49 protein-coding genes and 1 tRNA gene (2 of these 50 cut by a window edge) are annotated in these 56,855 nt (G+C 68.7%); 30 read left to right on the plus strand and 20 right to left on the minus strand.

The annotated features are described in order from the left end of the window. The 3 genes in view from DFH01_RS23925 to DFH01_RS23930 are tightly spaced (at most 13 nt apart) and all read left to right on the plus strand, a layout consistent with a single transcriptional unit that may run on beyond the window. On the plus strand, positions 1 to 728 hold the 3' portion of the coding sequence (locus DFH01_RS23925) for a restriction endonuclease subunit S (RefSeq protein ID WP_109873215.1). Its footprint begins 622 nt before the window's first position; 728 of the gene's 1,350 nt are visible here — the last part of the coding sequence; the start codon falls outside the window, past its left edge; its stop codon occupies positions 726 to 728. Then, a complete protein-coding gene (locus DFH01_RS27940; protein WP_146217137.1) occupies positions 725 to 1,441 on the plus strand; it encodes a hypothetical protein in 717 nt (238 codons plus the stop codon). Before DFH01_RS23925 ends, DFH01_RS27940 begins: the two co-directional genes overlap by 4 nt. A gap of 13 nt (positions 1,442 to 1,454) precedes the next feature. Further along, positions 1,455 to 4,622, plus strand: coding sequence for a type I restriction endonuclease subunit R (locus DFH01_RS23930; protein ID WP_109873040.1), 3,168 nt, complete (start codon positions 1,455 to 1,457; stop codon positions 4,620 to 4,622). A 297-nt stretch (positions 4,623 to 4,919) separates the two neighbouring features. Here DFH01_RS23930 and DFH01_RS23935 read toward each other — a convergent pair. The 4 genes from DFH01_RS23935 to DFH01_RS28335 form a co-directional block, all read right to left on the minus strand. Continuing rightward, positions 4,920 to 4,995 (minus strand) — tRNA-Glu (locus tag DFH01_RS23935). A 123-nt stretch (positions 4,996 to 5,118) separates the two neighbouring features. Further along, positions 5,119 to 5,658, minus strand: a complete 540-nt coding sequence (locus tag DFH01_RS23940; RefSeq protein WP_109873041.1) for a carboxymuconolactone decarboxylase family protein — start codon at positions 5,656 to 5,658, stop codon at positions 5,119 to 5,121. A 37-nt stretch (positions 5,659 to 5,695) separates the two neighbouring features. Continuing rightward, positions 5,696 to 6,565 carry a sugar phosphate isomerase/epimerase family protein gene (locus tag DFH01_RS28330; RefSeq protein ID WP_158287884.1) on the minus strand — a complete coding sequence of 290 codons (870 nt, stop codon included), beginning with the start codon at positions 6,563 to 6,565 and terminating at the stop codon, positions 5,696 to 5,698. Positions 6,566 to 6,576: 11 nt separating this feature from the next. Continuing rightward, a complete protein-coding gene (locus DFH01_RS28335; RefSeq protein WP_158287885.1) occupies positions 6,577 to 7,014 on the minus strand; it encodes a hypothetical protein in 438 nt (145 codons plus the stop codon). A 191-nt stretch (positions 7,015 to 7,205) separates the two neighbouring features. Here DFH01_RS28335 and DFH01_RS28340 point away from each other — a divergent pair, with 191 nt between their 5' ends. Beyond that, entirely contained in the window at positions 7,206 to 8,483 is a 1,278-nt protein-coding gene (locus tag DFH01_RS28340) for a glycoside hydrolase family 99 protein (RefSeq protein ID WP_158287886.1), read from the plus strand. A gap of 91 nt (positions 8,484 to 8,574) precedes the next feature. Then, the gene (locus DFH01_RS23950) at positions 8,575 to 9,558 is read left to right on the plus strand and encodes a class I SAM-dependent methyltransferase (RefSeq protein ID WP_109873042.1); all 984 of its coding nucleotides are present in this window, start codon (positions 8,575 to 8,577) and stop codon (positions 9,556 to 9,558) included. Between the two features lie 47 nt (positions 9,559 to 9,605). On the opposite strand, the gene DFH01_RS23955 is transcribed toward DFH01_RS23950, so the two are convergent. Beyond that, positions 9,606 to 10,544, minus strand: coding sequence for a hypothetical protein (locus DFH01_RS23955; protein WP_158287887.1), 939 nt, complete (start codon positions 10,542 to 10,544; stop codon positions 9,606 to 9,608). Between the two features lie 11 nt (positions 10,545 to 10,555). Continuing rightward, positions 10,556 to 11,539, minus strand: coding sequence for a polysaccharide pyruvyl transferase family protein (locus tag DFH01_RS23960; protein WP_109873044.1), 984 nt, complete (start codon positions 11,537 to 11,539; stop codon positions 10,556 to 10,558). A 242-nt stretch (positions 11,540 to 11,781) separates the two neighbouring features. On the opposite strand from DFH01_RS23960, the gene DFH01_RS23965 reads away from it, so the two are divergent. Next, positions 11,782 to 16,395 (plus strand): glycosyltransferase family 4 protein, encoded by a 4,614-nt coding sequence (locus DFH01_RS23965; protein WP_158287888.1) that lies wholly within the window; start codon positions 11,782 to 11,784, stop codon positions 16,393 to 16,395. On the opposite strand, the gene DFH01_RS23970 is transcribed toward DFH01_RS23965, so the two are convergent. Then, positions 16,396 to 17,199: an alpha/beta hydrolase gene (locus DFH01_RS23970; RefSeq protein ID WP_109873046.1), complete on the minus strand. Its 804-nt coding sequence runs from the start codon at positions 17,197 to 17,199 to the stop codon at positions 16,396 to 16,398. A 113-nt stretch (positions 17,200 to 17,312) separates the two neighbouring features. Here DFH01_RS23970 and DFH01_RS23975 point away from each other — a divergent pair, with 113 nt between their 5' ends. The 4 genes from DFH01_RS23975 to DFH01_RS23990 all read left to right on the plus strand — a co-directional run bounded on the left by DFH01_RS23975 (position 17,313) and on the right by DFH01_RS23990 (position 21,280). Then, entirely contained in the window at positions 17,313 to 17,891 is a 579-nt protein-coding gene (locus tag DFH01_RS23975) for a nucleoside 2-deoxyribosyltransferase (protein WP_233256257.1), read from the plus strand. A 71-nt stretch (positions 17,892 to 17,962) separates the two neighbouring features. After that, positions 17,963 to 18,694, plus strand: coding sequence for a DUF1194 domain-containing protein (locus tag DFH01_RS23980; RefSeq protein ID WP_109873047.1), 732 nt, complete (start codon positions 17,963 to 17,965; stop codon positions 18,692 to 18,694). Between the two features lie 145 nt (positions 18,695 to 18,839). Continuing rightward, positions 18,840 to 20,333 carry a circularly permuted type 2 ATP-grasp protein gene (locus DFH01_RS23985; RefSeq protein ID WP_442899727.1) on the plus strand — a complete coding sequence of 498 codons (1,494 nt, stop codon included), beginning with the start codon at positions 18,840 to 18,842 and terminating at the stop codon, positions 20,331 to 20,333. Positions 20,334 to 20,338: 5 nt separating this feature from the next. Further along, positions 20,339 to 21,280 carry an alpha-E domain-containing protein gene (locus tag DFH01_RS23990; RefSeq protein WP_109873048.1) on the plus strand — a complete coding sequence of 314 codons (942 nt, stop codon included), beginning with the start codon at positions 20,339 to 20,341 and terminating at the stop codon, positions 21,278 to 21,280. Between the two features lie 33 nt (positions 21,281 to 21,313). Here the strand turns inward: DFH01_RS23990 and DFH01_RS23995 are convergent, their stop codons facing one another. From DFH01_RS23995 to DFH01_RS24010, 4 genes are read right to left on the minus strand one after another with little or no spacing between them, the layout of a single operon-like run. Beyond that, on the minus strand, positions 21,314 to 22,720 hold the full coding sequence (locus tag DFH01_RS23995; RefSeq protein ID WP_109873049.1) for an FAD-binding oxidoreductase: 1,407 nt from the start codon (positions 22,718 to 22,720) through the stop codon (positions 21,314 to 21,316). Then, the gene (locus DFH01_RS24000) at positions 22,717 to 24,075 is read right to left on the minus strand and encodes an FAD-binding oxidoreductase (protein WP_109873050.1); all 1,359 of its coding nucleotides are present in this window, start codon (positions 24,073 to 24,075) and stop codon (positions 22,717 to 22,719) included. Before DFH01_RS24000 ends, DFH01_RS23995 begins: the two co-directional genes overlap by 4 nt. Then, positions 24,068 to 24,880, minus strand: a complete 813-nt coding sequence (locus DFH01_RS24005) for a creatininase family protein (protein ID WP_109873051.1) — start codon at positions 24,878 to 24,880, stop codon at positions 24,068 to 24,070. Before DFH01_RS24005 ends, DFH01_RS24000 begins: the two co-directional genes overlap by 8 nt. A gap of 22 nt (positions 24,881 to 24,902) precedes the next feature. Beyond that, positions 24,903 to 25,925 carry an ABC transporter substrate-binding protein gene (locus DFH01_RS24010; RefSeq protein WP_109873052.1) on the minus strand — a complete coding sequence of 341 codons (1,023 nt, stop codon included), beginning with the start codon at positions 25,923 to 25,925 and terminating at the stop codon, positions 24,903 to 24,905. Between the two features lie 265 nt (positions 25,926 to 26,190). On the opposite strand from DFH01_RS24010, the gene DFH01_RS24015 reads away from it, so the two are divergent. Further along, positions 26,191 to 27,207, plus strand: coding sequence for an aromatic ring-hydroxylating dioxygenase subunit alpha (locus DFH01_RS24015; RefSeq protein WP_109873053.1), 1,017 nt, complete (start codon positions 26,191 to 26,193; stop codon positions 27,205 to 27,207). Between the two features lie 53 nt (positions 27,208 to 27,260). On the opposite strand, the gene DFH01_RS24020 is transcribed toward DFH01_RS24015, so the two are convergent. Further along, positions 27,261 to 28,694, minus strand: a complete 1,434-nt coding sequence (locus DFH01_RS24020) for an NAD-dependent succinate-semialdehyde dehydrogenase (RefSeq protein ID WP_109873054.1) — start codon at positions 28,692 to 28,694, stop codon at positions 27,261 to 27,263. Positions 28,695 to 28,759: 65 nt separating this feature from the next. After that, positions 28,760 to 29,803, minus strand: a complete 1,044-nt coding sequence (locus DFH01_RS24025) for a C-terminal binding protein (RefSeq protein WP_109873055.1) — start codon at positions 29,801 to 29,803, stop codon at positions 28,760 to 28,762. A 68-nt stretch (positions 29,804 to 29,871) separates the two neighbouring features. Here DFH01_RS24025 and DFH01_RS24030 point away from each other — a divergent pair, with 68 nt between their 5' ends. Then, positions 29,872 to 30,633 (plus strand): SDR family oxidoreductase, encoded by a 762-nt coding sequence (locus DFH01_RS24030; RefSeq protein ID WP_109873056.1) that lies wholly within the window; start codon positions 29,872 to 29,874, stop codon positions 30,631 to 30,633. A gap of 22 nt (positions 30,634 to 30,655) precedes the next feature. Here the strand turns inward: DFH01_RS24030 and DFH01_RS24035 are convergent, their stop codons facing one another. The 4 genes from DFH01_RS24035 to DFH01_RS24050 are packed head-to-tail and all read right to left on the minus strand — an operon-like array spanning position 30,656 to position 34,951. After that, complete coding sequence (locus DFH01_RS24035; protein WP_109873057.1) at positions 30,656 to 31,558, minus strand: carbohydrate ABC transporter permease; 903 nt, start codon at positions 31,556 to 31,558, stop codon at positions 30,656 to 30,658. Further along, the gene (locus DFH01_RS24040; protein WP_109873058.1) at positions 31,558 to 32,514 is read right to left on the minus strand and encodes a carbohydrate ABC transporter permease; all 957 of its coding nucleotides are present in this window, start codon (positions 32,512 to 32,514) and stop codon (positions 31,558 to 31,560) included. The genes DFH01_RS24035 and DFH01_RS24040 overlap by 1 nt, the downstream gene beginning before the upstream one ends. Positions 32,515 to 32,563: 49 nt before the next feature. Continuing rightward, on the minus strand, positions 32,564 to 33,880 hold the full coding sequence (locus tag DFH01_RS24045) for an ABC transporter substrate-binding protein (protein ID WP_109873059.1): 1,317 nt from the start codon (positions 33,878 to 33,880) through the stop codon (positions 32,564 to 32,566). Positions 33,881 to 33,910: 30 nt separating this feature from the next. Next, positions 33,911 to 34,951 (minus strand): ABC transporter ATP-binding protein, encoded by a 1,041-nt coding sequence (locus tag DFH01_RS24050; RefSeq protein WP_109873060.1) that lies wholly within the window; start codon positions 34,949 to 34,951, stop codon positions 33,911 to 33,913. Between the two features lie 164 nt (positions 34,952 to 35,115). On the opposite strand from DFH01_RS24050, the gene DFH01_RS24055 reads away from it, so the two are divergent. Continuing rightward, positions 35,116 to 36,282, plus strand: a complete 1,167-nt coding sequence (locus DFH01_RS24055; RefSeq protein WP_109873061.1) for a multidrug effflux MFS transporter — start codon at positions 35,116 to 35,118, stop codon at positions 36,280 to 36,282. A 9-nt stretch (positions 36,283 to 36,291) separates the two neighbouring features. Here DFH01_RS24055 and DFH01_RS24060 read toward each other — a convergent pair whose 3' ends face one another. Then, positions 36,292 to 37,266: an alpha-ketoacid dehydrogenase subunit beta gene (locus tag DFH01_RS24060; protein ID WP_233256258.1), complete on the minus strand. Its 975-nt coding sequence runs from the start codon at positions 37,264 to 37,266 to the stop codon at positions 36,292 to 36,294. A gap of 1 nt (position 37,267) precedes the next feature. Further along, complete coding sequence (locus DFH01_RS24065; protein WP_109873063.1) at positions 37,268 to 38,251, minus strand: thiamine pyrophosphate-dependent dehydrogenase E1 component subunit alpha; 984 nt, start codon at positions 38,249 to 38,251, stop codon at positions 37,268 to 37,270. 95 nt (positions 38,252 to 38,346) lie between these two features. Between DFH01_RS24065 and DFH01_RS24070 the strand changes: the two genes are divergently transcribed. From DFH01_RS24070 to phoB, 15 genes are all read left to right on the plus strand, one after another. Continuing rightward, on the plus strand, positions 38,347 to 39,159 hold the full coding sequence (locus tag DFH01_RS24070; protein ID WP_109873064.1) for a hypothetical protein: 813 nt from the start codon (positions 38,347 to 38,349) through the stop codon (positions 39,157 to 39,159). Then, positions 39,160 to 40,899 (plus strand): thiamine pyrophosphate-binding protein, encoded by a 1,740-nt coding sequence (locus DFH01_RS24075; RefSeq protein ID WP_109873065.1) that lies wholly within the window; start codon positions 39,160 to 39,162, stop codon positions 40,897 to 40,899. Then, complete coding sequence (locus tag DFH01_RS24080; RefSeq protein ID WP_109873066.1) at positions 40,899 to 42,467, plus strand: acyl-CoA synthetase; 1,569 nt, start codon at positions 40,899 to 40,901, stop codon at positions 42,465 to 42,467. The genes DFH01_RS24075 and DFH01_RS24080 overlap by 1 nt, the downstream gene beginning before the upstream one ends. Before the next feature lie 23 nt (positions 42,468 to 42,490). Continuing rightward, on the plus strand, positions 42,491 to 43,720 hold the full coding sequence (locus DFH01_RS24085) for a metal-dependent hydrolase family protein (protein WP_109873067.1): 1,230 nt from the start codon (positions 42,491 to 42,493) through the stop codon (positions 43,718 to 43,720). 45 nt (positions 43,721 to 43,765) lie between these two features. Then, positions 43,766 to 44,668 carry a polysaccharide deacetylase family protein gene (locus DFH01_RS24090; protein ID WP_109873068.1) on the plus strand — a complete coding sequence of 301 codons (903 nt, stop codon included), beginning with the start codon at positions 43,766 to 43,768 and terminating at the stop codon, positions 44,666 to 44,668. Further along, a complete protein-coding gene (locus DFH01_RS24095) occupies positions 44,665 to 45,558 on the plus strand; it encodes a polysaccharide deacetylase family protein (RefSeq protein WP_109873069.1) in 894 nt (297 codons plus the stop codon). The genes DFH01_RS24090 and DFH01_RS24095 overlap by 4 nt, the downstream gene beginning before the upstream one ends. 159 nt (positions 45,559 to 45,717) lie before the next feature. Then, a complete protein-coding gene (locus DFH01_RS24100; RefSeq protein ID WP_109873070.1) occupies positions 45,718 to 47,655 on the plus strand; it encodes an elongation factor G in 1,938 nt (645 codons plus the stop codon). An 85-nt stretch (positions 47,656 to 47,740) separates the two neighbouring features. Further along, on the plus strand, positions 47,741 to 48,082 hold the full coding sequence (locus tag DFH01_RS24105; protein ID WP_158287889.1) for an STAS domain-containing protein: 342 nt from the start codon (positions 47,741 to 47,743) through the stop codon (positions 48,080 to 48,082). A gap of 6 nt (positions 48,083 to 48,088) precedes the next feature. Further along, positions 48,089 to 48,496, plus strand: a complete 408-nt coding sequence (locus DFH01_RS24110; RefSeq protein WP_109873072.1) for an ATP-binding protein — start codon at positions 48,089 to 48,091, stop codon at positions 48,494 to 48,496. Between the two features lie 170 nt (positions 48,497 to 48,666). Then, positions 48,667 to 49,737: a phosphate ABC transporter substrate-binding protein PstS gene (gene pstS / locus DFH01_RS24115; protein ID WP_233256259.1), complete on the plus strand. Its 1,071-nt coding sequence runs from the start codon at positions 48,667 to 48,669 to the stop codon at positions 49,735 to 49,737. A 65-nt stretch (positions 49,738 to 49,802) separates the two neighbouring features. Continuing rightward, complete coding sequence (pstC, locus tag DFH01_RS24120) at positions 49,803 to 50,789, plus strand: phosphate ABC transporter permease subunit PstC (RefSeq protein ID WP_109873074.1); 987 nt, start codon at positions 49,803 to 49,805, stop codon at positions 50,787 to 50,789. A gap of 13 nt (positions 50,790 to 50,802) precedes the next feature. Next, positions 50,803 to 51,720: a phosphate ABC transporter permease PstA gene (gene pstA / locus DFH01_RS24125; protein ID WP_199231382.1), complete on the plus strand. Its 918-nt coding sequence runs from the start codon at positions 50,803 to 50,805 to the stop codon at positions 51,718 to 51,720. Between the two features lie 16 nt (positions 51,721 to 51,736). Further along, positions 51,737 to 52,585 carry a phosphate ABC transporter ATP-binding protein PstB gene (gene pstB, locus DFH01_RS24130; protein ID WP_408609215.1) on the plus strand — a complete coding sequence of 283 codons (849 nt, stop codon included), beginning with the start codon at positions 51,737 to 51,739 and terminating at the stop codon, positions 52,583 to 52,585. 14 nt (positions 52,586 to 52,599) lie between these two features. Then, positions 52,600 to 53,328, plus strand: coding sequence for a phosphate signaling complex protein PhoU (gene phoU / locus DFH01_RS24135; RefSeq protein ID WP_109873075.1), 729 nt, complete (start codon positions 52,600 to 52,602; stop codon positions 53,326 to 53,328). Positions 53,329 to 53,350: 22 nt separating this feature from the next. Beyond that, on the plus strand, positions 53,351 to 54,064 hold the full coding sequence (gene phoB / locus DFH01_RS24140; protein ID WP_109873076.1) for a phosphate regulon transcriptional regulator PhoB: 714 nt from the start codon (positions 53,351 to 53,353) through the stop codon (positions 54,062 to 54,064). 119 nt (positions 54,065 to 54,183) lie between these two features. On the opposite strand, the gene DFH01_RS24145 is transcribed toward phoB, so the two are convergent. Further along, entirely contained in the window at positions 54,184 to 55,071 is an 888-nt protein-coding gene (locus tag DFH01_RS24145; RefSeq protein WP_109873077.1) for a hypothetical protein, read from the minus strand. A 268-nt stretch (positions 55,072 to 55,339) separates the two neighbouring features. Between DFH01_RS24145 and DFH01_RS24150 the strand changes: the two genes are divergently transcribed. Together DFH01_RS24150 and recQ are read left to right on the plus strand one after the other, a co-directional pair. Then, positions 55,340 to 55,768, plus strand: a complete 429-nt coding sequence (locus DFH01_RS24150; RefSeq protein WP_109873078.1) for an OmpA family protein — start codon at positions 55,340 to 55,342, stop codon at positions 55,766 to 55,768. 80 nt (positions 55,769 to 55,848) lie between these two features. After that, positions 55,849 to 56,855: the 5' portion of a DNA helicase RecQ gene (gene recQ, locus DFH01_RS24155; RefSeq protein WP_233256272.1), read on the plus strand. 826 nt of this gene lie beyond the right edge of the window; only the first 1,007 of its 1,833 coding nucleotides appear in the window; the start codon lies at positions 55,849 to 55,851; the stop codon falls past the right edge of the window.

Genomic DNA, 56,855 nt, shown 5'->3' on the forward strand with positions numbered 1-56,855 from the left:
CGATGGCGCGGGCGATCTTCCAGGACTGGTTCGTCGCCTTCGGCCCCACCCGGGCCAAGATGGAAGGCCGCCCGCCCTACCTCGCCCCCGACCTCTGGTCCCTGTTCCCTGATCGCCTCGACGCGGAGGGGAAGCCGGAGGGGTGGGATACAGCCAGCGTCTACGACTTCGCCGACGTGATCTATGGCGCTCCGTTCGCGTCCTCCCGCTTCAATGGCGAGGGGCGAGGTTTGCCGCTGATCCGCATACGCGACCTGGCCGAACATGCACCTTCGATCTTCACGGATGAGGAGCATCCGAAGGCGCAGATCATCGAGCCCGGCGACATCGTCATCGGCATGGACGGCGAATTCCGCCTTCACCAGTGGAAGGGGCCGCGCGCCTTGCTGAACCAGCGCGTCTGCCATCTTCGGCCCAAGCCTCGTGTGCCGCGCGCCTTCGTAGCATACGCGCTGATAGAACCTTTGGCGTTCTTCGAGCGTGGCAAGGTGGGGACCACGGTCATTCATTTGGGCAAGGCAGACATCGACACGATCCGCCTCATCAGTCCCGGACGGGCTGTACTCGATGGCTTCGGAGCGGCAGTCGAGCCGCTCCTCGCTCGCGTGGTCGCAAACGCCGCGGAATACCGCACCCTCGCCGCCACGCGCGACCTCCTCCTCCCCCGCCTCATGTCCGGCGAACTCCGTGTGAAGGATGATGAGCGTACCGTGGAGGCCGCAGCATGACCCTTCGATCGCAGATCGACCGTGCCCGCTTCGCGGATATCTTTCTCGATGTCTATCTCAGTGGTGGCCTCGGCAGCCTGTCAAAGCGAGAGATAGACCTCCTTGTGCTGCGCGCGCTGATCGAGGCTTCAACGACCGACGCAGCGCAAGCGGCGCTTGCTAATGCAGACCCATTTTATCTGGGCAGAGAATGCCGCGTACGTGCAACCCGAATGCGCTCGATGCTCGATGAGCTTCGGTATCGCAATCCTCCAACGGACGAGGACCTGCGCACACAACTGCGTGACCAACTTACCAGAGGCGAGCGCATCGCGGACGGGACCACCGTCAGGATACAGATCGAGGACGGACTTCTTCGCGACTACGCGAGAAAGGTGGTTCGGGATGACTTCGGTGTCGTTGACAGTTCGTTTGACCGAGCAATCATAGCGTTGTCGCCGGCCAAATTCCTGGCGCTTGTACTCGCGGTGCTTGGTCCTGACGCTCGCACGGAGTTCGAGACACAGCTCACCGCCACCAAGCCCGGAACGGTGCCTGCTCCTATCGAAGGTCGCCTCACTTGGATCTTCAAGAAGATGGGCGAAGCTGCAGCCGGCGAGGTGGGCAAGCGAGTGGTCCAACTCTCTGATGAGTGGCTACGCGCAAACGGAGCTTCCGTTGCCGGCACTGTCCAAGAACTTGCGGCTCAGATTTGGAAGCTCGTCTCTGGATGAAGACCGGGTAGGGATGCCATCCATTGCCGAAAGCCATGTCGAGGAGGCGGCGCTGGCCTGGCTGGCCGAGCTTGGCTTCGCCGTCTGCTCCGGCCTGGAGATAGGCCCGGACGGCGCCCGGCCAGAACGCGCGGCCTACGGCGACGTGACGCTGGTCGGGCGCCTCCAGGCCGCCATTGCCCGCCTGAACCCCGCCCTGCCCGAGGAAACGCAGGCGGCCGTTCTAGCGAAGCTGGTGCAGGCCGAGACGCCCTCCCTGATCGATGAGAACCGCCGCCTGCACCGCTACCTGGTCGAGGGCGTGCCGGTGGAGGTGCGCCGGCCGGACGGCACGATCGGCGGCGAGCAGGCGCGGCTGCTCGACTTCGAGGACCCGGCGGCGAATGACTGGCTGGCGGTGAACCAGGTCACCGTCATCGAGAACAAGGCGAACCGGCGTGCCGACGTCGTGGTGTATGTGAACGGCCTGCCGCTCGGCGTGATGGAGCTGAAGAAGCCCGGCGATGAGAACGCCACGCTGGATGGCGCCTTCAACCAGCTGCAGACCTACAAGGCGCAGATCCCCTCGCTGTTCCGCACCAACGCCGTGCTGGTGGTGTCGGACGGGCTGGAAGCGCGGGTCGGTTCCCTGACCGCGGACCGGGAACGCTTCATGCCCTGGCGCACCGTGACCGGGGAGGACCTGGCGCCGAAGGGTAACCCGGAACTCGAGACGGTGCTGAAGGGCGTGTTCGAGAAGCGCCGCTTCCTGTCGCTACTGAAGTATTACGTCGTCTTCGGCGATGCCGACGGAAAGGTGGCGAAGATCCTCGCCGGCTACCACCAGTTCCACGCCGTGCGCCATGCGGTGGCGCGCACGCTGGCGGCAACCAGCCCCAAGGGGGACCGCAAGGTCGGCGTGATCTGGCATACCCAGGGTTCGGGCAAGAGCCTGCTGATGGCCTTCTACGCCGGGCAGATCGTCAAGCACCCGGCGATGGAGAACCCGACGCTGGTGGTGCTGACGGACCGCAACGACCTCGACGACCAGCTCTTCGGCACCTTCAGCATGTGCCGCGACCTGCTGCGCCAGACGCCGCAGCAGGCGACGGATCGGCAGGAGTTGCGGCGGCTCTTGGACCGGCCCTCGGGCGGGGTGATCTTCACCACGCTCCAGAAATTCGCCCCCGAGCCCGGCAGCACTGACTACCCGCTGCTGACCGACCGCCGCAACGTGGTGGTCATCGCCGATGAGGCGCATCGCAGCCAGTACGGCTTCCGCGCCAAGGTCGCGCGCGCCACCGGCGATCTCTCCTACGGCTTCGCGAAGTACCTGCGGGACGCGCTGCCGAACGCCTCCTTCATCGGCTTCACGGGGACGCCGATCGAGAAGGAGGACGTGAACACGCCTGCCGTGTTCGGCAGCTACATCGACGTCTACGACATCAGCCGCGCTGTGGAGGACGGCGCCACGGTGCCAATCTACTACGAGAGCAGGCTGGCGCGGATCGAGCTCGACCCTGACGAGAAGCCGAAGATCGACGCCGAGATCGCGGAACTCACCGAGGACGAAGCCGAGAGCGAACAGGAGCGGCTGAAGCGTCGCTGGGCCAGCGTCGAGGCCCTAGTCGGCTCGGAGAAGAGGTTGGCCCTGGTCGCCGAGGATCTGGTCCGGCACTTCGAGGATCGGGTCGCGGCGCTGGACGGCAAGGGCATGATCGTCTGCATGAGCCGCCGCATCTGCGTCGCCCTGTATGACGCGATCATCAAGCTCCGGCCGGCATGGCACAGCGAGGATGACGAGGCCGGCACCATCAAGGTTGTCATGACCGGCGCCGCCTCCGATCCCGCCGCGTGGCAGCCGCATATCGGGAAGCGGCCGAGGGCGCGGCGCGAAATGCTGGCCAAGCGCGCGAAGGACCCGAAAGACCCGCTGAAGCTGGTGATCGTGCGGGACATGTGGCTCACCGGCTTCGACGCCCCCTGCATGCACACGATGTATGTGGACAAGCCGATGCAGGGCCATGGGCTGATGCAGGCCATCGCCCGGGTCAACCGCGTATTCCGCGACAAGCCGGCGGGCCTGGTCGTGGACTACATCGGCGTCGCCCAGAACCTGAAAAGCGCGCTCGGCCAGTATTCCGGGCGGGATCAGGAGCAGACGGGCATCGATGAAGCCGAGGCGGTTCGCGTTCTGCAGGAGCGCTACGAGATCGTCCGCGCCATGTTCCGGCCCGACATGGCCGGCGGCTTCGACTACCGGCCGGCGCTGACCGCGGAGACGCCACCAGGGCAGCGCCTGGCCATCATGGCCGGGGCGATCGAATGGATCCTGACCCTCCAGCAGGAGGAGGCCGCCCGGGAGACTTCGGAGGATGGGAAGAAGCGGGCGCACCGACGCTATGCCGATGGCGTGCTCGCGCTGTCGAAGGCGTTCGCGCTCGCGGCCGCCAGCGACCTGGCTCGGGAGATCCGGGAGGAAGTCGGGTTCTTCCAGGCCATCCGCGCGGCACTGGTGAAGAGCACCGCTGGAGGTGGCCGCAGCGCCGCGGAGCGGGAGTTGGCCATCCAGCAGATCGTCAGTCGGGCGATCGTCTCGACCGAGATCCTCGACATCATGCGGGCGGCCGGGCTGGAAAGCCCGGACATCTCCATCCTCTCGGACGAGTTCCTGGCTGAGGTACGGCAGATGGAGAAGCGCAACCTGGCCATCGAGGCGCTGAAGAAGCTGATCAACGGCGAGGTCCGATCCCAGGCGCAGCGCAACGTGACCCAGTCGAAAGCCTTCACGGAGCGGCTGGAGGCGGCCATCGCTCGCTACCACTCGAATGCACTGACCACGGCGCAGGTGCTGGAGGAGCTGATCCAGATCGCGAAGGACATCCGTGCGGCGCGAGCGCGGGGCGAGGAGACGGGCCTCACCGAGGAAGAGATCGCCTTCTATGACGCGCTGGCCGAAAACGAGAGCGCGCGTCAGGCCATGGGCGAGCCGGCGCTGCGGGTGATTGCTCACGAGCTGGTGGCCAGCATCCGCGGCAGCGTCTCGGTCGACTGGGTGCACCGCGAGGCTGCGCGGGCGCGGATCCGCGTGCTGGTGAAGCGGATCCTGCGGAAGTACGGCTATCCCCCGGATTTGCAGGACGCAGCCGTCCAGACCGTGTTGCAGCAGGCGGAGGCCCTGTCAGCGGCCTGGGCGGCCTGAGGCTGGTGGCCGTGGCTTGGCGCGCGATTCGACGATGCGGCGGCGGTTCCCTTCGGTGCCCCACGGATTCTGCCAACTCCGCCGCATTTCTGCCCCAAAAATCCGAGGTTTTCCGAGGCTTTCAGCCTGGAGGGTAAATCGCCCAAGTCGCCAGGTTCGGAGAAGAGGGCGCAGGAGAGACCCCTTTTCGGCCTCCGTTCCGCCCGCGGATCAGCCAGTCCGCAAGCGGAACCCGCGGAAAACCTGCGCCTCACGGCGCCAGCCCGCCTGCGGGAGAGAGTTTGTTTCGGTGAGAGGTGGCGTCCCGTACGGGATTCGAACCCGTGCTGCCAACGTGAAAGGCTGGTGTCCTAGGCCTCTAGACGAACGGGACAGCAGATTGACGGCAGGGGATCGGACGCCCCCGCAGCCGCGGCGCTCAATAGCTGGGAGAGGGGCGAGCGGCTAGCCCCCGTGGCGATTTCCGTCGCACCGACGATCAACACCGTCCCGACCATCAACCCGCAGGCAAGGGAAAGGCGTGCAGCTCGGGCTCGTAGTCCGGCTCCACCTCGATCGCCGCGGCCCGGATGAAGCGCGCCAGGCCCACATACAGCGCCGCGATCAGCAGGAGCTCGGTCAGCGCATCCTCGGCGAGATGCCCCCGCAACCCCGCCAGCGTCGCCTCCGGCAGCGTGCCGTCGCCCTCCGCGATGCCGGTCGCCGCGCGCAGCACCGCGCCCTCCGCGCCCGTCGCCGTCGCCGGGTCCATCGCCAGGGCGACGTCCGAGTCGGTCACGCCGAAATCGCGGCCGATCTTCACGTGGTGCGACCACTCATAGGCCGAGCGCGTCAGCCAGGCGATGCGCAGGATCGCGATCTCCCGCAGGCGCGGATCGAGCCGGCTGCGGTGGCGGATCTCGTTGGCGAGGCCCAGGAAGGCCCGCGCGATGCCGGGCGCATTGGCCATCGCGCGATAGAGGTTCACCGGGCGGACCAGCACGTCCCGGTCGGCCGGGTCCAGATCCTCCGGGTTCAGGTAGCGCAGCTGCGCCAAGCCGATCCTCCCTCTCTCGCGCCGCGGCCGGCGCGGGTCAGGCGGTGAGCGCCAGGTAGTCGCGCACCGCGCGGTCCAGCAGGCCCGCCAGCTCCGGCCGGCCCATCTGGTCCCAGAATACCTCGTACTCCACCGCCCCCGCATAGCCCGCGGCATCGAGGTCCTGGAGGAACAGCACGAGGTCCGCCGGCCCTGCCGCAAGCTCCGCCCGGCGGGCCGCGGTGCCGTCGGCCGGCACATCCTGCCCGCAGACCTGCACCACCAGCACATCCTGCGGCGCCTCGGCGATGGCGGCCGAAAGATCCTCGTCCCACCACGAATGGTGGAAGTCGAGCGTCAGCCCGACCTCCGCATGCCGGGCGGCGAGCGCGCGGGCGTGCGAGACCTGGTTGATGCAGCCCTTGGTGCCGAGTGCCACCGGATGCATCGGCTCCAGCGCCAGGCGCACGCCGGCGGCGCGGGCGCGCGCGGCGAGTCGCTCCAGCCCCTCCGCCGCGCGGGCGCGGGCTTCGCGCAGCGACGGGGCGGGCTGGCCGGGGGTCGCGCCGTGCAGCGTGCCGCCGAGGATGACGTTGATGGGCGCGCCGAGCGCCTGCGCCGCGGCGAAGAGCAGGTCGTCCAGCCGCGCCTGCGCCGCCGCCGCGGCCGGATCGGCGTGCAGCACATAGCCCGTGCTGTTCAACGAGGTGCAGGCCAGGTCGTGCCGCCGCAGCAGGCGGTCGAGTTCGTCCGGCCCCATCGCCTCCACCGCGCGGGCCGTCAGGCCGACGCCGCCGACGCCACGCGCCGCGGCCATCGCGCAGAAGGTCTCGATGCCGCAATCGGGCGGCGCCATGTAGAAGTTGAAGGAGAGGCGGCGCAGCCGGTCCGCCGCCGCGCCGCCGAGCAGGGCAGGGGAGGCGGTCATGCGCGGGCCGATCAGGCCTCGCGCCGGAAATAGACGGCGAAGATGGCGGCGCCGAGCACGCGCCCGTCCTCGCTGCCGAACTGCTTCGGCGAGGCGGAATCGGGCGTGTCCAGCGTGATCACGTTCATCTTCGCGCGCAGGATATTGCTGGGGAAGTTCATGATGAGGATGCGGCGATGCGTGACGAGGAAGGAGCCGACGCGCAGCCCGTTGAGGTAGACGAAGACGTTCTGGCCCGGCAGTTCCGGCGGGCGCTTGAACACGTCCAGTTCGATCATCAGGTCGGCCATGCCGGTGCGGCTGCGGCCGTTCTCGTCGAAGTCGAAGGTGATCTCGCCCCAGCGGCCCATCTGCCAGACGAAACCGTCCTCGGGCGCGGCGAAGCCTTCGAGCATCACGCCTGCATCCGCCCAGCTTCGTACGTCGAGGACGTCCTGGAAGTTTTTCACGATGCGACTCTCCGCTGGAATGGAAGGATGGCTGGGGCGTTGCGACAGGTTGTTTCCTTGCAACCTGCCCGTTCGTCAACCCGCTTCGCGCGTGAAGAACGGCTGTTGTGCAACTGTCATTCGCGCGGTTGCATGCCGGCGCGTGGTATGATGGTTGATCATGGCAAGGCGTGGCGAGGGGAAAGCCAGCGATGATCGGTGCGACGCGTCGCCGCCTGCTGCTTTCGGCGGCATGTGCCGCCCTCGCGCTGCCCGCGCTGCGCCGTTCCGATGCAGCACCGCTGCACACCACGCTGCATCGGCGGCACGTGGTCGGATACCAGGGCTGGTTCATCTGCCCGGATGAGCAGAACCGCGACGACTGGTTCCATTGGTTCCATCGCATGCAGGATGGGCGGCTGCAGCCGACCTTCGACATGCTGCCCGACACGTCGGAGTTCGAGGAAGGCGAGGGCTGCCCGACGCCCTGGACCGACCGCGGCGGGCGGCCGGTGCGGCTGTTCACGGCGCAGGATGCGCGCTCGGTGCGGCGGCATTTCCGGTGGATGCGGGAGTACGAGATAGACGGCGCGGCCATGCAGCGCTTCGTCTCGGTGCTCGCCAACGCGCGGCGACGGGCGCAGCTGGACCGCACCCTCGCGAATGTGCGCGCCGCCGCCGAGGCGGAGGGACGCTCCATGTTCCTGATGTATGACCTCAGCGGCACGGACGATTCGGGGCTGCGCGTGCTGATCGAGGATTGGCGCCAGCAGGTGGAGGCCGGGCAGCTGCGCAGCCCGGCGCAGCAGTTCCATGGCGGGCGGCCGGTGCTCGGCCTCTGGGGCCTGGGCTTCCGTGATCGCCCGCTGACGCCCGATGCCGTGCTGGATACGATCGCGGCGTTGCGGCGCATCGCCGGCAGCGGCGGCCTGACGATCGTGGCCGGGGTGCCGGCGTTCTGGCGCACCGGCACGCGCGACGCCGATCCCTCGCCGCGCTGGCAGGAGGTGTATGCGGCCGTGCAGGTGCTGAGCCCCTGGACGGTGGGCCGATACGCGGATGCGGCGGGCGCCGACACCTACCTCCGGCAGGTTCTGCGGCCCGACATGGCGCAGGCGGCGGCGAGCGGGAAGGAGATGCTGCCGGTGATCTTCCCCGGCTTCTCCTGGGCGAATGTGATGCGTGCCCGGCAGCGGGAGGCGCGGCTGAACCAGATCGCGCGGCGCTGCGGTGCCTTCTACTGGCACCAGGCGGCAAATGCCGTGAATGCAGGGGCAGGGATGCTCTACACGGCGATGTTCGACGAGGTGGACGAGGGGACGGCGATCTTCAAGCTGGTGCCGGACCTGTCAGGCCAGCCGGCCGACTCGGCGTTTCTGCCGTTGGACGTGGATGGGTGCGCGTTGCCGGCCGACTGGTACCTGCAGCTCGCGCGTGGTGTGACGCGGGGCTTGAGGGAAGGGCGCCTCGCGGTACGGCCGGAGTTATAGCTTCGCGGACAGGAACGTTCCGTATTCCTCTCGGAGTTGACGAGTTGCCTGCCTGCAGGCAGGCAAGCGGTGGGTCCTCCGGAGTCTTACTGTGCTGAACGACGAAGAAATCCGCGCGGCGTGGCGCATGATCCTCGGACGTGATCCGGAGAGCGAGCGCATCTATGAAACGCACCGTGGTCACGAGACAGTTGATGCTCTCCGCGCTATACTTTTCGGGTCAGCGGAGTTCCGGCAAAAATACGCCAAGAACATTACCGCGGTCGACAGGCTGAAACTTGCTACAAATCCAACAAGTCCCACCGCCTCGACGCCAGAGCAGATGCGGGGCATGTTCTCGCGTATCCAAGAACAGTGGACTGCCCTCGGTGATACGGAGCCATATTGGTCCGTGCTAACGAATCCACGTTTCAAGATGGATCGATTTGAGGAAAACAGGACGGATTTCTTTCAAAGTGGAAAGCGCAACCTCGACGCCGTCCGTGCTGCGCTTGCGCGGTGTCGGGCGGAGTTGCCGCAGCGTGGGGTTTGCGTCGAACTCGGATGCGGTGTCGGTCGCGTCTCTGTTCAGCTAGCGGGTGTTGTCGAGCGCGTGCATGCCTACGACATCTCCCCTGGTAACCTAGCGCTTGCGCAAAAGAATTCAGACGATTTTGGTGTGAAAAATGTGCAGTTTCATCTGATGCGTAGTATGGATGAGTATAAAAAACTCATTCCGTTCGATCTGTTTTTTTCAGTCATCGTTTTGCAACATAATCCCCCGCCCGTTCAGAGATATATTCTTCAGCAAGTAGTCGAGAGGGCGAAGCCAGGGGCGATCTTGTATTTCCAAGTTCCTACGTATGCCTTGAGATACACATTCGATCCAGAAAAATATCTTGCCGGCCCGCCGGCGCGGCTGGAAATGCACGTGCTGCCGCAGGACGAAATTTTCGAAGTTCTACGCGCAGGAGGCGCCAGAGTGTTGGAGGTAATGGAAGATAACTCGACGGGTAATCCCGAATGGATCTCCAACACTTTCGTCGCCAGGAAAATTGCTTTTCAAAACTCGAAAGCTGGTCGCTCGCGGCGTTGAGTTTCTGCTCCAGAATAGGGAGCGCATTGCGCGCCGACCGACTCCTCTCAGTCGGTCGGTTGCACGTATCTGGGACCGACAATTAACTCCGATCCGGGAGGGAGTTCGTTCGCCAGCGTGGACATGCACGTCGCGATTCGCCGGTCCGAACCGAGCTTGATCCCAAGCACCGGCACGCCTGACGCGATGGCAAAAGCCGCGATCGTGTCCTGGTTCGTCACGACCATGGCGCATGTGGCGACAAGAGCCTTGAGCCGGGCCGGGGTGATGTCGTCCAGAACTGCCCGCCCGTCGGCTCGTGCCAGCCACCGGGCATCCGGCAGGACAGCCCGGGCGAAATGCTGCGTCCCCCGCATCTCGTATGTCGGCGCGCCCGGCCCCTCGGCCGCCAGCGCGACGACCGGCCAATCCCGCGCTTCAGCGAACAGGGTCTTGAGCGCTTCGCCATGGGCGGCGATGTCGCGCTGCACATCCGCGCCTCCGAGTATTCCCAGACCGAGCAGGGGGCCGGCGGGCAGCTCGGCGCCGAAGGCGGCGTCCGGCTCGATGTCCTTCTCGGGATACGGGGTGATGCGAACGGGCGCCGCGACACGCCACATCAACAGCACGTCCGCCGTCCGGTACTCGCGCACCTCCACCGCTGGCAGCGTATCCAGAACCGCAATGCCGGTCGGCGGCTCAGGCCTTGCCGCATCGTCCATGATCGAGAGGCAGTGGGTTTCGAGTGCGGCGCCTGCCGCCTGAGCCTGGCCGGCGACGTAGAGCGCCCGCTCCAGCTGGATGCGGCTGCTGAAGACACCGGCGATCACGACACGCCTTGCCTGCAGCGCGGAAGCGCTGGGCACCGCCGGCACCGGTTCGAAGCCGACCGGGCAGGCGTCTCCTCCCGAGGTGATGAGCACGGGTCCCGTCGCCGCGAAACGCTTGGGAATGCCTTCCAGCATGGCTCGGGATCGCAGGTCCCGGAACGGCGCCTCGGCGAGCACGAGAGTTCGCATCACGGAGCCCGGGACACCAGGCCGAGGCAGCGCGAGCGCGGCGGAAGCCTGTGAGACATGGCGACAAAGGTCCGGCGCAGGCTGTTGTCCTCAAGCGGATACAGGCCGATCACGCGGGTGCCCGCGCCGATGGCGTGGATGGCATTGTGCTTGCGCTGCGTGACGAGGGTGTCGCAGCGCGCGATCAGGCCCTTCAGGTTCTGGGGCGTCATCTGCTTGTGCCAGAAGTCCCGATCCAGCAGTTGCGGCGCGGCGATTTCCGCATCGGGCAGGAACCGCTTCAGGAAGTCCATGCAGCCTTGCAGATCGTCCTCGGCCTGGCTCTTCACATGCACGGTGCTCACCACCGGCACCACGGCATGATCGGCGAACTCCTTCAGCAGCGCGATGACCCTCGGGGCCTCTCGCCGCAGCGCCGTCTTCATGATCGAGTAGGGAATGATGGACACGCCCAGAAGTTTCCGGCCGCGCGGAAGCAGCGCGTCGGCAAGCGACGGATCGGCGGGTATGTCGGCCTCGGGGAAGAAGCTGATGGTCGGGGTTCGACCCAGACCCGCCTCGGCAACCGCTTCCACGCCCTCATAGTCGCGAACGGTGAATGAGGCTGCCCGGCGAATCAGGCGGCGCGCCGGTTGATCAAGCCAACTCAGATCCGCGCTGAGACCGCTGACGCCAAGATTGTGGAAATGGATCTCGGCGCCTTCCGCCTCGGCGCGGATCATCTGCGGCATCCATGCCCGGAAAGCCGGGGGTACCGCAAACATCCCCCCGCCAAATACGATCCGGTCCGGCTTGAGCGCCCGCAGGCCGCCGGCATCCCGAAAACAGTCTGTCAGGCCGGGCACGCAGCGCATGGTCCATTCCGGCGCGACGCTGAACGCGAAGGCGCGCTCCGACGGGAAGGCGCGCATGGCCTCGATGAGGCACAGTTCGTCGCCGAGGTTGCCGTAGCCGTAGGCGCCGAGGAATGCCGTAGTGACCATGCCCCTGCCAGCAACAGCATCGGCTAGGGGTAGTCAAGTGCGGCGTCGTTCGATCCGCGGCTCCACCGGCCCGCCTGTTCCGTGCGGAGTCCGGCCCGGCGTCGCTTGACAGTCTGCCTCGGGCAGGTCCGTATCGGGCGCATGCAGGGGTTGAGACTCCGCGCCATCACTCGCTTCCGCGCAGCGCCAACCCTGTCGGCGGCTGTCGGATGTCAGTCCCCGCCTTCCGACGCCGCGGCGGGATGAGCTTCGTCAACATCGTCACCTCGGACCGCGGCTGGATCCTCGAAACCCTGGCCCGCGAGATCGCCGCGCGCCTGCCCTACGTCGCCTTCGGCGACGGGCCGCGCCGCGACGCCGCCATCCAGTACTACATCACCTATTCCTGCCGGCGCCGCCGCCTCTCGCCCATCGAGCTCGCCTTCTTCACCCATCTGGAACCCGAAGGCGCCGCCCATGACGCCTTCTTCGACACGGCCCGCCAGGTGGACCACTGCGTCTGCCAGTCCTCCCCCTACGCCGCCCTGTTGCAACAGGCGGGGGTCGAAGCGGTCTCCATCATCCCGCCCGGCGTGGACCCCGAAACCTTCCGCCCGAAGCTGCGCGTCGGGGTGATCGGGCGCACCTATCACACCGGCCGCAAGGGCGAGCACCTGGTCGAGCAGCTGCGCGACCTCGAGGAGATCGAGTGGGTCTTCACCGGCGGCGGCTGGCCGGAGCCCGGCCGCCCGGTGCCGGCGGCGGCGCTGCCCGATCTCTACCGCAGCCTCGACTACGTGCTGGTGCCGGCGCTCTACGAAGGCGGGCCGATGTGCGTGATCGAGGCGCTGGCCTGCGGCACGCCGGTGATCGCCCCGCCCGTCGGCTGGGTGCCGGACTTCCCGCATGTGGAATACCGCCTGGGCGACGCGGAAGACCTGCGCCGTGTGCTGCTGGACTGCCTGGAGCAGAAGCGGGCGCGGCGCGCATCGGTGCTCGGCCACAGCTGGGACGCCTGGGCGGAGGGGCATCACCGGCTGTTCCAGAGCCTCGCGGCGGCGCGGGGGATCGCGCTCGGCCCGCCCGCCGCCCGCCCGGCGCTGCCCCGCCGCGTCGGCCTGCTGCTGCACGGCAACGAACGCGAGGCCCAGGGCGGCCCCAGCGTGCGCGCCCCGCGCCTCGTGCAGGAGCTGGAGGAGACCGGCATCCCGGCGGAGCTCCGTCACCACCCGGCCCCCGAGGGATTCGGGGGGCTCGACCTGGTGCATGTGTTCAACTCCTGGCCCAACTGGTCGGCGCCGGATGCGGTGCGGCGGGCGCATCGCTCGGGGAACGCGGTGGTGTTCTCGCCGATCCTGCTCGACCACGGGCTGGGCGACCTGTGGGGCGGGGAACTCCCGCGGCTGCTGGCCGAGAGTGAGCCGGGGGAGGGGACGGATGCGGCGCTCGCGGCCTTCCGGGCGCGGCTGGCGGCGCGGCGCGCGGCGGGGCGACCGCCCGCGGAGCCGGCCGCGGGCTTCCATTCATCGCTGCGGGAGATGGCGGCGCTCAGCGACCGGCTGATCTTCCTGAGCGAGCGGGAAAAGGCTCGCCTGGCCGCGATCGGCGCGCGCACGGCGCATGGGCGGGTGGTGCGCAACCCGGTGGACGCGGCGCGCTTCGCCGAAGCCGATCCCGCGCTGTTCCGCGCGGCGACGGGGCTGCAGGACTTCGTGCTCTGCGCGGCGCGGCTGGAGCCGAGGAAGAACCAGGCGGTGCTGGCCCATGCGCTGCGCGGCACGGGGCTGCCGCTGGTGCTGCTGGGGCACGCGACGGATGCCGGCTATCGCGCCGTGCTGGAGCGGCACCTGCATGCGGATGTGCATGTGCTGCCGCGGCTCGCGCCCGATTCGCCGCTGCTCGCCTCGGCCTTCGCCGCCGCGCGGGTCTTTGCGTTGCCGAGCTGGGCGGAGGGCGCGCCGCTGGCCGCGCTGGAGGCCGCGGCGGCCGGCGCGGCGCTGGTGCTCTCCGACGAATCCGGGGAGCGCGAGTATTTCGCGGACCACGCGCGCTACGTGGACCCGGCCGACCCCGATGCGCTGCGCGCCGCCGTGCTCGCCGCCTGGGCGGAAGGCCGCGCCGGCGCGGCGGAACGCCAGGACTTCGTCGCCCGGCATTACGGGTGGGAGGCGCATCGCGCTGCGACCGAGGCGGTCTACGCCGAGGCGCTGGAAGCCGCCCGCCTGCGTGGCGCTTCCGCGCCTGCACCTCTGCCGGCGCCGACCCGGCAGAGGCGTCGCGCGCCGATGCCGGTCGTCTTCGACGTCACGACCGGCGCCAACCACAAGGGCCGCTGGACCGGCATCGCGCGAGTGGAGGCGGCGCTGGCGCTCGCGCTGCACGCCGGCGGGCAGGCGGCGCTGCGCTTCGTCGCCTGGAACAACACCGCGCGCAGCTTCGTGGAACTGCCCTTCGCAGCGGTGCGCGACGGCACGCTGGCCGAGGCGCTGGCCGCGCAGGACGAGGCGCCGGAGCCCATCGCGCCCCTGCCGGAGGGCGCGCCGTTGTTCGTTGCGGGCAGCGGCTGGATGCAGAACTCGCTCTATGTCGAGCGGCTGGTCTCCTTCGCGCGCACGTACAGCCTGCGCCTGACGCCGCTGATCCACGACGTGATCCCGACGCGCTTCCCCTTCTGGTTCGATGAAGGCTACGCGCCGGTCTTCGAGCACAACCTCACCCTGTTGCTGGACGGCGCCGAGGCGCTGCTCGCGGTTTCGGAGGCGACGCGCGCCGAGGTCGAGGCCTTTGCCGCCCGCGTGCCCGGCCTGCTGCTGCCGCCGATCGGCGTGCTGCGCGAAGGCGACGAGATCGGACAGATCGGCCCTGATGCGCGGCCCGAGGCCGCCGCCGGCGTGCCGGAGCGGCTGGAAGGGCGCGGCTTCGTCCTCTGCGTCGGCGCCATCCATGCCCGCAAGAACCACCGGCTGCTCTACGACGTGTGGCTGAAGCTGGTGGCGCAGATGGGCCCGCGCTGCCCGCTGCTGGTGCTGGTCGGCGGCGCGGCCTGGGGCGGGCGGGACCTGGCGCGCGCGCTGCGGCAGGATGAGCGGCTGGAAGGCCGCGTGCTGATTCTGGAGGACGTGGACGACGCGGCGCTGGCCTGGCTCTACGGCAACTGCCTGTTCAGCGTGTACCCCTCGCTGCAGGAAGGCTGGGGCCTGCCCGTCGCCGAAAGCCTGCGCCACGGCAAGCTGTGCCTGGCTGCGGACATCCCCTCGATCCGCGAGATCGCGCCGGGGCTGGTCGAATTGCTCGATCCTCTGGACGTGACGGGCTGGACCGCGCGCATCCGCTTCCTCGCCGGCAGCCGCGCCGCGCGCGAGGCGGCCGAGGCGCGCATCGCGCAGGGCTACGCGCCGCATGGGTGGGATCGCGCGGCGGCGCAGTTGCTCGGGCATCTCGCGGCGGGGGCTGAGGCGCGACGCCCGGCGCGGCCCTACACGCTCGGCACCGTCGTGCCCTTCGGCGACCGCATCACCGCCTCGCGCCTGCGCTGGACCGGCTGGTTTCCCTTCGAGAAGTGGGGGTGCTGGGCCGGCGAGACGACCGCCGCGCTGCGCTTCGAACCGACCGAGCCGGTGCGCGCTCCGCTTCTGCTGCTCGCCGAAATCCGTGCCCTGCCGCCCGCCGGCGCGGCGACCTACGACCTGAAGGTGGTGGTGAACGGCCAGGCGGTCGCGTCGTGGCACGTGCCCGCCGGCGGCTTCCAGCTGTTCCATGCGCTGATCCCCGCCGCTCTCGCCGCATCGCAGAGCCCGATCGGCGTCGAGTTCGTCGCCGCTGCGCTGACAAGCGTCGCGGAGGTTTCGGCCGCGGATGATCCGCGGCGGCTCGGCATCGGGCTGGCTCAGGTCGCGCTCGCGCCGCTTTCCGCCGTCACGGATGCCGTCCGCTATTTCGAGATGGAACGCCCCGGCCAGAAGCGCCAGCGTCCCGGCCAGCGCCACGTGCTGCTGCGCAGCGCGGAAGGCCGCGCGACGCTGGAGGGGACCTGGCGGTCCTCCGCCCCGTGGGGGCTCTGGACGGCGGAGCCGGTGAAGCGGCTGGCGATGACCATCCTCGACCAGCCCGGATCGGATCTCGCGCTGAACCTCCGCATCCGGCCGGTCGCCACGGCGGAGGCGCCGCTCGTGCTGCGGGCGCGCGTGAATGTCGAAGAGGTCGTGCGCTTCGAGATTGCAGCGCCCGATCCGGTGACGCTGGCCGTGCCCCTTCCGGCCCCGCTGCGCGCGCGGCGGCAGCCCGTGGCGCTGGAACTCGAGGCGGAAGTGCAGCGCGCGCCGCGCGACCTCGGCCTAGGCCAGTCCGAGATCGCCTTCGGGTTCGGGCTGCTCTCGATCGAACTCTGCGCGGCTGGTGTCGCGCCGGACCGGCCGCGGCTCGACCTGCCGCCGGGCGGCGCGATCCGGCTCGGCACGGCGGAGAAGGAGGAGGCGGAGGTCGCCGCGCTCTCCGCCGCGCTCGGCGCTGACTGGCATGGCCCGGAGCCGATGGCGACCTGGTCCTGCGGGGCGACCGCGGTGCTGCCCTTGCTGCTGCCCGAAGCCGGCGCCGAGGGTGCCAGGCTTGAATTGGACCTCTCCGGCTATCGCGCTCCGCCGGGATCCGACGCACTGCCCGTGCGGATCAGCGCCGGCGGGCGCTTGCTCGCTGAGCAGGCGATCACGCCGCGGCGGCCCGCGACGCTCGTTTTGCACGTCCCGGCTGACTGCATCGGGGCCGATGGCGCCCTCGACCTCACCTGCGAAGCGGCGGCCGCAGCATCGCCCTTCATGGGCGGCGAGGGAGCGGATGAGCGCCTGCTCGGGCTGCGCCTCGCCGTGATCCGCCGCGCCTGATCAGCCCCGCGCAAGCCGTGCGGCGATCTCCACGAGACTGCTCGCCGGATCGGCCAGAGGCGCGATGACGGTGAAATGGTCGGCGCCTGGCAGGGCGTTGAAGCCGCCACCCCAGGCCTCTGCCATGTCGCGGCTCTGGCGAATGAATTCCGAGCTTTCCGCGCCACCGACCACGCAGTGCAGCGGCCTGCAGGGTGAAGGCATCCAGCGCGGCGACAGAGCCCTCGCCTCGTGCTGCGTCAGCCGCAACCCAGCGCCGATGGAGGTGGCAAGCAGTGGTTCGAGCTCGAACACACCCGAGATCGGCAGGGCCGCATGCACAAGCCCGTCCGGCAGTGCGGCATCGTAGGTGGGCCAGTCCGTCGCGAGCAGCATCGCTGCCAGGTGCCCGCCTGCCGAATGGCCGGTGGCCAGGATGCGCCGGCCGGTCCGCCGCCAGAGGAAGGCGCAGGCCGCGCGCATCTGCGCGACGATGGCCGTGAGCGTCACGCCGGGGCAGAGTTCGTAGGACGGCACCGCGACCGCGATGCCACGGCCGTTCATGCCGCGCGCGCAGTGGCTGGCGAAGCTGCGATCCAGCGCCTGCCAGTAGCCGCCATGGATGAAGAGCGCGAGCGGCGCCCCGTCTTCAGGACCGGCATGGAACAGGTCGAGCCGCTCCCGCGCGGCGGGCCCGTAGGCGAGGTCGAACTCGCTCCGCGGACAGGCCTGCCGCCACGCGGCGGCATCGCGCTGCCAACCGGCGATATGCGCCGGATGCTCGGGCACGCGTGCGCGGTTGTTGTATTCGGCCTCCAGGTCCATGGCGGAACTAGGCACCCGGGCGGCGGCCGGTCGCAAGCCCTGCCTCGTGCCGCAGGACCAGGCGCCCGCAATCCCGGCGCGAAGATCCCGCCGGAGTTCCACACGCGGGCCGCATGGTGCAGAAGCGTGCGATGAAGGTGTATCTCGCCGGACCTGACGTGTTCCTGCCCGATCCGCTCGGCATTGCGGAGCGGAAGCGCGCGATCTGCGCGGCGCACGGGCTGACCGGCATCTTCCCCGTGGACGCGCATCCGCAGCATCCGGAAGAGGCCGAGTTGCCGCGCTGGCTGTGGATCTACCGCCGCAACGAGGCGCATATGCGCGATGCCGACGCCGTCATCGCGAACCTCACGCCGTTCCGTGGCCCCTCGGCCGATGCCGGCACCATCTACGAAGTCGGGTTCATGCGGGCGCTCGGCAAGAAGGTGCTCGGCTACAGCAACGTGGCGGCGGATTTCGTGCCGCGCACGCTCGGCTTCCTCGGCGACGCCGCGCGGCGCGACGCAGCCGGACGGTGGCGCGACGCGGCTGAGATGGCGGTCGAGGATTTCGGGCTTGCCGACAACCTGATGATCGATGGCGGCATCGGCGAGGCCGGAGGCGTGCTGGTCCGCCGCGAGGTGCCCCAAGCCGAGCGGTGGACCGACCTGGTCGGCTTCGAGACCTGCGTGCGGATGCTTGCGGCTCGGTAGCCCGCCCGGTTTTCCTGTTGACGCCGACACGCCGGACCGCCGAGACAGGCAGCCTTCGACCGGGGCTAGGCATGGCAGAAAGTCAGGGGTTCCCACGGCTTCGTCGGCGCGACGTGCTGGCGACTGCCGCGCTCCTCGCGCCGGCCGGTCACGCCGGGGCGCAGGCGGATGCGGTGGACCTGCTGCTGGTTCTGGCGGTCGATGCTTCGGGCTCAATCGACCCGGACGAATTCACGCTGCAGCGCGAGGGTCTGGCGGAGGCGATCGCGCATCCTGCCGTGCTCGCTGCCATACGCTCCCGCCCACGGGGGGCGATCGGGATCGCGATGGTCGAATGGGGCTCGCCCGGTGGGGCGGCTACGGTCGTGAACTGGATGCGGGTCGGAGACCGTATGTCCGCCGACGCAGCGGCGGAGGCGATGCTCCAGGCGCCGCGCTCCCGGCAGTCCTTCAACGCCATCGGCGATGCGCTGCTGCATGCGCGGGACCTGCTGGCGGCCGCGCCCTGGCAGGCCACGGAGCGGACCATCGACGTCTCCGGCGATGGCCCCGACATCCGCAGCCTGGTCGCGGCGCCGATCGCCCGCGACGAACTCGTCGCGGGCGGCGTGGTGGTGAACGGGCTGGCGATCGAGGCGTCGTCCAGTTGGCGGGACGGGCGGCTGGCCGCGCTCTACGAACGCGACGTGATCGGCGGGCCGGGCGCCTTCGTCGTGCGGGCCGAAGATCGCCGGGACTTCGCGCGCGCGATGCGCGCCAAGCTGATCCGAGAAGTGGCGGGCGCGGTCAGCGCGGCCGGATAGCGGCCTTGCCCAGAAAATAGGCGGATCGGTCATCGGGACGGCGGAGAGACCGCGTCTGGTGGCAATTCCGACGAGCCGTACCTCTTCCCACCGTGCGGTATTTTTGCGACACCCGAACCAAAGACGGGGAAGGTGCATACCCGCGGTGAATCAGATAGGCTCCAACCAACCCACCCGCGCCTTCGACGAGATGCAGGACGCGGCCGGCGTGCGCGCCGCCTACGCCGGGATCGCGGGGTGGATCGCCCGCCATGGTGTTGGTGCCCTCGCCGCGAAGCGGACCGAGGCCGAGGCGCTGTTTCGCCGTGTCGGCATCACCTTCGCCGTTTATGGCGAAGGTGGCGACCCCGAGCGACTGATCCCCTTCGACGTCATCCCGCGCATCCTCGCGCGTGCCGAATGGGACCGGCTTGCGCGCGGCCTCACGCAGCGGGTCAAGGCGCTGAACGCCTTCATCGCCGACGTCTATGCCGGGCAGGAGATCGTGAAGGCGGGCCGTGTGCCGGCGGCACTGATCGCGGAGAACGAGGCCTTCTGCCGTCCGATGATCGGCTTCGCGCCGCCCGCCGGGGTGTATTGCCATATCTCGGGCATCGACCTGGTGCGCACCGGGCCTGACGACTTCTACGTGCTCGAGGACAATTGCCGCACGCCTTCCGGCGTCTCCTACATGCTGGAGAACCGCGAGGCGATGCTGCGGCTGTTTCCCACGCTCTGCTCAGACCATCGCCTTGCGCCGGTCAGCCACTACCCCGAGGAATTGCTGGAGACGCTGAAGGAGGCGGCGCCGCCGAACTGCACGGGCACACCCTGCGTCGCCGTGCTCACGCCAGGCCATTTCAACAGCGCCTACTACGAGCACTGCTTCCTGGCCGACGAGATGGGCGTGGAGGTGGTGGAGGGGGCCGATCTCTTCGTGGAGCAGGACGTCGTCTACATGCGCACGACCGCAGGGCCGAAGCGCGTCGACGTGCTGTACAGGCGCGTGGACGACGACTTCCTCGACCCGAAGGTGTTCCGCCCGGAAAGCATGCTCGGCGTGCCCGGCATCTTCGGCGCTTATCGCGCCGGCAACGTGACGCTGGCGAATGCGCCCGGTGCCGGCATCGCGGACGACAAGGCGATCTATCCCTTCGTGCCGGAGATGATCCGCTTCTACCTGGGCGAGGAGCCGCTGCTGCAGAACGTGCCGACCTACCTGTGCGAGCGCGACGAGGACCGCGCCTATGTGCTGGCGAATCTCGACAAGCTGGTTGTTAAGCTGGCTCGCGGCTCCGGCGGCTACGGCATGCTGGTCGGCCCGCACAGCACCACCGAGCAGCAGGCCGAGTTCGCCGCGCGCATCCGCGCGAAGCCGCAGGACTACATCGCGCAGCCGACGCTCGCTCTGTCCACCGTGCCGACGCTCGCCGAGCATGGCATCGCGTCGCGACATGTGGATCTGCGGCCCTATGTCCTGATGGGCAAGGAGGTGCGCATCGTTCCCGGTGGCCTCACGCGCGTGGCGCTGCGGGAGGGCTCGCTGGTGGTGAATTCCTCCCAAGGTGGCGGCACCAAGGACACGTGGGTGGTGGAGGACGGCACGGGCTTCGACGGCGGCTCGCCATCCCAGAGCCAGTCGCAGCGGCAGGGCGGCTGACCGCGATGCTCTCCCGCACCGCCGACAGCCTCTACTGGATGGGCCGCTACACCGAGCGAGCGGGCAACATCGCGCGCGGGATGCAGGTGGCGCTGCGCATGTCCGGCCTCGCGGGCAGCCTCGGCGGTGCGCATGACGAATGGCGCAACCTGCTGGTCGCCGCCGGGGCCGAGCCGGGTTTCAAGGCCACCGGCCGCGCGGTCGCGGCCGAGGCGGTGATCGGCTGGCTGGCGCTCGATCCCGACAACCCGTCCTCCATCGCCAACTGCATCGAAGCCGCGCGGGGCAACGGGCGGGCCGTACGCACGGCGCTGACCGTGGATATGTGGGAGGCCCTCAACGACACGTGGCGGGAGATGCGGGCGCGTTCAGCCTCCGCGGCGGGCGCGGATGCGCTGCCCGCCTTCCTCGACTGGGTGCGCGCGCGGACGCTGCTGTTCAACGGCGCGGCGGCGGACACGATGCTGCGCGACGAGGGCTGGCTCTTCGTGCATCTCGGCGTCATGCTGGAGCGTGCGGACAACACGGCGCGCCTGCTGGACGCCAAGCACCGCGCGTTGAGTGGCCCGAATGCCGAAGGTGGGCTTGCCTATGCCGAATGGCAGGCGCTGTTGCGGTCTGTCTCCGCGCTGCGTGCCTTCCAGTGGCTGTATCACACGCGGCTTGAGCCGCGGTTGATCGTCGAGCTCATGCTGTTCCGGTCGGAATTGCCGCGCTCCCTGATCTCCTGCCATCGCCGCGTGCTGCACGCGTTGGAGAGCGTCGCAGACCGTACCGGAGGTCGCCGCGGCGACCCGCAGCGCATCGCGGCCGAGATCAACGACGCACTGCTGAAGGGCAGGGTGGAGGATGTTCTCTCCCGCGGCCTGCACGACTGGCTGACCGGCCAGATCGACCGCAACATCGAGCTCGGCAACTCGATACAGTCGCTGTATCTGAACGGCTGACGCTCTCGCAGCGCGGCATCCCGTCCGCGCAGATTACTCCAGCACCTCGGCGGGTGCCTCGTAGTCCGTCTCGTAGAGATGCACCGCCTGTTGCTTCCCGGGCTTCCAGTCCGGGTCGTCCCAGGCGGCCATCTTGCCGGGATTGAGCAGGCCCTTCGGATCCGCCTGGCGCTTGAAGTCGAGCTGATCCTGGTCCACCCGCTTCATGCCGCCATCCTCCAGCGTGTAGGTGTGCGGGTTGAAGATCGGCGCACCGTTCTCCTCGTGCAGGCGGATGATCTCCGCAAGGCGCTCCTCCGTCGTGAAGCGCACGATCTGCAGGCCGAAGGCGCAGACCGTTCCGCCGAAGCGGACGAATTCCAGGTGCAGCAGCACCTCGTCGCCGAACATCTTCTCGAGCTTCGCGATCAGCTCGAGATGGTTGGGGGCCGGGAACAGCGTCTGCAGGTAGGTGATGGACTTGTCGGTCTTCAGCACCTGCAGCGTGGTGTGGTTCCAGCTGTGCTCGTAGAGGGGCACCTCCGCCGCATCCGATGGTTCGCGGAGGATCTCCGTGCCGCCGTGGCTCGTGATCAGCGACGGCAGGATGTCGAGGAAGGGCGGGGCGACCATGATGCAGGCCACCGAATGCCCCGCGGGGACCTTCGCGCCCCATGCGCGGAAATGCTGCTGCGGCAGCGGTGCCGGGACGACGCAGGCAAGCTTCTTGGCGACGCCATCCATGCGGCAGAAGCTGTCGGCGAAGCGCGCCGCGCCCATCAGCGTCGGGAAGGCGACGACCACGTCCACCCAGTCCCAGGCGGGGGCGACCGGCATCTCGAGTTCCGTGATGATGCCGTTCGTGCCGTAGGCGTGGTTGACCTTCTGCAGGTCCGGCCCGCGCAACTCCAGCACGCGCGGCTCGGCCTCCATCGTCATCACCTTCAGGCCGAGGATGTTGCCCGGTTCGCGCAGGATCCCGTAGGTGGTGCTGCCGATGCCGGAGGACCCGCCGGCGATGAAGCCGCCAAGCGTCGCGGTGCGCTTGGTGGAGGGGTGGAAGCGCAGCTCTCCGCCGACCGCGCGCTTCAGATGCGCGTCAAGATCGATCAGCTTGATCCCGGCCTCGGCCCGCACGACGCCCGGCTTGGTCCACAGCACGCGATCGAACGCGGTCATCTCCAGCACGATGCCGCCCCTGAGCGGCATGGCCTGGCCATAATTGCCCGTTCCGGCGCCGCGCACCGTCACCGGGATATCCTGCGCATAGGCCGCGGCGAGGATGGCGCGCAACTCCGCCTCGTTGCGCGGCGTCACCAGCGCCTCGCCCGTGACCTTGTTGAGTTGCCGCTTCAGCACCGGCGAATACCAGAAGAAATCCCGCGACTTCTGGCGCACCAGGGCCGGGTCTGTGGTCCAGGGGAGGCCGGGAAGCGCCTCCATCACGGCGGCCACGGTCATGCGGTGGTCTCCAGCGGGGAAAAGTCGCGCATCTTGCCCGGATTCAGCAGGCCGAGGGGATCGGTCATGCGCTTGAAGCCAAGCTGGTTGCCCGGCACGCGGCGGTAGTTGCTGCCTTCCTCGATGGTCAGGACATGCGGGTTGGCGATGCCGATGCCTGCGGCCTCGAAGGCGGAGATGATCTCGTAGAGCCGCTCCTGCGTCGTCCAGCGCACCACCGGCAGGGCGGACATGGTGGTGCGGCCGCCGAAGCGGACGCACTCCGTGTGCATCCACACCTCGTCGCGGAAGGGGATGCGCACGGCTTCCACGGCCTTGAGCGTGTCCTCGAAGGGGAAGCGGCACTGCAGATAGGTGACGCCGCGATCCTTCTTCAGCACCTGCAGCGTCGTGTGGTTCCAGCAGTATTCGTAGAAGGGCGTCGTCTCCGGGTCGCGCTCCGCGGCGACCGCATCCTGTTCGGCGACGATCCGTCCGCCATGCTCCGCCGCCAGTTCGCGCAACGCGCCGAGCGCGGCCGGTGCCACCATCACCAGCGCCAGCGACGCTCCCTGCGGCACGGCATCCGCGAGCCCCTTGAAGAAGGGCGGCAGCTGGCTGTCGAACACGCCGCACATCTTCTTCGGGATGCCGTCGCAGAACGCGAGTTCCAGTGCGAAGCGGCTCGCCGGCACGAAGTCGTCGAAGGCGATCGCCACATCGCGCCAGTCTTGCGCGGGCGTCAGCGGCACCTTGATGCGCGTGAGCACGCCGGTGGTCCCGTAGGTCCGGTTCACCGGGTTCGCCGCCTGGCCCTCCAGGTCCAGGACCCGGGGCGGATCCTGCATCGTGGCGACTCGCGCGCCCCAGAAGTTGCCGCGCTCGCGCATTGTCCCGTGGGTGATGCCGCCGACGCCAGCACCGCCGCCCGCGACGAAACCACCGATCGTCGCGGTGCGCTTGGTGGAGGGCCAGAGCTTCAATTCCCAGCCACGCTCGCGGCACCACAGGTCGAGGTCAATCATCTTCGCCCCGGCCTCGACTTCCACAATGCCGTCCATGAGCGCGACTGGCGCGGCCATCGCCGTCATGTCCAGCAGCACGCCGCCGGCAAGCGGCACGCATTGGCCGTAATTGCCGGTGCCGCCGCCACGCACCGTCACGGGCACGCGGCGCGCGTGGCAGGCGGTGAGCACGCGGAGCACTTCCGCCTCGTCCTTCGGGCGCGCGATCAGCTCGGCGGCCTTGCCGTCGAGCTGGCGCTTGAGGATCGGACTGTACCAGTAGAAGTCGCGGCTCTTCTGGCGCAGCAGGGCGCGATCGGTCGCCAGTTCGATGCCGGCGAGCTCCGCGGCGAGCGCGGCGATGTCATGCATCCGGGTTGGGCTCGTTCGCCAGCCAGCTCTCCACGTCGAAGGCCGCCACCTCCGACCACAGCGCAGCCATCTTCTCCGCAGCGAAGTCCAGGATCTCCTCCCCCTGCGCGGCCGTCGCGGCGGAGGCGTCGCCGACCGCGCCGGCTGGGTTGAGGTCCTGCGCCTGCCAGGCCAGCGGCGCGCCGGCTGTCGGCGCGATGCGCGGCGCCCGGTTGCTCGCGCCCTGCCACCGGCTGACGAAGTTGCGCGCCTTGTCCATCTGCACGAGGTCCGGCCGCAGCGCCAGAAGCACCGCGGTCTCGTCGCGCCCGGCATGGATGCCATAGGTGCTTTCCACGGGATCGCGCTGCGATTCGGGCTTGCCCATCCGCGCCCACATCGCATTCACCACGAAGAGGTCGTGCAGGATGCGCAGCCGGCGTGCCGCGATGTCGAGCACGGAGACGTTCCCGCCATGGCTATTGACCAGCACCAGACGCTTCACGCCCGCACGCGCCACGCTGGCGCCGATGTCGGTCACCAGCGTCAGCAGCGTCTCCGGCGTCGTCGTCAGGGTTCCGGGAAAGCGCAGATGCTCGACGGAGTTGCCCACGCATTGCGTCGGCAGGACAAGCACGGGCACCTCGGCAGGCAGCACCTTCAGCGTGCGCGCCACCACGCCCTGGTTGATCGTGGTGTCCACGGACACGGGCAGGTGCGGCCCATGTTGCTCGATGCTCGCCACCGGCAGCACGGCAACGGTATTGGCCGGCAGGTCGCGGAAGGCCGGCCAGGGCAGGTCCTGCCAGTAGCGGGTGGGGAGCATCGGCAGCCTCGTCGGGTAGCCCTCAGGCCAGCTTCAGTTGCGCGGCCGGGGGCAGGAAGGAAGGGTCGTAGATATCCGAGGCGGACATCGGACGCGAGATGCCGAAAGCCGCCCTGACCGCATCCACGCTCGCCTGCAGGCGGGCCATGTCGACCTTCCCGAAGCCGTTCTGCCGCACATGGGGGGTGAAGGTCAGTTCCTCGAGCGACATGCGCAGTCGCGCCGTCTCCAGTTCCACATTGGTCAGCGGCTCGCGGCGGCGGAGGTTGGCGATGGCTGCAGCCGGATCGGCCAGGCTGTCGTACTGCGCGCGGATGAGCCCGGAGATCAGCGCCGTGACCGCGCGCGGATTCGCCTGCGCGAAGCGGCGGCTGGTGATCATGGACGTGGCGTAGAAGTTCGCCCCGACATCGCTGTAGCGCATCGTCACGATGTCCTGGTCCGCGATGCCAAGGCCCCGCAGCGAGAAGATGCCGGAGGTGATGAAGCCCGTGATCGCGTTCGCGCGGCCCTGCGCCACCATCGGTTCGCGCAGTTGCGGCGTGACGGACTGCCAGCGAATGGTGGAGGCGTCGATGCCGGCTGCCCGGGCGAAGGCGGGGAAGAGCTGGCGGCCCGCATCGCTCTCCGGCGAGGCGATCAGCTTGCCCTCGAGGTCCTTCGGCGTGCGGATGTTTTCGCGCCGCAGCGTCATTACCGCCAGTGCGGTGGCGTCATAGACCAGGAAGGGCGAGAAGAGATCCACCTCCGGCCTTTCCAGGCGCATGCGGATGGTGGGGTTGATGTCCGCCACGCCGACATCGTAGGCGCCGGAGGAGATCTTCACCGGGACGTCGCCGGAGCCGAAGCCGCGGTCCATCGTGACGTTCAGACCGGCCTCCCGGAAGTATCCGCGGTCCAAGGCGAGCAGGAAGGCGGCCTGCGGACCCTGGAATGCCCAGTCCAGAGTGAAGCGGATGTCGAGCAATTGCTGGGCGTGCACCGCGGGCGCGGCGAGGCCGGCAGCGGCTGCCCCGAACAGGGCGAGGGTCTGGCGACGGCGCATGATCTGGGCTCCCGGGCGGCTTCTTCGGATAAAATTCCAGGCCTGCCTAAGCAAAGCCCGGACCACTCCGCACGCATGCTTCTGGCCGCGCTGTCGTGCCGCAGGCGCACGGAAGATGTGCAGAATGCCCGAAGACTGGGCGCGCCGACGCCGCCATCTCGGCCTGTGCCGCCTTGCGGTGCTGGTCCGCCGCTTGCAGGGTATTGGCCGCGCATGCCGTGCGCCGCGCACCGTGTGGTCCGCGCAAGGAAGGAGTTCCGCCGCGATGCTGCAGACCGCGACCCCGCTGCTGCGCCGCTTCTGGTATCCCGTGATCCCGTTGGTGGACCTGGCCGACGGCCCCAAGCCGTTCACGCTGCTCGGACAGAACCTCGTCCTGTGGGTGGACGGGGAGGGGCGACCCGCGGCGATGGACGACCGGTGCTGCCACCGCACGGCAAAGCTTTCCAAAGGCTTCTACAGCAATGGCTGGCTGGCCTGCGGCTACCATGGCTGGGAGTTCGCCGCCGATGGCCGCGTGATGCGCGTGCCGCAGCGCCCCGTTGACCGGCAGGGCGCCACAAACATGCGCGTGCCGTCCTACCGGGCGGAAGCGCGCTACGGCTATGTCTGGGTCGCGCTCGAGGATCCGCTCTTCGACATCCCCGACTTCGAGGAGGAGGCCGAGGGGTTCCGGCGCATCGACGAGTTCTACGAGGTCTGGAACTGCGCCGGGCTGCGCGTGATGGAGAACAGCTTCGACAACGCGCATTTCGCCTTCGTCCACCGCGCCAGCTTCGGCGACCAGGGCCATCCCGAGCCGGCGCGGAGCGAGGTGGAGGAGTATCCGGACGGTTTCCTCTTCGTCACGGAGGTCCCGGTGCGCAACCCCGAGATCCAGAAGAAGGTGCTGCGGATGGAGAGCGACACCACGGTCCGCCACATGCGCGGCCGATGGTACATGCCATTCCTGCGCAAGCTGCGCATCCGCTACCCCAATGGGCTCAGCCACTCGATCGTCACCGCCGCGACGCCGATCGACGACCAGCGCTGCCAGATCGTGCAGTTCGTGTATCGCAACGATACCGAGGCGGACGCGAAGGCGGCCGACATCATCGCCTTCGACCGACAGGTGACGGAGGAGGACCGCGAGATCCTCGAGAGCACCGACTGGGACGTGCCGCTCGACCAGGCCGGCATCGAGATGAACATGCCGAGCGACCGCCCTGGCGTGCTGATGCGGCGCATGCTGCTGCAGGTGCTGCGCGAGCGGGAGGCCGGCGTGAAGGCCGCCGCCGAGTAGTGGCGGTTGCCCTCCCCCGCCGGGGGGCGGGGGAGGGCTTTCCGGACCTTCGCCTACAGGCCGGCCTGGCTCACGAACTTCGTGTTCAGATAGGCCTCGATCGCCTCCGACCCGCCCTCGGAACCGTAGCCGGAGTCCTTCACGCCACCGAAGGGCACTTCCGGCAGCGCCAGGCCGAGATGGTTGATCGTCATCATGCCCGTCTCGACCTTCGCCGCCACGGCATTCGCGGTCTTGGCGCTGCGCGTGAAGGCATAGGCGGCCAGGCCGAAGGGCAGCCGGTTCGCCTCCTCGACCACCTCGTCGAACTCCTTGAAGGGCGCGATCATGGCGAGGGGGCCGAAGGGCTCCTCGTTCATCATCCGCGCGTCCTTGCCGACGCCGGTCAGCACCGTGGGCTGATAGAAATAGCCCTTGTTGCCGATGCGCTCGCCGCCCGCATGCACCTCGGCGCCACGCTGCCGCGCATCGGCGACCAGCCCTTCGACCCAGGGGACGCGGCGGTCATGCGCCAGCGGGCCCATCTGCGTGCCCTCCGCCATGCCGTCGCCGACCTTCAGGCCCTTGGCCACGGCCACGAACTTCTCCACGAATGGCTCGTAGAGCTTCTCCTGCACCAGGAAGCGGGTCGGCGAGACGCAGACCTGTCCGGCGTTCCGGAACTTGGCGCCCGCGAGTGTCTTCACGGCCAGGTCGAGATCCGCGTCGTCGAACACGATGGCGGGCGCATGGCCGCCGAGCTCCATCGTGACGCGCTTCATATGCGCACCGGCCAGCGCCGCCAGGTGCTTGCCCACCGGGGTGGAGCCGGTGAAGGTCACCTTCCGGATCACCGGATGCGGAATGAGATACTCGCTGATCTCGGCGGGCACGCCATAGACCAGGTTCACGACGCCCGCGGGCAGGCCTGCATCCACGAAGGCCTTGACCAGCATCGCCGGCGAGGCCGGCGTCTCTTCCGGCGCCTTCACGATGATCGAGCAGCCGGTCGCAACGGCAGCCGAGAGCTTGCGGACCACCTGGTTGATCGGGAAGTTCCAGGGCGTGAAGGCGGCGACCGGCCCGACGGGCTCCTTCACCACCAGCTGGTAGACACCCTCGGCCCGCGCCGGCACGACGCGGCCATAGGCGCGCCGCGCTTCCTCGGCGAACCAGTCGATGATGTCGGCGGCCGCCATCACTTCGATCTTCGCCTCAGGCAGCGGCTTGCCCTGCTCGAGCGTCATCAGCCGCGCGACCTCGTCGGCGCGGGAGCGCAGGATGTCTGCGGCCTTGCGCATCAGCTTGGCGCGGTCGAAGGCCGAGACCTTCTTCCAGGTGGCGAAGCCCTTCTCGGCCGCGGCAAGCGCCTCGTCCAGGTCGTCCTTGCCGGCATGCGCGACCTGGCCGATCACCTCTTCCGTGGCAGGGTTGAGCACGGGGATCGTGCGGCCGGAGCGCGCGGCCCGCCACGTCCCGTCGATGTAGAGCTGCGTGTCTTGATACATCCGCGTTTCTCCTGGCGTTCGGCGCGCAAACTATTCCGATGCGTCGGCGGCGTGAACCGTCGGGCTCAGCTGTTCGGCCCCCGCTCCATCGCATAGGGCTGCCAGCGTCGCAGGCCGGAGCCTGGAAGCACGGTCGGGTTGACGCAGCTCATGGGCCAGCGGCCGGAGAGCACCAGCGCCATCTCCTGCCCCGCGCGGCGCTTTCGCGCCTCGTCGAAGCGCGCCGAGGCGGAGGCGTTGTGCGGCGAGAGGATGACATGCGGCATGCCGATCAGCGGGCTGTCCTTCGGCAGCGGCTCCACCTCGAACACGTCGAGACCGGCGCCGGCGATCTGCCCCGATTGCAGCGCGGCGACCAGCGCTGCCTCGTCCACCGTCGGGCCTCGGCCCGTATTGATGAAGATCGCGGTCTTCTTCATGCGCGCGAAGTGCTTCGTGGTGAGCATCCTGCGCGTATCCGCCGTGTCTGGCGCGTGCATGGAGACGAAATCCGACTCGGACAGCACCTGGTCGAGGCTCGCCGGCACGACGCCGAGCGCGGACATGGTCAACTCGTCCACGAAGGGGTCATAGGCAACCATGCGCAGGCCGAATGCCTTGGCGCGCATGGCTGTAAGGCGGGCGACGCGGCCGAAGGCGACGAAGCCGAGCGTGCTGCCCATCAGCCGGGGGATCTTGAGAAGCTGCGGTCGGCCCTCGCCCCAGCGCCCCTCGCGCACCATCCTGTCCTGCTCGATGCAGCGGCGATGCGTGGCCAGCAGCAGCATCATCGCGTGGTCGGCGACTTCCTCGATGAAGGTGTCGGGGCAGTTGGTGACGGCGATGCCGCGCGCGGTCGCCGCGGGCACGTCCACATAGTCCACGCCGACGGTCGCGCAGGTGATGACCTTGGCCTTGCTCAGCGCCTCGATCATGCGCGCGGTGAATTTCATTCCCTTTGCGTAGACGGCATCGGCCAGCGGCGCCGCCGCGATGAAGGCCTCCTCGTTCGGGGCGCATTCGACGATCTCGGCGCCGAGCCGCTCCAGCGCTTCCATCTCCAGGTCGTAGCCGCCACCCGCCACGGTGAAGGACGCCCCCGCGGGCGTCAGGATCCTGGGCCGTTCCATCGCTTCCCCCATTCTTGCCGTGGCGCGACGTTGCTCTAGGCTTCGCGCGCCGACAAGGGGAGGGCGCGATGGCGCGGTTGCATGGCAAGGTCGCGTGGGTCACGGGCGCGGGCAGCGGCATAGGCGAGGCCGCCGCCCTCAAGCTGGCCGAGGAGGGTGCCGCCCTCGTGCTGACCGGCCGCCGGAAGGCGCCACTGGAGGCGCTGGCGGCGCGCATTGCGAAGGCCGGCGGCACAGCCGAGGTCCAGCCGGCGGACCTGATGGACCCCGAGGCGGTGAAGGCCGTCGGCCACTTCATCGGGCAGCGCTTCGGCCGGCTGGACATCCTCGTCAACAATGCCGGGCTCAACATCACGCCGCGGCGCTGGTCCGTGCTCAGCACGGAGGGCGTGGACGAGCTGGTCCGAGGCAACCTTTCCAGCGCGATGTACTGCGTGACCGTTGCGCTTCCCTTCATGCGGGCGCAGCGGGACGGCGTGCTGATCCACACGGCCAGCATGGCGGGCCGCAACGTCTCGCCGCTCAGCGGGGCCGGCTACACCGCGGCGAAGCACGGCGTGGTCGCCATGAGCCACAGCATCAACATGGAGGAATGCGTCAACGGCATCCGCAGCTGCGTCGTCTGCCCCGGCGAGGTCGCGACGCCGATCCTCGACAAGCGGCCCAACCCAGTCAGTGCGGAGGAGCGGGCGAAGATGGTGCAGAGCGAGGATGTCGGTGACCTGATCCGCTACGTCGCCTGCCTGCCGCCCCATGTGACAATCAACGAGGTGTGGATCACGCCGACCCACAACCGCAGCTACGTGGCCGCCCTGGAACGTAAGCTCTAGCGGCGGCCTGCGACCGGCGCGGCTATTCCTTCACCGCGCCGGTCAGCGAGGACACGTAGTAGTCCACGAAGAAACTGTAGAAGATCGCCACGGGCAGCGAGCCCAGCAGGCTGCCCGCCATCAGCGCACCCCACTGATAGACGTCGCCGGTGACCAGTTCCGTCAGGATCGCCACGGGCACCGTCTTGCTCTCGCTGCTCTGGATGAAGGCGAGCGCGTAGATGAACTCGTTCCAGGACAGGGTGAAGGCGAAGATGCCCGCGCTGATCAGGCCCGGCACGGCCAGCGGCAGCGTGATCTGGCGGAGGATCTGCAGGCGCGTCGCGCCGTCGATCAGCGCGCATTCCTCCAGCTCGTACGGGATCGACTTAAAATACCCGATCAGCAGCCAGGTGCAGAAGGGGATCAGGAAGGTCGGATAGGTCAGGATCAGCGCGAAGGGCGTGTCGAACAGGCCGAGCTGAACCACCATCGTCGCGAGCGGGATAAACAGGATCGAGGGCGGCACGAGATAGGCGAGGTAGATCGCGAGGCCCACATACTGGCTGCCCCTGAAGCGCAGCCGCTGGATCGCATAGGCTGCGAGCGTCGAGGCCAGCAGCGACAGGAAAGTGGAGGCGACCGCGACGAGCATCGTGGTCCACAACCACTTCGGATAGGCTGTGTTGAACAGCAGGTGATAGACGTGCTCGAGCGTCGGCGAGCTGATCCAGAGCGGGTTGTGCTCGGCGAAGTTGTAGAGCTCCGCGTTCGGTTTGAAGGCCGTCACCGTCATCCAGTAGAAGGGAAAGAGCAGGATGAACAGGAAGCAGGCGAGCGGCACGTAGAGCAGCACGACGCGGCGCGTCTTGCTGTCCCAGGCCATCTGCTCCGGCGCGGCGGAGGCGGTGTTGGTGTTCCCGGGGCTGGCGGCGACGTCCGACATCAGTCGTTGCTCTCCCCTTGCTGCCACTTGCGCCGGGCGAGCGCGAAGTAGCTGAACAGCGTCGCGAAGACGAGGAAGGGGATCATCGCCACCGCGATCGCGGCACCCTCGCCCAACTGGCCGCCCGGGATGCCGCGCTGGAACGCCAGCGTCGCCATCAGATGCGTCGAGTTCACCGGCCCGCCTCGCGTGATCGAATAGACCAGCTGGAAGTCGGTGAAGGTGAAGATGATGGAGAAGGTCATCACGATCGCGAGGATCGGCATGAGCATCGGAAAGGTGATGTGGCGGAAGCGCTGCCACGGGCTCGCCCCGTCCAGCAGGGCAGCCTCGTAGAGCGAGGGCGAAATGGTCTGCAGCCCCGCCAGCAGCGAGATCGCCACGAAGGGAATGCCGCGCCAGATGTTTGCGGCGATCAGCGACCAGCGGGCGGACCAGGGGCTGTTGATGAAGTCCACGGGCGTCTCGCGCAGCCCCATCTCCATAAGCGCCCAGGAGATGATGGAGAATTGCGGGTCGTAGATCCACCAGAAGGCGATCGCCGAGAGCACCGTCGGCACGATCCACGGCAGCAGGATGATGGCGCGCAGCAGCGACTTCATCGGCAGGTGCTGGTTCAGCAACAACGCCAGCCAGAGCCCGAGAGCGAATTTCCCGACCGTCGCGACGGCGGTGTAGAACACACTGTAGAACACCGCGCTCCAGAAGATCGGGTCCTCGAACAGGAACTCGAAATTCTCGATCCCGATCCACACCCCGGGCCGGCCGATCGTCTGGTCCGTGAAGGCGAGCCAAACGCCGAGACCGAGCGGGTAGGTCAGGAAGGTCATCAGCAGCCCGACCGCGGGCAGCAGGCAGACGACGATCAGAAAGGCCTTGTTGTCGAACAGCCGCGCAAGTGCGCTTGGCTGCTGGCGAACCTTGGTCCAGGCGGTCGAGGCCGCGGCTGTCGACATCTTTCGATCCCGGCTGATGGCGGCGCCCACTCGGGCGCCGCCGGTTGGATCAGCGGCGGCGGAAGTAGCGCTGCGCGCGCCGCTCCGCCTCGGCCGCAGCGGCCTGCGGCGTGGCCTGGCCGGAGGCGACGGATGCGCACATCTGCACCATCACGTAATCCGCCGTCGCGGCCACCGAACCCTCCGTGATCGGCCCCTTGTAGCCGTTCCAGAACGGGTTGTTCATCGTGTCGCGGAACACGCTGATCTTGGGGTCGCTGGACCAGACGGCACTCGCCGCATAGGCGTTCAGCGGCTGCGACCAGTAGCCGATGTTGGCGCGCAGCCACGGATCGTACTGCTCCACTTCCATCAGATACATCAGCAGCGCCTTGGCGGCATTCGGGAAGCGGCTGTGCCTGAACACCATGGCGTTCAGGGTCAGGCCGGCATTCGGCACCGCGTTCAGCGTGCCCTTCGGCATGGGAGTCATCTGCGTATCCTCGGCGATGGCGGCGGTCGCCGGGTCGTTCTTCAGCGAGAAATACAGCGAGACGCCATTCTGCGTCAGGAAGCATTCCTGAGCGGAATAGGCACGGTTGTTGCTGATGTCGCCCCAGGCAAGCGTGCCTTGCACGAAGGTGGGGTAGAGCTCGCGCAGGTAGTTCAGCGCGTTGATCGTCTGTGGGCTGTTGATGGATACATTGCCCTGCTCGTCCGTCAGCGATCCGCCGAAGGACCACACCAGCCAGTTGGCAAAGGCGTTCCCGTCGCCGACGGCGTTGCCGAGGGCGAAGCCGGCCGGCTTGTTGATGCGCTTCAGTGCCTGGCAGAGGCGCAGAAAGCCCGCATGGTCGTCCGGCACGCTGTCGAACCCGGCCTCCCGCAGCGCAGAGGTGCGCCAAATGGCTGGGCCGCCGGAGGCGCCGAAGGGCAGGGCGATCCAGCGATTCTGGCGCCGGCCATAGGCCTGCGCCAGCGGCCGCCAGCCGCCATACTTGGTGCCGAGATAGTCTGCGACATCCGTCATGTCGTGGATCTTGTCGGCGAAGAGGTGCGGGCCAGCGTCGAAGCCGATGATGATGTCGGGGCCGGCTCCGGTGTTGGCGGTGACGGCCGTCTGCTGCGTGATGTCTTCCCAGCCCACGAAGTCGACGCGGACCTGGATGCCGTGCTGCTGCGCAAAGCGCTCGCAGTTGGCCCGCCACACATCCTCGTCCGGCTGCACGAAGCGCACGGGCCGCAGCATCCGCAAGGTTGCTCCGCGCTCGATCGGCAGGTTCGGGGGCGTCGCCGGCTGGGTCTGGATCTGTGCCGAAGCGCTGCCGGCCGCCAGGGCGGCACCGCCGGCCGCCAACGCAGCGCGACGCGTGATCAGATGTGCCATGTGTCCGTTTCCTCCTTATCGGATTTCAGTTCAAAGCCTTCGGCCATCGGCGCCGAACAGATGCACGAGCGACAGGTCCGGCTTCACCCGGATGGTCTCGCCTGGGCGGCCCGTGATGCGTTCGCGGAAGGCGCCGACCAGCGGTGTCTCGGCGATGCGCATCGCAACCTGCGTCTCCGAGCCCGTGGGCTCTACCACCACGAGTCGGGCTTCGATGCCGTCTTCCGCCAGCACAAGGTGCTCGGGCCGGATGCCGTAGGTGGCGACATTGGCCGGCGTCGCCGGTGGAAGCGGCAGCAGCGCGCCACCCTGGGCGCGGAAGCCGCCATCGCTGATCTCTCCAGGGACCAGGTTCATCGCGGGGCTGCCGATGAAGCCAGCGACGAACGTGTTGGCAGGCCTGTCGTAGAGCGCCAGCGGCGCGCCGGCCTGTTCGATGCGGCCAGCGTTCATGACCACGATCTGATCCGCCATGGTCATCGCCTCGATCTGGTCGTGGGTGACGTAGATCGTGGTGGTGGCCAGCCGCTGCTGCAACTCGCGGATCTCCGAACGCATCTGCACGCGCAGCTTGGCGTCCAGGTTGGAAAGCGGCTCGTCGAACAGGAAGACCTGAGGGTGGCGCACGATGGCGCGGCCCATAGCCACCCGCTGGCGCTGGCCGCCGGAAAGCTGGCGCGGATACCGGTCAAGCAGCGCGTCCAGGCCGAGAATCTTCGCTGCGCGCTGGACCTCCTCTTCCATGACCTCGCGCGGGGCCTTCGCCAGCTTCATCGAGAACGCCATGTTCTCCCGGACGGTCATGTGCGGGTAGAGCGCGTAGTTCTGGAACACCATGGCGATGTCGCGATCCTTGGGCGGCACGGTGTTCACCACCCGGCCACCGATCGCTATCTCGCCACCGCTGATGTTCTCGAGGCCCGCGATCATGCGCAGCAGCGTGGACTTGCCGCAGCCCGAGGGGCCAACCAGCACCACGAACTCGCCATCCCCTATCTCGACATTCACGCCGTGCAGGATGGGCGTGCTGCCAAAATTCTTTCGCGCGTCCCTTACCGAGACCGTGGCCATCCATTGCCTCCCCGGCGGCCCCGGCCGGGCTGCCTCTTCTGGGAGGCTAACAACCGATTGCATGGCTGCGCAACCGGACCTCTCATGCCGCCCTGTCCGACACCGCTGGACCACCCAGGCATCGAGGGCTAGTCGGAAGGTCTGGCGACTGTCGGAAGGATTGGATGGCGCACGCCTCTCGTCGGCTCGCAGCCCTGCTTGCCTCGCTGACGGCGCTGGGACCGCTTGGGGTGGACATGTATCTGCCCGCTTTCCCCGCCATGGCTCTCGACCTGTCTGCGGACCCGTCCGCCGTTCAACGGACGCTTGCCGCCTTCCTCTTCGGCATGGCTGCCGGCCAGCTTGTTGTCGGGCCGCTGTCCGACCGGTTCGGCCGCCGCTCGCCGTTGCTCGCAGGCCTTGCGCTGTTCGCGTTGGCCTCTGCCGGCTGCGCGTTGGCCGCTTCGGCCGAAGCGCTCGCATGGCTGCGGCTGGCGCAGGCTCTCGGCGGCTGCGCGGGAATGGTCGTCGCGCGCGCGGTCGTGCGCGATGTGGCGGATGAGCGCGAGGCGGTCCGCATGATGGCGACGCTCATGCTGGTCATGGGCGCGGCGCCGATCCTCGCCCCGATGGCGGGCGGCCTGCTTCTGGCGGCCTTCGGCTGGCGGTCAATCTTCTGGGCGCTTGCCGCCTATGCCCTGGCAGCGATCGTGCTGATCGCCGTCGCGTTGCCCGAAAGCCTGCCGCCCGAGCGGCGCCGCCGGCAGGGTCCTGGCGCCATCGTGATCGTTTACGGACAGATCCTCCGCGACCGGCGCTTCCTCGCTCACGCACTGGCGGGCGCGTTTCCCATGCTTGGCCTCTTCGCCTACCTCACCGCATCGCCGCAGGTCCTGATGGGGCTGCATGGCCTCTCGCCTGGCGAATATGCGGTCGCCTTCGGCAGCAACGCCTTCGGGCTGATCCTGGCGAGCCAGATCATTGCGCGTCTGGTCCGGCGCGTTCCGCCCCCGCGTCTCATCGTTGCCGCCTTAACTGCCTGCGCCGTCGCAGGCGTTTCCGTTCCGCTGGCCGTTGCCAGCGGTGGCCTGTGGCCGCTGCTTCTCGCGCTGTTCGTATTCCTCTCGGTCATGGGGGCCGTGCTGCCTCTCGCTTCCGCGCTCGCGATGGCGCCTCTCGGGCACGTGGCCGGCAGCGCATCGGCGCTGATCGGCACCCTCCAGTTCGGCGGCGGCGCGGCGGTCGGTCTGCTGATCGGCGCCGTCGGTGCAGGCTCCGCCTGGCCGATGGCGCTTCTGCTCGCCTGCGCAGGCATGGGCGGGCTTGGCCTGCACCTCGCCTTGCGCCGGTAGCGCCGCGGATCAGTCGCGCAGGAGCGATTCCGCGGCGGCCACGACCTTTGCGGCATCCGGCTTCAGCGCGTCCTCCAGGGGTGGGGCGAAGGGTACGGGAACCCGCGGCTGTCCAAGCCTGGCAACGCGCCGCAGCGCGCCGGGCCCCAGGCGTTCCACCACGCGTGCCACGACCTCGCCGCCGAACCCGCCCGTCGTCACCGCCTCATGCACCACCAGCAGTCGTCCCGTGCGTGCGGCGGAGGCGCAGACGGCATCTTCGTCCCACGGCCAGAGCGTCCGGAGATCCATCGCATCGGCGGAAATGCCCCGCGCCGCCAGTGTCTCGACCGCTTCCTCGACGATCGGCACGGCCGCCGACCAACTGACGATCGTCAGATCCTTGCCATCCCTGATCTTGCGGGCCTGACCGAAGGGAAGGGGCGCGATGATGTCCGCCAGCGCGCCGCGCCGCGGGAACAGGTTCTTCGGATCGAAGAACAGCACCGGGTCGTCGCTGCGGATGGCGGAAACCAGCAGGCCCGCCGCGTCGGCCGGTGTCGCAGGCACCGCGACGACAACGCCCGGGATATGCGTGAACCAGCTCTCCAGCGTCTGCGAGTGCTGTGCGGCGGAGTTGCGCCAGATCCCGTGCGGCATGCGCACCACGACGGCCGGCTTCGCCTGGCCGCCGAACATGTAGCGGATCTTTGCGATCTGGTTCACCAACTCGTCCATCGCGCACATCACGAAGTCGAAGATGCGCATCTCGATGATCGGCCGCGTGCCGACGAGCGCCGCGCCAAGCCCCGCACCCATGATGGTGCTTTCCGAGATCGGCGTGGAGACGACGCGCTGCGGTCCGAATTCCTCCACGAACCCGCCATACTGGCCGAACAGTCCGCCGCGTGCGACGTCCTCGCCCAGCACCCAGACCCTGGGATCACGCCGCATCTCCTGCAGGGCGGCGAGGCGCACCGCCTCGATCAGCGTTACGTCTGCCACGTCAGACCGCCTCCTGCGCGGCGCCGATGTCCTGCACGTCCTCCCAGGCCGTAGCGAGATCCGGCCATGGGGCGGCGAGCGCGGCGCTGCGCGCGGCAGACATCTCGGCCCAGGCATCGCCTTCGATGGCGTCCAGCGCCTTCATCGCGGCGCCCTCCGCCAGCAGCCTCGCGCGAAGACGGAGGATCGGCTCATGCGCCCGCGCTGCCTCCACTTCCCCCGCTTCGCGCCAGCGGGCGGGATCGGTGCTGGTGTGCCCCATCAGACGGTAGGTCGTGGCGTGCAGCAGCCGCGGCCCGCCGCCGGCCCGAATCTCCGCGATCAGCCGTGAAGCCGCGTCGTCCACCGCGGCCGCATCGTTCCCGTCCACCGAGACGCCCGCGACGCCAAGCGCCTCCGCGCGCGCGAGCACGCCGGCGCCGGCGGTCACGCTCTCCGCCCGCGTGAAGGCGGCGACGCCATTGTCCTCGCAGACGAAAAGCACCGGGAGGTCGTAGAGCGACGCCCAGTTCAACCCTTCGAGAAACGGGCCCCGATTGATCGCACCGTCGCCGAAGAAGCAGCAGACGATCGCCGAGGAGCCGAGCATCCGCAGACCCTGCGCCGCGCCGACGGCGATCGGGATGCCGCCCGCAACGACGCCGTTGGCCCCGAGCATGCCAACGGAAAAATCGGCGATATGCATCGAGCCGCCCTTGCCGCGGCAATGCCCCCCGGCCCGGCCGAACAACTCCTCCATCATGCCGGCCACCCCGGCACCCTTGGCCAGTGCATGCCCGTGGCCGCGGTGGTTGGAGGTGATGCGGTCGTCGGCCTGGAGGTTGAGACAGACACCCGTGGCCACGGCTTCCTGGCCGATCGAGACGTGCAACGGGCCTGGGATCTCGCCGGCCCGGTGCGCGGCCAGCGCGGTCTCCTCAAAGGCGCGGATGCGGCACATGGTGGCGTAGAGCGCCAGCAGCCTCGCGCGATTGTCGCCGCTCATCCTGTCGGGCGCTCCCCCTCAACCAGCCCCTCTTGCCGGGGGCTTGCGGAGCATGCGTCAGCGGGCGAAGGAATCAAGACGGGGAGGGCATTCCGATGGGCGCGGACGCGCTGGTCCTGGACAGCGTGACGCATCTGCCGGCGGATGCCGCCGGCCGGGCGGCGCTCTGCGCCAGCCATGGCGGGGTCTATGCGGCGTGGTATGCGGCGCGCCGCGGCGTCTCGGCCGTGATCCTGCATGATGCCGGCGTGGGTCGGGAGCAGGCGGGGATCGGCGGGCTGGCTTGGCTGGCGGAGCGCGGCGTGCCGGGGGCCGCGGTGGGCCACATGACGGCGCGGATCGGTGAGGGCGCGGACATGCTCGTCCGCGGACGGCTTTCCTTCGTGAATCTCCCGGCAGCCGAGCTGGGCCTGGCGCAGGGCATGGCGGCCACCGACGCTTTACGGATCCTGGCGCAGGCTGCTCTCCCGCCCGCCGATGCGAGTGGCGACATGGATGAGGCGCGGCGCGAGATCGAAGGCGCGGGCCGCGGCGGCGTCCGGGTGATCGCGCTGGATTCCAACGGGCTGGTGGCGTCTTCCGACGCCGGGCACATCGTCGTCACCGGCTCCCATGGCGGGCTGCTGGGCGGCAGGCCGGAGACGGCGGTGAAGGCCTCCGTCCTCGCCGCGCTATACAACGACGCAGGGATCGGGGTGGACCAGGCCGGCATTTCGCGGCTGCCTGCGCTGCAGGAACGCGGTATCGCAGGCGCCTGCGTGTCCTGCTTCTCGGCACGCATCGGCGATGCGATGAGCACGTGGCAGGACGGCACCATCTCGGCACTCAACCCGCTCGCCGCGGCGCGCGGCGGGCGCATCGGTCAATCGGCGCGTGAGCTCGTCGCCGCCTTGCTGGAGCATGTGTAGATGTCCTCGAACGCCACGCGGCGGATGACCGGCGGCCAGGCGCTGGCCGAGATGTTGAAGCTGCACGAGGCCGGCCCGATGTTCGGCATGGGCGGCTTCCAGCTGCTGCCCTTCTATGAAGCTTGCCGGGCGCTCGGCGTGCAGCACATGCTGATCAACGACGAACGCTGCGGCGCCTTCGCCGCGGATGCCTACGCCCGCGTGACCAACAAGCCCGGCCTGGTGGACGGCACCCTTGGGCCGGGGGCGACGAACCTGGCGACCGGGCTGGCCGAGGCGTTCAATGCCGGCATGCCGATGGTCGCCATCATCGGCGACGCCAACCGGACGCATGCCTGGAAGAACATGACGCAGGAAGCGCGGCAGTTCGACGTGTTGCGCCCGCTAGTGAAGGAGGCGATCCGCGTCGAGGTCATCTCGCGCATACCCGAGCATCTTCGCCGTGCCTTCGCGGTGGCGACAAGCGGCCGGCCGGGCCCCGTGCTGATCGCCGTCCCTGAGGACATCGCGCATGGCGAGCATGACTTCGACGCCGCCGATTTCTGGGTGGACCCCGGCACGCTGCGTGCGCAGGCACGTCGCATGCGACCGGATCCGCAGGACTTGGCGCGCGCCGTCGCGATCCTGGCCAAGGCGGAGCGGCCGATGGTGCTGGCCGGCGGTGGCGTCCATATCTCCGAGGCGCAGGACGCGCTGACCCGCTTCGCAGAGGCGCAGGGCATCCCCGTTGCGCACACCATGTCAGGCAAGGGCGCCATCGCCTGCACGCATGCTCTGTCCGCCGGCGTCTTCGGACGGTATTCGCGGATCGCCAACGACCTTGTCGCACAATCCGATTGCCTTCTGGTGGTCGGCTGCAAACTTGGTGAAATCGCCACCAAGCGCTTCACCCTGATGCCTGCTGGCGTGCCGCTGATCCATGTGGACGTGCTGCCGGAGGAGATCGGGCGGACGACGCGCACCGATGTCGCTCTCGTCGGCGATGCCCGCGCGACGATCGAGGATCTGGCCGAGGCCCTGCGTGACGGCGGCAAGCGTGTGGCCGCGCGTGCCGGCTGGTGCGCGGAGGTGCCGAAGCGCATGGCCGAATGGCGAGCGGGCGCGCGCGAAAGGCTGGAATCCGTCGAATCGCCGATCAATGTCGGGCGCCTCCTGGGCGAGCTGAACAAGGTGATGCCCGAGGATGCCGTGCTTGTCGCCGATGGCGGCTTCGCGGCGCATTGGGGGGCGCTGTTCTTCGACACCAAGCGGGCCGGCCGCGGCTTCGTCGCGGATCGCGGCTTCGCCTCGATCGGCTACGGCGTGCCGGGCGGCATCGGCGCGCAGCTCGGCGTGGGCAAGGGGCGCCGTGTCGTGTCGCTGACCGGGGATGGCGGCTTCAACATGTCCATGGGCGAGCTGGAGACGGCGCGCCGCGCGGGCGCAGCCTTCGTCTGCTGCATCTTCAACAACGCCGCATCCGGCTATGTGAAGGCGCTGCAGCACGCCGTCTATGGTGCGGGGAACTATCAGTCTTCCGATCTTGTCGAGATCGACTATGCCGCCGTGACGCGCGCCATGGGCTGCCACGGCATCCGCGTGACCGATCCCGAGAAGCTCGCCGGCGCGCTGCGCGAGGGACTGGAGAACACCGATACGCCGACCGTCCTCGACATCGTCGTCACGCGGGACCCGGCGAGGATGCTCCCGGCGGCGGACAACCGCACGCTCAAGGTGCAGAAGGGCGACAGGCCCGTCTGATGCCGGGACTCGCGACAGCCGCCAATCTCGGCCGCCTGCTCACGCAGACGGCGCGTCGCCTGCCGGATGCGCCGGCCTTGATCTGGCGCGACCGCAGCTGGAGCTTCGCCGAGCTCGACGCGCGGGTGGACCGGCTCGCGGCTGCGCTGCGTGGCCTCGGCGTCGGCATGGGCGATCGCGTGCTGGTCCATTCACGCAACTCGAACCGCATGTTCGAGAGCATGTGGGCCTGCTTCAAGGCGGGCGCCGTCTGGGTGCCGACGAACTTCCGGCTGACGCCGAACGAGGTCGCCTATCTCGGCGCATCCTCGCGCGCGGTCGTGATGCTGCGCGACGAGGGCTTTCGGGGCCACGCCGAAGCGGTGCGCGCCGCCTCGCCCCATCTGCGCCATGTCATTGCGATGGCCGAGGACCGTACCGAGGACGAGCTCGCCTACGAAACCCTTCTCGTCGCGAATGCGCCGACGATGCCGGATGCCGAGACGCCCGTCGCCTATGATGATCCCTGCTGGTTCTTCTATACCTCCGGTACCACCGGCCGGCCGAAGGCGGCGGTGCTGACGCATGGGCAGATGTCCTTCGTCGTCACCAACCATTTGGCCGATCTGATGCCGGGCACGACCGAGCGCGACGCTTCGCTTGTCGTCGCGCCGCTTTCCCACGGCGCGGGCATCCACCAGCTGGCGCAGGTGGCTCGCGGGGCCGTCACCGTACTGACCGCGTCCGAGAAACTCGATCCAGCCGAAGCCTGGTCCCTGGTCGAGGCGCATCGCGTGACAAACATGTTCACCGTGCCGACGATCCTGACCGCGCTCGTGCGCCATCCGGCGGCGGACGTGCACGACCATTCCTCGCTGCGCCACGTCATCTATGCCGGCGCTCCGATGTACGACGCGGACCAGGCGGAGGCGCTGGCGAAGCTGGGGCCATGCCTGGTGCAATACTTCGGGCTGGGCGAGGTGACCGGGAACATCACCGTCCTGCGCCCGGACATGCACACGCCGGAGAATGCCGGGTCATGCGGCATCCCGCGCACAGGGATGGAGGTCGCCATCCTGGCCGAGGACGGCACGCGCCTTCCGCCCGATGCGGTCGGCGAGATCTGTGTCCGTGGTCCCGCCGTTTTCGCCGGCTACTTCGAGAACGAGGAAGCCAATCGCAAGGCCTTCGCCGGCGGCTGGTTCCACACCGGCGACCTCGGGAGAATGGATGCGCGGGGCTTCCTCTGGATCACCGGCCGGGCCTCCGACATGTACATCTCCGGCGGATCGAACGTGTATCCGCGCGAGGCGGAGGAGGCGATCCTGACGCATCCGGCCGTCGCGGAGGTCGCCGTCGTCGGCATGCCGCATCCGAAATGGGGGGAGGCCGGCGTCGCCTGCGTCGTCGCCCGCGCCGGCATGGCCGTCACCGAGCCCGAGCTGCTTGCGCATCTCAGCGATCGCATTGCGAGATACAAGCAGCCGCTGCGCGTCGTGGTCTGGGATGCGCTGCCGAAATCCGGCTATGGAAAAGTGCCGAAGAACCTGGTCAGGGCGCGGCTGGCGGAGCAGGGCGTGGCGTTCTAGCCTTCCAGCGAAGGAGCAAGCCGATGTCCGCCACGCTGTTCGAGAACGCCCGGGTCCTGGACGGCACCGCCGAGGACGCGGTGGAGGGCCATGTCCTGGTCGAGGACGGGCGCATCAAGGAGGTGTCCGACAAGCGGATCTCCACGGCCTCCGCTCGCCGGCTGGACCTGCGCGGGCGCACGCTGATGCCCGGGCTCATTGACGCGCATGTGCATGTCATCGCGTCGGAGGTGAACCTGGCGCGGCACGCATTGCTGCCCGATGCGCTCGTCGCCTTCCGCGCGGCGAAGATCATGCGCGGCATGCTGATGCGCGGCTTCACAACCGTGCGCGACCTCGGCGGCGCGACACAGGGCTTGCGTGCCGCGCGGGACGAAGGCCATTTCGACGCGCCCCGCATGGTGCTGTGCGGCAAGGCGATCTCGGCGACAGGCGGTCACAGCGACGGCCGCGGGCGCTGGGACAATCGCGACAGCTACTGGCTCGAGCAGCGTCTCGGCGCGCTGGGTCGGCTCGCCGACGGTGTGGATGCTGTCCGCCGAGCCTGCCGCGAGGAAATCAAGGCCGGCGCGGACTACATCAAGATCATGGCCAATGGCGGCGTCGCCTCGCCGACCGACCCGATCGCCTTCCTCGGCTACTCCAAGGATGAGATCCGCGCCGCCGTCGAGGAGGCGCAGATGGCGCAGACCTATGTCGCTGCGCATCTCTATACCGACGAAGCGATTTCACGCGCTGTCGAGTGCGGCGTGCGCAGCCTGGAGCATTGCAACCTCATCGAGGAATCCACGGCCCGCAAGGCGGCCGAGGCCGGTGCCATCGCCTGTCCGACGCTCGTCACCTACCAGGCGCTGAAGGATGAAGGGGCTTCCCTCGGTCTGCCGCCGGAGAGCGTCGCGAAGATCGACACCGTGCGCCTCGCCGGACTCGAGAGCCTTGAGAAGATGCGTCGCGCAGGCCTCACCATGGCGTTCGGGACGGACCTGCTCGGCGAGATGCATCGCCATCAATCTGAGGAATTCGTCATCCGCGGGCGGGTCCTGCCGGCGATCGAGGTGATCCGCAGCACGACCATGCACGCGGCGAAGCTTCTGCGGATGGAGGGGCAGATCGGTGTCGTCGCACCCGGCGCCTTTGCCGATCTGATCGTCGTGGAGGGCGACCCGCTGAAGGATCTGTCGCTGCTGACAGGACAGGGCAGGCACCTGAGCGCCATCATGCTCGATGGGCGCTTCGTGAAGGAATCGCAGTAGCAGCGACACGGTGTTGGCCTGCGGCAGGGGAGGGCCCCAGCACCCGTGATCAAGCCCGAGGACCGGCTGCTGCACGCGCCCCTGCCGCTGCGCCCGCGCCTGGACTGGCCGGGCGGCGCGCGGCTCGCCGTGTGGGTGTGCCCGAACATCGAGCATTACGAGTTTGAGCCGGCGCTGATCCGCGAGCGCGATCCCTGGCCGCGCACGCCGCATCCGGACATCCTCTCCTACGGGCTGAAGGATTACGGCAACCGCGCAGGCGTCTGGCGCGTGATGGAGGTTCTGGATGCGCACGGCATCCGCGGCACCGTTTCGCTCAGCATGGCGGTCGGGGACATGTTCCCTGAGGTCCTGGACGCCATCCTGGCCCGCGACTGGGACGTCTTCAGCCACGGCCTCTACAACACGCGCTACCACTGGGGCCTGGACGAGGCGACGGAGCGCGCCGAGATCGGCGCCAGTGTCGAAGCGTGGCGTCGGCTGACGGGGCGGCAGTTGCGGGGCTGGTTCTCGCCCGCCGGCTCGAACACGCTGCATACCCCCGACCTCGTGGCCGAGGCTGGCATCTCCTACATCTGCGACTTCTATCACGACGACCAGCCGACGCCGCTCCGCGTGCGCCAGGGGCGCCTGATCTCGCTGCCGTACCAGATGGATCTGAACGACGCGGTGATGATCGCCGCGGGCGCGGCCGAGGGTGAGGAGTTCGCCACGGCCGCGCGCGACATGTTCGACACGCTCTATTCCGAAGGCGAATCGCAGCCGCGCGTGATGTGCATCGCGCTGCACCCCTACATCATCGGGCGGCCACACCGGATCCGCTTCCTCGACCAACTCCTGGCCCATATCCGCCGGCATGACGATGTCTGGTTCGCCACGGGCGCGGAAATAGCGGATTGGTATCTCACAAGGCATTACGATGCGGCGGTCGCCGCGGCTGCCCGATGATCCCGCCGCGCGGCTCCGACCACGCGATTCATTCCTTCCTGCCGCAACATGCGAGGCGTGACTTCCGCTGGCCCGGCGGCAGGCGCGTTGCAGTCTATGTCCTCCTTCATCTCGAGCATACCGAGATCGTGCCGCCGGACGGTGCCCATCGGGATCCGCGCTTCCGGGGCGCATTCTTCACGGGCACGCCTGACTGGCACACCTATTCCTATCGCGAGTACGGCAATCGCATCGGTGCCTGGCGCATCCTGGATCTGCTGGACTCGCTTGGCATGCCCGCCAGCGTTGCCGTCAATCTTCTCGCCGCCGAGCGTCACCCGGAGCTGATCGCCGCCTGCGCGGCGCGGGGCCATGAGCCGGTCGTGCACGGAATCTCCGCCAGCCGCATGATGACCTCGCGAGCGAGCGAGCCAGAGGAGCGGGCCTGCATCACGGCGGCACGTGACGGTCTTGCGCGCCTCTGGCCGGGTGCGACGGGCTGGCTCGGCCAGGATCATGGCGCGACGCCTCACACCACGCGGCTGCTGGCGGAGGAGGGCTTCGCCTTTTCACTGGACTGGCCGAATGACGACGAGCCCTATCTGCACGCATCGGGTCTGCTTGCGCTGCCGCCGCCTGGCGAATGGGACGATGTGCAGACGCTCTGGCTGCGTCGCGTGCCGGTTTGGCGATGGCCTGACCTGGTCCGCGACCCCCTGGATCGGCTGCTGAGCGAACCGCGCGGAGGGCGGGTGCTCGGGATCGGCGTGCATCCCTGGATGCTCGGCGCGCCGCACCGCATCCGATACCTGCGAGAGTGCCTGCAAGATCTGGCGGCGCGCGAGGCGGTCCACGTTTCCACCGCCGGAGAGCTGGCGCAGCACGCGCGCGAGGCGCTGCAGCCACCGTAGAGCCCTGCGGCACATCCTCCGGCGCTGCCGGCGCGCGTCGCTTTTTTCTGGCGGGCGCACGCGTCTGCGGTATCGTTCCTGCACGGGTCCCTGGCCCGACCGGGGATGCCGCCCAAGAACGAAGGCCGATCTCGGATCGGCCACGGAGGAAGGCGCAACATGTCCGACATCTCGAAGCATGGCCCGCGCTGTGCCGCGCTGATCGGCCCCTACGGCAGTGGCAAGTCCGCCTTGTTCGATGCCATGCTCGCGGCAGCCGGGCAGGCGACACGCCGTGCGACGAACGGGCGCGCCCACGTCCCTGGCACGGAGATGCGCGTCGCGCAGACCAGCTTCCTCGGCGATGTCTGGACATTGCTGGATTGCCCCGGCTCGATCGAACTCGGGCATATCTCGGCCTGCGCCCTGGCAGTCGCGGACATCGCCGTCATCGTTGTCGAGGCCGATCCGGCCCGCGCCGCCATGGCCGCGCCTTCGTTGCGCATGGTCGAGGAGGCCGGCATTCCCGCGCTTGTCTTCGTGAACAAGCTCGACGCCCTGGGCGGCCCCATACGTGACAGCGTGGCCGCGCTGCAGGAGCATGCGCGCCGGCGCCTGCTGTTGCGCCAGGTCCCGTGGCGCGAAGGCGAGCGCATCGTCGGCTATGTCGACCTCATCACGGAGCGTGCCTGGCGCTGGCGCGACGGCGCGGCTTCGGAACCAGCTCCGTTTCCGGAGGCGATGCGCGGGCGCGAAGCGGAAGCGCGCGCCGCTCTTGCTGAGGCGCTCGCCGATGCCGACGATTCCCTGCTGGAGGCCATCGTCGAGGACCGCACGCCGGACGCCGTGGCCCTGTATCGCCCTCTGCACGCCGAGGAAGCCGCCGGCCGGGCGGACGCCGTGCTTCTGGGCGCGGCGGAGCACGCAGCCGGCGTGCGTCGCCTCTGGAAGGCCATGCGGCACGACGCGCCGGATGTCGTCGAAACCGCGGCGCGTCACGGCGTCGAAGCTGCGGGCGACGCATTGGCGCAGGTGTTCCGCACCGTGCAGGCCGGTCATGCCGGTCGGCTGTCCTATGTGCGGCTCTGGCGAGGCTCGCTCCGAGACGGCGGCAGCCTCGGCGGGCAGCGGGTCGGCGGTATCTGGCGCTTCCCGGGTGGTGAAGCGACCAAGACGGCGGAAGCCGTCGCCGGCGAAGTCGTCGCGCTCGGCCGCCTCGAGGCTGTGGCGACGGGGGACACGCTCGGTGGCGAGGCCATTGCCTTCCCGTCGCCGCCCGCACCCACCTACGCGCTGGCAATCGAGCCCATTGACCGGAAGGACGAGGTGAAGCTCGCGGCCGCCCTTGCGAAGCTGGTCGAGGAAGACCCCTCGCTGACCGTCGACCAGGTCGCGGAAACCGGCGAGACGGTGCTGCGCGGACAGGGAGAGCAGCATCTCCGCGCGGCCATCGAGAGACTCTCCACGGCCATCCGCCTGGAGACCCACCGTCCGCAGGTTCCGTTCCGGGAGACCATCCGGCGCGAGGTCCGCCAGCACGCGCGGCTGAAGCGCCAGACGGGGGGACATGGACAGTTCGCCGACGTGACGATCGAGGTCGCGCCCCGGCCACGCGGCGCCGGCTTCAGCTTCGTGGACCGGATCGTCGGCGGGGCGATCCCGCGCAAGTTCATCCCCGCCTGCGGCGAGGCCGCCGAGGAAGCGGCGAGGAAGGGACCGCTTGGCAACCCGGTCGTCGATATCGAGGTCACGCTCGTGGATGGCGGCTTCCACAGCGTGGACAGTTCGGACATGGCCTTCGCAACGGCCACCCGCATGGCGGTGCAGGAAGCCCTGGCGAAGGCCGATCCGGTCGTTCTTGAACCGGTGGAGCATGTGACGGCGCTCGTGCCCGCCGCCTTTACCCCCGCCGCGCAGCGCCTGTTGAGCGGACGCCGCGGGCAGATCCTGGGCTATGCGGAGGTGCCCGACCGCCCGGGCTGGGACCAGGTGGAGGCGATGGTACCGGCGGCCGAACTGCACGACCTGATCCTGGAGCTGCGCGGGCAGACCCTTGGCCTTGGCACCTTCCGACATCGGTTCGACCATCTGGCAGAGGGCCGGTTACGGCAGGGTTGATGTGCCACCGTTCGTCAATGTAAACGTCATTCTAGGATTGCAGACCTGTGTTTAAGGTCTGCAGAGGCATAGCGGAGGATGGCCGGTGCGGTTCGAACTCGTGGAACTGGGCCCGACGGCGAACAAGGTCGTGCTCGTCGGTCGGCTGGACTCCGTGACGGTCGGCAATGTGGAGACCCCGCTGACGGCCGCCGTCGCCGCCACCGGCCGGAATGCCGTGCTCGACCTGACCGGTCTCGAGTTCCTCTCGTCCCTCGGCATCCGCCTGTTGTTGTCCGCTGCGCGCGTGGTGACGCGGCGCGGCGGCAAGGTCGTGCTGTTCGGGGCGCAGCCGATGGTGCGGGAGGTGCTGTCCGCCATGGCGCTCGACGAAGTGCTGCCCCTGGTGGACACGGAAGAGCAGGCCGTCGCGCGTCTCGGTGCCTGAGCTTCCGTGCTGACGCTGGACATACCGCTCGAGCCCGAAGGGCTCGAGGCAGCGCAGGCACGCATCGAAGCTTTCCTCGAGCAGGGCGGGGCGTCCGAGCGGGTGCGCTACAAGGTGCGCCTCATCCTGGACGAGATGATCGCCAATCTGCAGTTGCATGGCCGATTCGACGCGGATCGGCTGGCGCGGGCACGGCTGCGGTGGGACGGAGCGGGGGTTCAGCTTCGGCTCGAAGATACCGCGGCGCCGTTCGATCCGCGTGCGACAGCTGACCCCCGTTCCCCTCCGTCTCTGGACGATGACCGGGTCGGCGGGCTCGGCCTCTCGCTCGTCAGGAAGATGGCCGAGATCCGCGGCTACAGCAGGCTGGCCGAAGGCTGGAACCAAACGGAATTCTTCGTATCGGACAGCTAGGCGGCATTTCATTGCCGCCGGTGCGGACAACATACGCAGGTTGTCGAGCTAGACGTCATCGAAGCTTCACAAAAGTGCAATCGGTGGGTCTTCCTGCCCGCCTAGAACCCGGGCGTCCGAAGGGCCGCCCGCGACACCGGGGGTCCATGCACAGACCGGAGATTCATGCAGTGAACAGGCGGACCCTTCTGCTCGGTACTGGCGCGGCGCTGGCCGCTCCGATGGCACTCGGCATGCGCGAGGCCGTGGCCCAGCAGGTGACGATCACGGGCGCGGGCGCTTCCTTCCCGCGTCCGGTCTATGAACGCTGGGGCACCCAGGCGCGCGAGGCGGCCGGGATCCAGCTGAACTACCAGTCCATCGGCTCCGGCGGCGGCATCAACCAGATCACCAACCGGACAGTGGATTTCGGCGCCTCGGACGCGCCGCTCCCGGCCGAGCAGCTGCGCGAGCGCAACCTGCTGCAGTTCCCGACCGTGATGGGCTCGGTCGTGCTGATCGTGAACCTGCCGGGTGTTCAGGACAACGCGCTGCGGCTGACGCCGGAACTCGTCACGGACATCTTCCTCGGCAAGATCACGCGCTGGAACGACACCCGGATCGCCGAGACCAACCGCGACATCCGCATCCCGAACCTGCCGATCAGCATCGCCTACCGGGCGGACGCCTCTGGCACGACCTTCACCTTCACCACCTATCTCTCGCGCGTCTCGACCGAGTGGCAGCAGGGCCCGGGCGCAGGCACATCGGTGCGCTGGCCCGTCGGCAATGGCGCTCGTGGCAATGAGGGCGTCGCGAACGCGGTCCGCAACACGCCGGGCGCGATCGGCTACACCGAGAACGCCTATGCGACGGTGAACCGCCTGATCACCACGCAGCTGCGCAACAAGTCGGGCCGCTTCGTCCGCCCGGTGATGGAGACCTTCCAGGCTGCGGCCGCCCAGGCCGACTGGTCGCGCCCCGGCTTCGCGGCCGACCTGATCGACCTGAACGGCGAGAATGTCTGGCCGATCGTCACGCCGACCTTCATCCTGCTGCCGACCAACCCCGTGGCTGACCGGGTCGCGGGAAGCCGCAACTCGATGCGCTTCTTCGACTGGGCCTTCCGTAGCGGCGCCCAGGCGGCTACCAGCCTGGAGTACATCCCGCTTCCGTCGTCGGTGCACGACGCCATCCGCGCTGCCTGGGCGGAGCAGGTGCGTGGCCCGAACGGCGAGCGCCTCTGGCCGATTTCCGGCTGACCGACACGGAGGCGCGCCGCCAGGCGCGCCTCCGCCCCGCCTCCCCAAGGTCCAGGATCCCGGCCTTGCAGCAGACCCTCGCGGCCAGCGCCGCCCCCTCCCTTCCGACCGGCGAACGGCGCAAGGCGAGCAGCTTCGGCGACAAGCTGTTCGAATGGCTCTGCAGGGGCGCGGGCATCCTGGTGCTCCTCACCCTCGGCGCAATCATCGTCACGCTCTTCATCGGCGCGCTGCCCGCCTTCGAGCGCTACGGCCTCCCCTTCATCTGGTCCACCGAGTGGAACCCCGTCGAGGACCATCGTGAGGCCTATGGCGGCGCGGTCGCCATCTTCGGCACGATCGTCAGCGCGATACTCGCGATCGTCTTCGCTGTGCCCATCGCCTTCGGAATCGCCTTCTATCTGACCGAGCTCGCTCCCTCCTGGCTCAAGCGGCCGGTCGGCACCGCGATCGAGCTGCTGGCCGCGGTGCCCTCCATCATCTACGGCATGTGGGGCCTCTTCGTCGTCGTGCCCTTCGTCCAGATGAACATCCAGCTGACCTTCGGCGAGGCGCTGGCCGCGCTGCCGCTGATCGGTTTCATCTTCGAGACGACCAACTTTGCCGGCACCAGCCTGTTCACCGCGTCGCTCGTGCTGGCGATCATGATCCTGCCCTTCATCGCGGCGACCATGCGCGACGTCTTCGAGCAGGTGCCCCCCGTCTACAAGGAGAGTGCTTACGGCGTGGGTGCGACGCGCTGGGAAGTGGTCTCCGGCGTCGTGATCCCCTACACGAGGATCTCAGTCGTTGGCGGCATCATGCTTGGCCTGGGGCGCGCCCTCGGCGAGACGATGGCCGTCACCTTCGTGATCGGCAACGCCAATCGCATGCCGGCCTCGATCTTCGATGCCTCGACCACCATCGCGTCGGTCGTCGCGATGGAGTTCCCGGAAAGCCTGGCGGGCAGCCTCAAGCAATCGGCGCTCTTCGCCCTCGGCTTCCTGCTCTTCGTGATCTCCTTCGTGGTGCTGGCGGCGTCCCGCTGGCTGCTGCGGTCCCGGCTGAAGTAGGAGCGGCGGCGCGATGAGCAGCACCACCCTGGGCACCGGCCGGATCCAGAGCGCCCCGGCCAAGGACATGGTCACGGCGCGGGCGCTCGGCCGCCGCCGGAAGTTCAAGGACAACCTGGTCCGCTGGCTGTGCATCGGCGCCACGGCCGTCGGTCTGTTCTTCCTCGCCTCCATCATGGTCACGCTGCTTTGGCGCGGCCTGGCGGCGATGGACCTCACGATCTTCACGACCGAATTCCGGCCGACCCGCTACGGCGACGACAGCCTTCCGAAAGGCGGCCTGATCCATGCAATCCTGGGCAGCATCTTGCAGGTTGCGATCGGAACCGCGATCGGTACGCCGATCGGGTTGCTCGTCGGGACCTACCTGGCCGAATACGCGCGGAACTCGATGATGGGCAACGCGGTGCGCTTCGTCTCGGACATCCTGCTCTCGGCGCCCTCGATCCTGATCGGCCTGTTCATCTACCAGCTCGTCGTCCTTCCCATGGGCGGATTCTCCGGGATCGCCGGCGCTCTTGCGCTGGCCATCATCGTCATCCCGGTCGTTGTCCGCACGACGGAGGACATGCTGCAGCTGATCCCGAACACCCTGCGTGAGGCTGTGATCGGCCTCGGCGCGCCGAAGTGGAAGATGATCACCCTGGTCTGCTACAAGGCGGCGTTGTCGGGCATCGTCACCGGAATTCTGCTGGCGGTGGCGCGCATCGCGGGCGAGACGGCGCCGCTCCTGCTGACCTCCTTCGGCAACAACATCACCAGCTTCGACCTGTCGAAGGCGATGGCGAGCCTGCCGATCGCGATCTACCAGCAGGCGAATTCCGGCTTCCCCGATCTGATCGCAATCGCCTGGTCCGGCGCACTGCTGATCACGGTCGGGGTGCTGGCCATCAACATCATGGCGCGCGTCCTGCTGCGCTCGAAGATCTGACCGGGGGCACCGAACCATGTCGATGACCGAGCAGCAGGCCGGGACAACGAGCGAGGGCGCATCCTTCGGCGGCGTTCAGGCGCGGTCCACGGTGGCGATCAACGCAACCTCGCGAATCTCGGTGCGCAACCTCGACTTCTTCTACGGCTCGGGCGACACCAAGGCGCTGAAGGGCATCAACCTCGAGCTGCCGGACCGACAGGTGACGGGCATGATCGGCCCGTCGGGCTGCGGCAAGTCCACGCTGCTCCGGGTGCTGAACCGCATGTACAGCCTCTACCCCGGCCAGCGCGCCGTCGGCGAGGTGATCATGGACGGGCGCAACATGCTCGATGCCGACGTCGACTTGAACGAACTCCGCGCGAAGGTCGGGATGGTCTTCCAGAAGCCCACCCCGTTCCCAATGACGATCCACGACAACATCGCTTTCGGCGTGCGCCTGCACGAGAAGCTCTCGAAGTCGGAGATGGACGAGCGTGTCGAGTGGGCGCTGTCGCGTGCGGCTATCTGGGGTGAGGTGAAGGACCGGCTCCACACCTCGGCGCTCGGCCTTTCGGGCGGGCAGCAACAGCGTCTCTGCATCGCGCGCACCATCGCCGTCCGGCCGGAAGTCATCCTGTTCGACGAGCCCACCTCGGCCCTCGATCCGATCAGCACCCTCAAGATCGAGGAGCTGATTGACGAGCTGAAGCGCGACTTCACGATCTGCATCGTGACCCACAACATGCAGCAGGCCGCGCGCTGCGCCGACCAGGTCGCCTTCTTCTACCTCGGCGAGCTCGTCGAGGTGGCGCCGGCGGCACAGATGTTCACCGCACCGCGCGAGAAGCGCACCCAGGAATACATCACCGGCCGGTTCGGCTGAGGGACAGGTCAGCGATGGCGAGCGATCAACCCGAGCATATCGTCCGCTCCTACGAGGAGGAGCTCCGCAAGCTGCGCGACATGGTTGCTCGGATGGGCGGCTTCGCGGAACGCCAGGTTCACGACGCGACACAAGCGCTGCTGCGACGCGATGCGGTTCTGGCGGACCAGGTGGCCTCGCGCGACAACGTGCTGGACCAGCTGGAGCGCGAGATCGACACCTTCGTGGTGCGCCTGCTTGCGCTGCGGCAGCCGATGGCGGCGGACCTGCGCTTCATCGTCGCGGCGATGAAGGTCAGCCACGATCTGGAGCGCGTGGGAGACTACGCACGGAACGCTGCGCGTCGCGCCATCGTGCTGGCGCAGCAGCCGAGCCTGGGCAGCCTCAACGGCTTTCAGCGCATGTCGGTGCTCGTGCAGGAAAACCTGAAGCTCGCGATCGACGCGCTCGTCAACGAGGACGCCGACGCGGCCAGCCGCGTGTGGGCCGCCGATGAGCCGATCGACAATGTCTACAACGGCATCTTCCGTGAACTGCTGACGCACATGATGGAGGACCCGCGGAACATCACCGCGGCAATCCACATGCTGTTCATCGCGAAGAACCTTGAGCGCATCGGCGATCACGCGACGAACATCGCCGAGACGGTGCACTTCGCCGTCCGGGGCGCCTCGCTGCCCGAGGAGCGCCCGAAGGCGGATGCTTCGGCCTATGCCGTGGTCCGCCCGCCCGAGCAGGGCTGAGACGAGGACGAGGGGTCAAGGCATGCCGCAAGCGACCAGCAACCTCGCCAAGCCCACGATCCTCGTCGTCGAGGACGAAGCGCCGCTGCTTACCCTGCTGCGGTACAACCTCGAAAAGCAGGGGTTCCGCGTCGAGGAGGCGGCCGATGGCCAGGAGGCCCTGCTACGGGTGGCGGAGTCCCGGCCGGACCTGATTCTGCTCGACTGGATGTTGCCTGCCTTGTCGGGCCTGGAGGTATGCCGGCAGATCCGCAGGCGTCCCGCCACGCGGGACCTTCCGATCATCATGGTCACCGCCCGCACCGAGGATCAGGACGCGGTGCGTGCGCTCGACACCGGCGCGGACGATTACATCGCGAAGCCCTTCGCCATGGAGGCGCTTCTTGCCCGGATTCGCGCCCTGCTGCGCCGGTCGGGCGCGGTGCCGGTGAAGGGCCGGCTGGTGTGGCAGGACCTGGTGATGGACCAGGATGCCCACCGGGTGACGCGCGACGGCCGCGCGCTGCATCTTGGCCCGACGGAGTATCGGCTGCTGGAGTTCTTTCTCCAGAACCCCGGCCGGGTCTTTTCGCGTGAACAATTGCTCGATGCGGTCTGGGGCCGCGACATTCATGTCGAACCGCGGACCGTCGACGTGCACATCCGCCGGCTGCGGAAGGCGGTGAATGGCGATGGCGAGCCGGACATCATCCGGACGGTGCGCTCTGCGGGCTACGCCTTGGACGTCGAGCAGTAGGCCACGTATCGGGCCGGTGCTGCCTGCCGGGGCGGCAGGCGGGGGACGTGCAGGCCCGCGTCTTCTCCCGCCTTTCACCGTCTTCCGCTGTCACAGCCACATGGCGGCCGGTCGCGAGATCAGGCTTCCGGCTCCTCGATCCGGTAGAGCGGCACAAGCGCCAGGCGCCGAAGCGCGTTGCGAGCGAGCGCCTCGATCTCGCGCCGGTCCGTCGTATCCGGGTCCACCGCCAGCCAGGCTGTCGCGAGCCGCCGCCAGAACACGGAGAGGTCCAGCAGCCTCTCCCGGTAGCGTTCCTGCTCCCGGATCAACCGCGTCGGCGCCTCGAGCGGCAGCGGGCGCCGCATGGCCGCCACGCCCTGCGCCAGGATGGTCTCTGCCGTCCTGCGAGGTCGGGCAATCTGAGGCACCAGCGCGTCCAGGGCGCGCGTGAGGAGGTCGCCGGCCCATCGGCGGTCGGCGCCAAGCGATTCCCGCGTGCGACGCAGCATCTTCTCCATGGATGCGTAGTCCGGCTGTCCCGCTGCGGCGGCGAGCACTCTGGCGTGGGCATTGGCAAGCTTCTGCAGCCGGCGGGCAAGCGGCGCCATGGTGCCCATGGCGAACCCGCCCTGCGTGATGCAATGCGCCACCGCGGATTCGAACATCGTCGGGCCGGGCGGAATGCGGCGCATCGCTTCGGCCAGCGCCTGCCCCTCCTCGCCAGCCGTGGCCGCCAGTCGTTCGACCAGGGCGCTGGTCGCGGCATAGAGGTGGTGTTCTTCCGGCAGTTCCGGGTCATCGTCCAGCAGGAAGCCGGGCATCGGATCGCCGGGCTCGATGCGCTCGACGCAGCGCAGGGCGGCGGGAACGAGTCGCAGCAGCCGGAAATCGCGCGTGCCAGCCGCGATGTCGAACATCCGGTGGGCGCTTTCGATGTCCACGACCAGGCGGAGATGGGCGAAGGAGCGGATCACCCCGATGCCGCCGCCGGCGTCACGTTCGAAGGCGAGGCCGGGCTCGCGCATCCAGGGCGCCTCGAACTCGAATCGAGCGGGGGGCCAGCTTTCTCCCTCCGCAACGCCGGGGAACCGGACCGGGTCGAACCTTTGCGGGTCCGGCAGCCTGTTTGCCGGTGCTGGCGGCATGAAGGCACTGGGATCGGGGGAGATCGCGGCGTTCGACACAGTCTCACCATGCCGGGACAGAGGTTAACGCACCGTCGCCGCGTCCCGGATTGACGTCCCTGGCCCGGGTGGGCGAGGTATCTCCTCACGCTATCCGGAGCCAACGCCCATGCGCCGCCGCGCCGCCCTCGCCGCGATCGCCGCCCTCTCGCCTGCCCTGCTGGCGGCCTGTGCCCAACCCGGCGCCCCCGACGGCAATCTGGCGCAGCAACCGGTGCGCGTCGTCTTCTTCGAGGAAGACAGCGTCGAGATCAGCCCGACGGCAGCGAACGTCATCCAGGATGCGGCGCAGGTGGCGCGGCGCTTCCCTGATGCGCCTGTGCGTGTCCTGGGCTTCATCGCGCCGGATCCGCTCAACGCGCCGACGGTCGTTCAGGCCCTCCGGCTCTCGCGCGTGCGGGCCGACCGCGTCGCGGCGGAACTGGCGAGTCTGGGCGTGGCGCGCGACCGCATCCAGGTTCGCGGGCGTGGTACGGCTGAAGTTGCCGATGCGCGCCTGGAGGCGCGGCGGGTCGAGATCCACATCGGTCCGAACTGAGGACGCGCGGGCCCGGGCCGAAGCGCGCTTCACCGCTGATGCCCGGCTGACGGATCGCTGCAGGCATGGCATCGGATGACATGCCTTATGACGGCCGATTCGCTGGTGATCCCGACCACGTTCTCCAACGCGTCTTCGGCCATGACGGCTTCCGTGGCAGGCAGGAGGAGGTGGTCCGGCACGTCGTGGCCGGCGGGTCGGGCCTCGTGCTCATGCCGACGGGGGGCGGCAAGTCGCTCTGCTACCAGGTGCCGGCGCTATGCCGGCCCGGTGTCGGCGTCGTCGTCTCGCCGCTGATCGCATTGATGGAGGACCAGGTCGCGGCGCTGCGCCAGCAGGGCGTCGCCGCGGCTGCGCTGCATTCGGACCTTCCTGAGGGCGAGGCGCGCCGGATCCTCGGCGACCTTCATGAGGGCGCCTTGAAGCTGCTCTACGTCTCGCCTGAGCGCCTGACGCTTGAAGGCATGCTGTCGCGCCTCGACATGCTGCCGATCGCCATGTTCGCCGTGGACGAGGCGCATTGCGTCTCCCAGTGGGGTCATCACTTCCGGCCCGAGTACCGAGGGCTCGGTGTGCTGTCGGCGCGCTTTCCCCGCACGCCACGCCTCGCGCTCACCGCCACCGCGGATCCGCGCACCGTCGAGGACATCCGTGCGCAGCTTGGCCTTGCCGAAGACCCGGTGTTCCGCGGCGGCTTCGATCGACCCAACATCCGGATCGAGGCACGCCCGCGGGAGCAGGAGCGGGCGCAACTCCGCACCTTGCTCCGCGAGACGGCCGGCCAGGCCGGTGCCGGAATCGTCTATTGCGGCAGCCGGGCGCGTACCGAACAGACCGCTGAGTGGTTGCGCGCGGATGGCCAGGATGCGCTGGCCTTCCACGCGGGCATGGATGCCGGCGCCAAGCGGGACGCCCACCGCCGCTTCTCGCGTGGCGACTCCGTGATCATGTGCGCCACCATCGCCTTCGGGATGGGAATCGACCGTCCTGACGTGCGCTGGGTGGTTCATCTGGACCTCCCCCGGAGCCCGGAGAGCTGGTACCAGGAGATCGGGCGCGCGGGCCGCGACGGCCTGCCCGCGCGCGC

The organism is Falsiroseomonas bella, assembly GCF_003173615.1.
Taxonomy (GTDB): domain Bacteria; phylum Pseudomonadota; class Alphaproteobacteria; order Acetobacterales; family Acetobacteraceae; genus Falsiroseomonas; species Falsiroseomonas bella.

What these genes read in the sequence shown, in the direction of transcription:
- DFH01_RS27940 (WP_146217137.1), top strand. Translation starts at nt 725, where the DNA reads ATGACCCTTCGATCGCAGATCGACCGTGCCCGCTTCGCGGATATCTTT.
- DFH01_RS23930 (WP_109873040.1), top strand. Translation starts at nt 1,455, where the DNA reads ATGCCATCCATTGCCGAAAGCCATGTCGAGGAGGCGGCGCTGGCCTGG.
- DFH01_RS28330 (WP_158287884.1), bottom strand. Translation starts at nt 6,565, where the DNA reads ATGACCGCCTCCCCTGCCCTGCTCGGCGGCGCGGCGGCGGACCGGCTG.
- DFH01_RS28340 (WP_158287886.1), top strand. Translation starts at nt 7,206, where the DNA reads ATGATCGGTGCGACGCGTCGCCGCCTGCTGCTTTCGGCGGCATGTGCC.
- DFH01_RS23960 (WP_109873044.1), bottom strand. Translation starts at nt 11,539, where the DNA reads ATGGTCACTACGGCATTCCTCGGCGCCTACGGCTACGGCAACCTCGGC.
- DFH01_RS23965 (WP_158287888.1), top strand. Translation starts at nt 11,782, where the DNA reads ATGAGCTTCGTCAACATCGTCACCTCGGACCGCGGCTGGATCCTCGAA.
- DFH01_RS23970 (WP_109873046.1), bottom strand. Translation starts at nt 17,199, where the DNA reads ATGGACCTGGAGGCCGAATACAACAACCGCGCACGCGTGCCCGAGCAT.
- DFH01_RS23975 (WP_233256257.1), top strand. Translation starts at nt 17,313, where the DNA reads ATGGTGCAGAAGCGTGCGATGAAGGTGTATCTCGCCGGACCTGACGTG.
- DFH01_RS23980 (WP_109873047.1), top strand. Translation starts at nt 17,963, where the DNA reads ATGGCAGAAAGTCAGGGGTTCCCACGGCTTCGTCGGCGCGACGTGCTG.
- DFH01_RS23990 (WP_109873048.1), top strand. Translation starts at nt 20,339, where the DNA reads ATGCTCTCCCGCACCGCCGACAGCCTCTACTGGATGGGCCGCTACACC.
- DFH01_RS23995 (WP_109873049.1), bottom strand. Translation starts at nt 22,720, where the DNA reads ATGACCGTGGCCGCCGTGATGGAGGCGCTTCCCGGCCTCCCCTGGACC.
- DFH01_RS24000 (WP_109873050.1), bottom strand. Translation starts at nt 24,075, where the DNA reads ATGCATGACATCGCCGCGCTCGCCGCGGAGCTCGCCGGCATCGAACTG.
- DFH01_RS24005 (WP_109873051.1), bottom strand. Translation starts at nt 24,880, where the DNA reads ATGCTCCCCACCCGCTACTGGCAGGACCTGCCCTGGCCGGCCTTCCGC.
- DFH01_RS24010 (WP_109873052.1), bottom strand. Translation starts at nt 25,925, where the DNA reads ATGCGCCGTCGCCAGACCCTCGCCCTGTTCGGGGCAGCCGCTGCCGGC.
- DFH01_RS24015 (WP_109873053.1), top strand. Translation starts at nt 26,191, where the DNA reads ATGCTGCAGACCGCGACCCCGCTGCTGCGCCGCTTCTGGTATCCCGTG.
- DFH01_RS24020 (WP_109873054.1), bottom strand. Translation starts at nt 28,694, where the DNA reads ATGTATCAAGACACGCAGCTCTACATCGACGGGACGTGGCGGGCCGCG.
- DFH01_RS24025 (WP_109873055.1), bottom strand. Translation starts at nt 29,803, where the DNA reads ATGGAACGGCCCAGGATCCTGACGCCCGCGGGGGCGTCCTTCACCGTG.
- DFH01_RS24030 (WP_109873056.1), top strand. Translation starts at nt 29,872, where the DNA reads ATGGCGCGGTTGCATGGCAAGGTCGCGTGGGTCACGGGCGCGGGCAGC.
- DFH01_RS24035 (WP_109873057.1), bottom strand. Translation starts at nt 31,558, where the DNA reads ATGTCGGACGTCGCCGCCAGCCCCGGGAACACCAACACCGCCTCCGCC.
- DFH01_RS24040 (WP_109873058.1), bottom strand. Translation starts at nt 32,514, where the DNA reads ATGTCGACAGCCGCGGCCTCGACCGCCTGGACCAAGGTTCGCCAGCAG.
- DFH01_RS24045 (WP_109873059.1), bottom strand. Translation starts at nt 33,880, where the DNA reads ATGGCACATCTGATCACGCGTCGCGCTGCGTTGGCGGCCGGCGGTGCC.
- DFH01_RS24050 (WP_109873060.1), bottom strand. Translation starts at nt 34,951, where the DNA reads ATGGCCACGGTCTCGGTAAGGGACGCGCGAAAGAATTTTGGCAGCACG.
- DFH01_RS24055 (WP_109873061.1), top strand. Translation starts at nt 35,116, where the DNA reads ATGGCGCACGCCTCTCGTCGGCTCGCAGCCCTGCTTGCCTCGCTGACG.
- DFH01_RS24065 (WP_109873063.1), bottom strand. Translation starts at nt 38,251, where the DNA reads ATGAGCGGCGACAATCGCGCGAGGCTGCTGGCGCTCTACGCCACCATG.
- DFH01_RS24070 (WP_109873064.1), top strand. Translation starts at nt 38,347, where the DNA reads ATGGGCGCGGACGCGCTGGTCCTGGACAGCGTGACGCATCTGCCGGCG.
- DFH01_RS24075 (WP_109873065.1), top strand. Translation starts at nt 39,160, where the DNA reads ATGTCCTCGAACGCCACGCGGCGGATGACCGGCGGCCAGGCGCTGGCC.
- DFH01_RS24080 (WP_109873066.1), top strand. Translation starts at nt 40,899, where the DNA reads ATGCCGGGACTCGCGACAGCCGCCAATCTCGGCCGCCTGCTCACGCAG.
- DFH01_RS24085 (WP_109873067.1), top strand. Translation starts at nt 42,491, where the DNA reads ATGTCCGCCACGCTGTTCGAGAACGCCCGGGTCCTGGACGGCACCGCC.
- DFH01_RS24095 (WP_109873069.1), top strand. Translation starts at nt 44,665, where the DNA reads ATGATCCCGCCGCGCGGCTCCGACCACGCGATTCATTCCTTCCTGCCG.
- DFH01_RS24100 (WP_109873070.1), top strand. Translation starts at nt 45,718, where the DNA reads ATGTCCGACATCTCGAAGCATGGCCCGCGCTGTGCCGCGCTGATCGGC.
- pstA (WP_199231382.1), top strand. Translation starts at nt 50,803, where the DNA reads ATGAGCAGCACCACCCTGGGCACCGGCCGGATCCAGAGCGCCCCGGCC.
- pstB (WP_408609215.1), top strand. Translation starts at nt 51,737, where the DNA reads ATGTCGATGACCGAGCAGCAGGCCGGGACAACGAGCGAGGGCGCATCC.
- phoU (WP_109873075.1), top strand. Translation starts at nt 52,600, where the DNA reads ATGGCGAGCGATCAACCCGAGCATATCGTCCGCTCCTACGAGGAGGAG.
- phoB (WP_109873076.1), top strand. Translation starts at nt 53,351, where the DNA reads ATGCCGCAAGCGACCAGCAACCTCGCCAAGCCCACGATCCTCGTCGTC.
- DFH01_RS24145 (WP_109873077.1), bottom strand. Translation starts at nt 55,071, where the DNA reads ATGCGCGAGCCCGGCCTCGCCTTCGAACGTGACGCCGGCGGCGGCATC.
- DFH01_RS24150 (WP_109873078.1), top strand. Translation starts at nt 55,340, where the DNA reads ATGCGCCGCCGCGCCGCCCTCGCCGCGATCGCCGCCCTCTCGCCTGCC.